The 57,417-nt window shown below is 37.8% G+C and carries 57 protein-coding genes, 8 pseudogenes and 1 CRISPR repeat array; of the genes and pseudogenes, 25 read left to right on the top strand and 40 right to left on the bottom strand.

Features of this window, described 5'->3' with window-relative positions; translation table 11 throughout:
• Positions 1–93: 93 nt before the first annotated feature.
• From AA650_RS28030 to AA650_RS15160, 4 genes and pseudogenes are all read right to left on the bottom strand, one after another.
• On the bottom strand, positions 94–618 hold the full coding sequence (locus AA650_RS28030) for a helix-turn-helix domain-containing protein (RefSeq protein ID WP_053539637.1): 525 nt from the start codon (positions 616–618) through the stop codon (positions 94–96).
• A 117-nt stretch (positions 619–735) separates the two neighbouring features.
• Complete coding sequence (locus tag AA650_RS15170) at positions 736–1,587, bottom strand: isochorismatase (protein ID WP_234413196.1); 852 nt, start codon at positions 1,585–1,587, stop codon at positions 736–738.
• Between the two features lie 110 nt (positions 1,588–1,697).
• A pseudogene (locus tag AA650_RS15165) lies at positions 1,698–1,868 on the bottom strand (isochorismatase); the annotation flags it as partial.
• A gap of 33 nt (positions 1,869–1,901) precedes the next feature.
• Complete coding sequence (locus AA650_RS15160) at positions 1,902–2,138, bottom strand: hypothetical protein (RefSeq protein WP_039202995.1); 237 nt, start codon at positions 2,136–2,138, stop codon at positions 1,902–1,904.
• A gap of 218 nt (positions 2,139–2,356) precedes the next feature.
• Here AA650_RS15160 and AA650_RS29465 point away from each other — a divergent pair.
• The 3 genes and pseudogenes from AA650_RS29465 to AA650_RS15150 all read left to right on the top strand — a co-directional run.
• Positions 2,357–2,528: pseudogene (locus tag AA650_RS29465) on the top strand (HNH endonuclease); the annotation flags it as partial.
• 374 nt (positions 2,529–2,902) lie between these two features.
• Complete coding sequence (locus tag AA650_RS15155) at positions 2,903–3,145, top strand: hypothetical protein (RefSeq protein ID WP_053539635.1); 243 nt, start codon at positions 2,903–2,905, stop codon at positions 3,143–3,145.
• On the top strand, positions 3,135–3,473 hold the full coding sequence (locus AA650_RS15150; RefSeq protein WP_053539634.1) for a type II toxin-antitoxin system PemK/MazF family toxin: 339 nt from the start codon (positions 3,135–3,137) through the stop codon (positions 3,471–3,473). Before AA650_RS15155 ends, AA650_RS15150 begins: the two co-directional genes overlap by 11 nt.
• A 421-nt stretch (positions 3,474–3,894) precedes the next feature.
• Here the strand turns inward: AA650_RS15150 and AA650_RS15145 are convergent, their stop codons facing one another.
• The 6 genes and pseudogenes from AA650_RS15145 to AA650_RS15120 form a co-directional block, all read right to left on the bottom strand.
• Positions 3,895–5,451: an AAA family ATPase gene (locus AA650_RS15145; RefSeq protein ID WP_053539633.1), complete on the bottom strand. Its 1,557-nt coding sequence runs from the start codon at positions 5,449–5,451 to the stop codon at positions 3,895–3,897.
• 143 nt (positions 5,452–5,594) lie between these two features.
• Positions 5,595–6,005, bottom strand: a complete 411-nt coding sequence (locus AA650_RS15140) for a hypothetical protein (RefSeq protein ID WP_053539632.1) — start codon at positions 6,003–6,005, stop codon at positions 5,595–5,597.
• Positions 6,006–6,332: 327 nt separating this feature from the next.
• Positions 6,333–6,845: pseudogene (locus tag AA650_RS15135) on the bottom strand (nickel-dependent hydrogenase large subunit); the annotation flags it as partial.
• 128 nt (positions 6,846–6,973) lie between these two features.
• On the bottom strand, positions 6,974–7,936 hold the full coding sequence (locus AA650_RS15130) for a hydrogenase small subunit (protein WP_053539631.1): 963 nt from the start codon (positions 7,934–7,936) through the stop codon (positions 6,974–6,976).
• 236 nt (positions 7,937–8,172) lie between these two features.
• The gene (locus tag AA650_RS15125; RefSeq protein WP_027401675.1) at positions 8,173–8,376 is read right to left on the bottom strand and encodes an RNA-binding S4 domain-containing protein; all 204 of its coding nucleotides are present in this window, start codon (positions 8,374–8,376) and stop codon (positions 8,173–8,175) included.
• A 52-nt stretch (positions 8,377–8,428) separates the two neighbouring features.
• Positions 8,429–8,890 (bottom strand): nitrate reductase associated protein, encoded by a 462-nt coding sequence (locus AA650_RS15120; RefSeq protein WP_027401674.1) that lies wholly within the window; start codon positions 8,888–8,890, stop codon positions 8,429–8,431.
• A 337-nt stretch (positions 8,891–9,227) separates the two neighbouring features.
• Between AA650_RS15120 and AA650_RS15115 the strand changes: the two genes are divergently transcribed.
• The 5 genes and pseudogenes from AA650_RS15115 to AA650_RS15095 form a co-directional block, all read left to right on the top strand.
• Complete coding sequence (locus tag AA650_RS15115) at positions 9,228–9,827, top strand: molybdenum cofactor guanylyltransferase (protein WP_053539630.1); 600 nt, start codon at positions 9,228–9,230, stop codon at positions 9,825–9,827.
• A gap of 235 nt (positions 9,828–10,062) precedes the next feature.
• The gene (locus tag AA650_RS15110) at positions 10,063–11,043 is read left to right on the top strand and encodes a hypothetical protein (RefSeq protein WP_053539629.1); all 981 of its coding nucleotides are present in this window, start codon (positions 10,063–10,065) and stop codon (positions 11,041–11,043) included.
• Positions 11,044–11,064: 21 nt separating this feature from the next.
• Positions 11,065–11,328 carry a hypothetical protein gene (locus AA650_RS15105; RefSeq protein WP_027401671.1) on the top strand — a complete coding sequence of 88 codons (264 nt, stop codon included), beginning with the start codon at positions 11,065–11,067 and terminating at the stop codon, positions 11,326–11,328.
• A gap of 8 nt (positions 11,329–11,336) precedes the next feature.
• Entirely contained in the window at positions 11,337–11,561 is a 225-nt protein-coding gene (locus tag AA650_RS15100; RefSeq protein WP_053539628.1) for a hypothetical protein, read from the top strand.
• Between the two features lie 101 nt (positions 11,562–11,662).
• Positions 11,663–11,959: pseudogene (locus tag AA650_RS15095) on the top strand (NifU family protein); the annotation flags it as partial.
• 229 nt (positions 11,960–12,188) lie between these two features.
• Here the strand turns inward: AA650_RS15095 and AA650_RS15090 are convergent.
• Positions 12,189–12,557 carry an SET domain-containing protein gene (locus AA650_RS15090; protein ID WP_027401669.1) on the bottom strand — a complete coding sequence of 123 codons (369 nt, stop codon included), beginning with the start codon at positions 12,555–12,557 and terminating at the stop codon, positions 12,189–12,191.
• A gap of 247 nt (positions 12,558–12,804) precedes the next feature.
• Here AA650_RS15090 and AA650_RS15085 point away from each other — a divergent pair, with 247 nt between their 5' ends.
• Positions 12,805–13,278 carry a hydrogenase maturation protease gene (locus tag AA650_RS15085; protein ID WP_053539627.1) on the top strand — a complete coding sequence of 158 codons (474 nt, stop codon included), beginning with the start codon at positions 12,805–12,807 and terminating at the stop codon, positions 13,276–13,278.
• A 26-nt stretch (positions 13,279–13,304) separates the two neighbouring features.
• Here AA650_RS15085 and AA650_RS15080 read toward each other — a convergent pair whose 3' ends face one another.
• The 3 genes and pseudogenes from AA650_RS15080 to AA650_RS29325 all read right to left on the bottom strand — a co-directional run bounded on the left by AA650_RS15080 (position 13,305) and on the right by AA650_RS29325 (position 14,201).
• Positions 13,305–13,679, bottom strand: coding sequence for a hypothetical protein (locus AA650_RS15080; RefSeq protein WP_027401667.1), 375 nt, complete (start codon positions 13,677–13,679; stop codon positions 13,305–13,307).
• Between the two features lie 18 nt (positions 13,680–13,697).
• Positions 13,698–13,889, bottom strand: a pseudogene (locus AA650_RS15075) (SagB/ThcOx family dehydrogenase); the annotation flags it as partial.
• A gap of 18 nt (positions 13,890–13,907) precedes the next feature.
• A complete protein-coding gene (locus AA650_RS29325; protein ID WP_335337383.1) occupies positions 13,908–14,201 on the bottom strand; it encodes a hypothetical protein in 294 nt (97 codons plus the stop codon).
• Between the two features lie 916 nt (positions 14,202–15,117).
• Between AA650_RS29325 and AA650_RS15065 the strand changes: the two genes are divergently transcribed.
• From AA650_RS15065 to AA650_RS15055, 3 genes are all read left to right on the top strand, one after another.
• Positions 15,118–15,603 (top strand): hypothetical protein, encoded by a 486-nt coding sequence (locus tag AA650_RS15065; protein ID WP_053539625.1) that lies wholly within the window; start codon positions 15,118–15,120, stop codon positions 15,601–15,603.
• Between the two features lie 215 nt (positions 15,604–15,818).
• Positions 15,819–16,430, top strand: a complete 612-nt coding sequence (locus AA650_RS15060; protein WP_053539624.1) for a cupin — start codon at positions 15,819–15,821, stop codon at positions 16,428–16,430.
• Between the two features lie 234 nt (positions 16,431–16,664).
• Positions 16,665–17,135: an ArsC/Spx/MgsR family protein gene (locus AA650_RS15055; RefSeq protein ID WP_053539623.1), complete on the top strand. Its 471-nt coding sequence runs from the start codon at positions 16,665–16,667 to the stop codon at positions 17,133–17,135.
• A 234-nt stretch (positions 17,136–17,369) separates the two neighbouring features.
• Here the strand turns inward: AA650_RS15055 and AA650_RS15050 are convergent, their stop codons facing one another.
• The 4 genes from AA650_RS15050 to AA650_RS15030 form a co-directional block, all read right to left on the bottom strand.
• Complete coding sequence (locus tag AA650_RS15050; RefSeq protein WP_053541301.1) at positions 17,370–18,692, bottom strand: CO2 hydration protein; 1,323 nt, start codon at positions 18,690–18,692, stop codon at positions 17,370–17,372.
• A 197-nt stretch (positions 18,693–18,889) separates the two neighbouring features.
• Positions 18,890–20,383: an NADH-quinone oxidoreductase subunit M gene (locus AA650_RS15045; protein ID WP_053539622.1), complete on the bottom strand. Its 1,494-nt coding sequence runs from the start codon at positions 20,381–20,383 to the stop codon at positions 18,890–18,892.
• A 292-nt stretch (positions 20,384–20,675) separates the two neighbouring features.
• Entirely contained in the window at positions 20,676–22,535 is a 1,860-nt protein-coding gene (locus AA650_RS15035; protein WP_053539621.1) for an NAD(P)H-quinone oxidoreductase subunit F, read from the bottom strand.
• Between the two features lie 303 nt (positions 22,536–22,838).
• Positions 22,839–23,033, bottom strand: a complete 195-nt coding sequence (locus tag AA650_RS15030) for a hypothetical protein (protein WP_039201149.1) — start codon at positions 23,031–23,033, stop codon at positions 22,839–22,841.
• Between the two features lie 411 nt (positions 23,034–23,444).
• Here AA650_RS15030 and AA650_RS15025 point away from each other — a divergent pair, with 411 nt between their 5' ends.
• Positions 23,445–23,729, top strand: coding sequence for a TdeIII family type II restriction endonuclease (locus tag AA650_RS15025; RefSeq protein ID WP_081424235.1), 285 nt, complete (start codon positions 23,445–23,447; stop codon positions 23,727–23,729).
• A gap of 206 nt (positions 23,730–23,935) precedes the next feature.
• Positions 23,936–24,373, top strand: coding sequence for a TdeIII family type II restriction endonuclease (locus tag AA650_RS15020; protein WP_234413195.1), 438 nt, complete (start codon positions 23,936–23,938; stop codon positions 24,371–24,373).
• Here AA650_RS15020 and AA650_RS15015 read toward each other — a convergent pair whose 3' ends face one another.
• Positions 24,374–25,741 (bottom strand): DNA cytosine methyltransferase, encoded by a 1,368-nt coding sequence (locus AA650_RS15015; protein WP_053539620.1) that lies wholly within the window; start codon positions 25,739–25,741, stop codon positions 24,374–24,376. It lies immediately after the preceding gene.
• An 82-nt stretch (positions 25,742–25,823) separates the two neighbouring features.
• Here AA650_RS15015 and AA650_RS15010 point away from each other — a divergent pair, with 82 nt between their 5' ends.
• Entirely contained in the window at positions 25,824–27,365 is a 1,542-nt protein-coding gene (locus AA650_RS15010) for an NAD(P)/FAD-dependent oxidoreductase (protein ID WP_053541300.1), read from the top strand.
• A gap of 154 nt (positions 27,366–27,519) precedes the next feature.
• On the opposite strand, the gene AA650_RS15005 is transcribed toward AA650_RS15010, so the two are convergent.
• Both AA650_RS15005 and AA650_RS15000 read right to left on the bottom strand, forming a co-directional pair.
• Positions 27,520–28,704 (bottom strand): CBS domain-containing protein, encoded by a 1,185-nt coding sequence (locus AA650_RS15005; RefSeq protein ID WP_053539619.1) that lies wholly within the window; start codon positions 28,702–28,704, stop codon positions 27,520–27,522.
• 246 nt (positions 28,705–28,950) lie between these two features.
• Positions 28,951–29,292: a recombinase family protein gene (locus AA650_RS15000; protein WP_015079420.1), complete on the bottom strand. Its 342-nt coding sequence runs from the start codon at positions 29,290–29,292 to the stop codon at positions 28,951–28,953.
• 133 nt (positions 29,293–29,425) lie between these two features.
• Here AA650_RS15000 and AA650_RS14995 point away from each other — a divergent pair, with 133 nt between their 5' ends.
• The 5 genes from AA650_RS14995 to AA650_RS14975 all read left to right on the top strand — a co-directional run bounded on the left by AA650_RS14995 (position 29,426) and on the right by AA650_RS14975 (position 32,117).
• Positions 29,426–30,031: a nucleoside monophosphate kinase gene (locus AA650_RS14995; protein WP_053539618.1), complete on the top strand. Its 606-nt coding sequence runs from the start codon at positions 29,426–29,428 to the stop codon at positions 30,029–30,031.
• Between the two features lie 185 nt (positions 30,032–30,216).
• The gene (gene trxA, locus AA650_RS14990) at positions 30,217–30,567 is read left to right on the top strand and encodes a thioredoxin (protein WP_053539617.1); all 351 of its coding nucleotides are present in this window, start codon (positions 30,217–30,219) and stop codon (positions 30,565–30,567) included.
• A gap of 21 nt (positions 30,568–30,588) precedes the next feature.
• On the top strand, positions 30,589–30,942 hold the full coding sequence (locus tag AA650_RS29320; RefSeq protein ID WP_325064618.1) for a hypothetical protein: 354 nt from the start codon (positions 30,589–30,591) through the stop codon (positions 30,940–30,942).
• A 2-nt stretch (positions 30,943–30,944) separates the two neighbouring features.
• Positions 30,945–31,400 (top strand): CBS domain-containing protein, encoded by a 456-nt coding sequence (locus AA650_RS14980; RefSeq protein ID WP_053539616.1) that lies wholly within the window; start codon positions 30,945–30,947, stop codon positions 31,398–31,400.
• 159 nt (positions 31,401–31,559) lie between these two features.
• Positions 31,560–32,117 carry a CBS domain-containing protein gene (locus AA650_RS14975; protein WP_035081470.1) on the top strand — a complete coding sequence of 186 codons (558 nt, stop codon included), beginning with the start codon at positions 31,560–31,562 and terminating at the stop codon, positions 32,115–32,117.
• 383 nt (positions 32,118–32,500) lie between these two features.
• Here the strand turns inward: AA650_RS14975 and AA650_RS14970 are convergent, their stop codons facing one another.
• Positions 32,501–33,439 carry a putative 2-dehydropantoate 2-reductase gene (locus AA650_RS14970; protein WP_053539615.1) on the bottom strand — a complete coding sequence of 313 codons (939 nt, stop codon included), beginning with the start codon at positions 33,437–33,439 and terminating at the stop codon, positions 32,501–32,503.
• Positions 33,440–33,556: 117 nt separating this feature from the next.
• On the opposite strand from AA650_RS14970, the gene AA650_RS14965 reads away from it, so the two are divergent.
• Both AA650_RS14965 and AA650_RS14960 read left to right on the top strand, forming a co-directional pair.
• On the top strand, positions 33,557–33,958 hold the full coding sequence (locus tag AA650_RS14965; protein ID WP_027401651.1) for a fasciclin domain-containing protein: 402 nt from the start codon (positions 33,557–33,559) through the stop codon (positions 33,956–33,958).
• A 341-nt stretch (positions 33,959–34,299) separates the two neighbouring features.
• Entirely contained in the window at positions 34,300–34,629 is a 330-nt protein-coding gene (locus AA650_RS14960; protein WP_053539614.1) for a hypothetical protein, read from the top strand.
• 108 nt (positions 34,630–34,737) lie between these two features.
• On the opposite strand, the gene AA650_RS14955 is transcribed toward AA650_RS14960, so the two are convergent.
• From AA650_RS14955 to AA650_RS28735, 6 genes and pseudogenes are all read right to left on the bottom strand, one after another.
• The gene (locus tag AA650_RS14955; RefSeq protein WP_053539613.1) at positions 34,738–34,944 is read right to left on the bottom strand and encodes a hypothetical protein; all 207 of its coding nucleotides are present in this window, start codon (positions 34,942–34,944) and stop codon (positions 34,738–34,740) included.
• A 334-nt stretch (positions 34,945–35,278) separates the two neighbouring features.
• Positions 35,279–36,634 carry a UDP-N-acetylmuramoyl-tripeptide--D-alanyl-D-alanine ligase gene (locus tag AA650_RS14945; RefSeq protein ID WP_053539612.1) on the bottom strand — a complete coding sequence of 452 codons (1,356 nt, stop codon included), beginning with the start codon at positions 36,632–36,634 and terminating at the stop codon, positions 35,279–35,281.
• 222 nt (positions 36,635–36,856) lie between these two features.
• On the bottom strand, positions 36,857–37,669 hold the full coding sequence (locus tag AA650_RS14940) for an Rpn family recombination-promoting nuclease/putative transposase (RefSeq protein ID WP_053539611.1): 813 nt from the start codon (positions 37,667–37,669) through the stop codon (positions 36,857–36,859).
• A gap of 85 nt (positions 37,670–37,754) precedes the next feature.
• On the bottom strand, positions 37,755–38,012 hold the full coding sequence (locus AA650_RS14935) for an AbrB/MazE/SpoVT family DNA-binding domain-containing protein (RefSeq protein ID WP_053539610.1): 258 nt from the start codon (positions 38,010–38,012) through the stop codon (positions 37,755–37,757).
• Positions 38,013–38,069: 57 nt separating this feature from the next.
• A complete protein-coding gene (locus AA650_RS28740) occupies positions 38,070–38,537 on the bottom strand; it encodes a 3'-5' exonuclease (protein ID WP_234413412.1) in 468 nt (155 codons plus the stop codon).
• 45 nt (positions 38,538–38,582) lie between these two features.
• Positions 38,583–39,044: pseudogene (locus AA650_RS28735) on the bottom strand (Uma2 family endonuclease); the annotation flags it as partial.
• Between the two features lie 84 nt (positions 39,045–39,128).
• Between AA650_RS28735 and AA650_RS14925 the strand changes: the two are divergent.
• The gene (locus AA650_RS14925) at positions 39,129–41,600 is read left to right on the top strand and encodes a BsuBI/PstI family type II restriction endonuclease (RefSeq protein WP_053539609.1); all 2,472 of its coding nucleotides are present in this window, start codon (positions 39,129–39,131) and stop codon (positions 41,598–41,600) included.
• Between the two features lie 242 nt (positions 41,601–41,842).
• A complete protein-coding gene (bchB, locus tag AA650_RS14920) occupies positions 41,843–43,369 on the top strand; it encodes a ferredoxin:protochlorophyllide reductase (ATP-dependent) subunit B (protein WP_053539608.1) in 1,527 nt (508 codons plus the stop codon).
• A gap of 278 nt (positions 43,370–43,647) precedes the next feature.
• Positions 43,648–44,043: a CRISPR direct-repeat array (repeat unit 37 nt; unit sequence ATTGCAATTTCATTTACTCCCTATTAGGGATTGAAAC).
• 58 nt (positions 44,044–44,101) lie between these two features.
• Here the strand turns inward: bchB and AA650_RS28730 are convergent.
• The 7 genes from AA650_RS28730 to AA650_RS14890 form a co-directional block, all read right to left on the bottom strand.
• A complete protein-coding gene (locus AA650_RS28730; protein WP_234413194.1) occupies positions 44,102–44,230 on the bottom strand; it encodes a toxin-antitoxin system TumE family protein in 129 nt (42 codons plus the stop codon).
• 161 nt (positions 44,231–44,391) lie between these two features.
• A complete protein-coding gene (locus AA650_RS14915) occupies positions 44,392–44,667 on the bottom strand; it encodes a toxin-antitoxin system TumE family protein (protein WP_053539607.1) in 276 nt (91 codons plus the stop codon).
• 3 nt (positions 44,668–44,670) lie between these two features.
• Positions 44,671–44,994 carry a hypothetical protein gene (locus AA650_RS14910; RefSeq protein WP_053539606.1) on the bottom strand — a complete coding sequence of 108 codons (324 nt, stop codon included), beginning with the start codon at positions 44,992–44,994 and terminating at the stop codon, positions 44,671–44,673.
• Between the two features lie 369 nt (positions 44,995–45,363).
• Positions 45,364–48,231: a glycerol-3-phosphate acyltransferase gene (locus AA650_RS14905; protein WP_053539605.1), complete on the bottom strand. Its 2,868-nt coding sequence runs from the start codon at positions 48,229–48,231 to the stop codon at positions 45,364–45,366.
• 266 nt (positions 48,232–48,497) lie between these two features.
• Positions 48,498–48,638, bottom strand: a complete 141-nt coding sequence (locus AA650_RS28025) for a hypothetical protein (RefSeq protein WP_027401772.1) — start codon at positions 48,636–48,638, stop codon at positions 48,498–48,500.
• Between the two features lie 159 nt (positions 48,639–48,797).
• Positions 48,798–49,415, bottom strand: coding sequence for a hypothetical protein (locus tag AA650_RS14895; RefSeq protein WP_053541299.1), 618 nt, complete (start codon positions 49,413–49,415; stop codon positions 48,798–48,800).
• A gap of 2,694 nt (positions 49,416–52,109) precedes the next feature.
• Positions 52,110–52,328, bottom strand: a complete 219-nt coding sequence (locus AA650_RS14890; protein WP_027401774.1) for a hypothetical protein — start codon at positions 52,326–52,328, stop codon at positions 52,110–52,112.
• Between the two features lie 326 nt (positions 52,329–52,654).
• Here AA650_RS14890 and AA650_RS14885 point away from each other — a divergent pair, with 326 nt between their 5' ends.
• Positions 52,655–53,485, top strand: a complete 831-nt coding sequence (locus AA650_RS14885) for a DUF3598 family protein (protein WP_053539604.1) — start codon at positions 52,655–52,657, stop codon at positions 53,483–53,485.
• Between the two features lie 100 nt (positions 53,486–53,585).
• Here AA650_RS14885 and nrdJ (AA650_RS14880) read toward each other — a convergent pair.
• The 5 genes and pseudogenes from nrdJ (AA650_RS14880) to AA650_RS28020 all read right to left on the bottom strand — a co-directional run.
• Positions 53,586–54,659 (bottom strand): annotated as a pseudogene (gene nrdJ / locus AA650_RS14880) (ribonucleoside-triphosphate reductase, adenosylcobalamin-dependent); the annotation flags it as partial.
• 318 nt (positions 54,660–54,977) lie between these two features.
• Positions 54,978–56,204, bottom strand: a pseudogene (gene nrdJ / locus AA650_RS14875) (ribonucleoside-triphosphate reductase, adenosylcobalamin-dependent); the annotation flags it as partial.
• Between the two features lie 240 nt (positions 56,205–56,444).
• Positions 56,445–56,801: a hypothetical protein gene (locus AA650_RS14870; protein ID WP_053539603.1), complete on the bottom strand. Its 357-nt coding sequence runs from the start codon at positions 56,799–56,801 to the stop codon at positions 56,445–56,447.
• Between the two features lie 15 nt (positions 56,802–56,816).
• On the bottom strand, positions 56,817–57,194 hold the full coding sequence (locus tag AA650_RS14865) for a hypothetical protein (protein WP_053539602.1): 378 nt from the start codon (positions 57,192–57,194) through the stop codon (positions 56,817–56,819).
• On the bottom strand, positions 57,195–57,377 hold the full coding sequence (locus tag AA650_RS28020) for a hypothetical protein (RefSeq protein WP_199924468.1): 183 nt from the start codon (positions 57,375–57,377) through the stop codon (positions 57,195–57,197). It lies immediately after the preceding gene.
• Positions 57,378–57,417: the final 40 nt, after the last annotated feature.

Raw genomic sequence — 57,417 nt, 5'->3', positions numbered from 1 at the left:
CTCTTTCTTGTAATTAAAATACCCTATTTTTTAGAAATAAATACTTAGTTGTCATTGGTCATTGGTCATTGGTCATTGGTCATTGGTCATTGGTCATTGGTCATTGGTCATTTCCCTCTGCTCCCTGCCCCCTGCTCCCTGCTCCCTGTCCCCTGCTCCCTGCCCCCTGTCCCCTGCTCCCTGCTCCCTGCTCCCTGCTCCCTGCCCCTTACCTCTGGCTTTCAGAACTCTGCGGAGTCGGTCAGGACTCAAGTAAACTTGTCGCTCGGATGCTAGTTTTTTGGCTAGTTGTTTGGAGTTATAAGTCTGAGGTTCTTCAAATAGACAGTTTTCTAGATACTCTAAATCATTTTCCGAATAGCGAGGTTTTCCGCCTCGACCTGGAGCATCCCATAATCCGGCTAAACCCATTTTTCGCCACCGATGTAGGGTCTGACGGACTGTAGAAACTGCCCAGTTTAAGCCTTGAGCAATTTGTTCGTTATTTAATCCACGAGCATTCAACAGTAGAACTTGAGCGCGGTCTTTTGTCCGTTGAGGAACATCCTTAGCCTTTCTCAACTCTTCTAAAGTTAACTTTTCTTCATCACTTAAAAAAATTTTCAGTCGGCATCCCATAATCCTTTTGATCTGATTAATGTATTTGGTATATTGATGTGTATTTTGGGAGGTATATTTGTCAATACTACCTATGCTAACCCATTATTTCTATGTTTTGTCAAGACTTTATGGGCTTTAGTGTAATTGTAAATATTCTTTAATTTCGTTGAGCATATCAGTATACAATAATAATTCAGGAGTCAGGAGTAAAAATGGCTTGCTATTTTGAAAATATACTAAAAGATAAATTTTCTTTGTGAGGGTGGGATCTACCTGTTTAATTTCTGTTAATAAATCGTCAATTGTCCAAGCAACACAATGACTTTTAGCTTGTCCCGCAATAATCACCGCATCATATTCTAAAAGTTGTTTAATTAAATTTGTGTTTTTTTGTCCAATTGGCTGATTATCAAATCCTGTTAAAACTTCGGGGCGTAAAATAGAATAATTTTCTGTTAACGGATTTTCCCCTTTTAATTCAAATTGGGTTTGACTTTGACGGGCGATACTATGAAAAAATATTGCTTCTTCTACTGATGCAACCAAAGCATGACCAATTCCACCTAACATGGAATGATAAGGCCACACTGTTAACGGGTATTTTCCATCTTGGCTAAGTTGTTGAACATAATGAAAAGCCTGTTTTGCTAACAAGTCATCATCACCATTATTGAGACTATTAGCAACCGCTGGATTAACTTGCCAAATACCGTTTTCAATATCTGTGGGTGTAATGTTGGTTGCGGCAGGTATTGGGTGTTCTCCTTGGGAATTTACCCAGAATATAGGATGAAAGATTTGCATGGCTGTGTGAGTATCCAGTGTGGGAATAATTTTGGTAATTATTCCCAAGTTGCGATAAATAAATTCGCACAGTCTTTGATTATCTTCAACTGCACCAATTCCAGTTTTTCCGCCTACAAATAATTCAAAATAGGGAATGCAAAAGGTATTTTGGACATCTATTAATAATAAGTAGGTGAACACAATAAAACCAAACTGTGTAAAGAAACGTAAAATCGCCCAAACCCTCTTCACTCTTGCCTCTTGCCTCTTGCCTTTTGCCTTGCCATAACGACAATTTTCAACGCCAACCTACTTAGACAAATGCGGTTTTTATCTAAAGCTGCTGATGGAATGTTTTGTTGTTTGGCATAAGTTTCAGATTCAGCAGCACGTTGTTGATAAGGTACACGCCAAACTTCACCGACTTTTGCAGCGTTAAAGTGGGAGGGAATTGGTAATTGGGGCATATTCTGGGCATTCATCATGAAAATACGCTTGAGTTCTACGGATGATTTCTAATCCTTGTCTAATTTATAACCATCTGGAAAAGGAAGGACAGGTAGGCGATCGCCTCGTAATAATTCTTCACTTGCTTCACCCAGGCTGATTAATGCCTCGCTTGTAGCTTTCTGAGCTATAACTAATATCAGCATAGACACTGTACCAACTTGTAAAAGACAAGACGGAGAAACTGTGAATGCAATCAAATTTAATCCAGATTGGGAAAATAACTGTTGGTTTACGGATGGCATTGTAATTCTTAGTAATTAGTACACAAGTAAAATAGGCAAAAAAGTCAATTTTCAGTTCAGGAGCGAGAATTTATCAAAGTGCAACAACATCAGAGCTATGCCTACGGTATATTACATCAATGTTAACAACAGAAATATCCAGCAATCTAAGCTTAGACCCATCCCCAAAAAGGACGGTAAAACCCGGATTCTCAAAGTCCCCACTATTGCGGATAGGCCTTAAACGGCAAAACCATAAATGTGGTCATTGTGGTCTAAAAATGCTCAGTGATGAGAAGGTACATTTACATCATATAGATGGAAACCACCAAAACTGGAAAACTAAAAACCTTCTAGCAATTCACTTTCATCTGCCACGATTATATTCACATGAGCAAAAGTGAAAGCTAAGAACATCGGGAGCCGTGTACACGGAAACGGGTACGCACGGATCTAACTGAGAGGGGCGAGGAATAATATCCTCCCTCGACTCAACCTGACGACCGTAGCGAGAATTAAACTTTGGGCATTACCTAAGTTTACTCTGTCCGCAGAATCTCAGCGGCTAAAGCCGCTGAGAGTGTCAACTAATTAAGTAGGTGAACACAATAAAACCAAACTGTGTAAAGAAACGTAAAATCGCCCAAACCCTCTTCACTCTTGCCTCTTGCATGAGTGCCTTTTGCCTTGCCATAACGACAATTTTCAACGCCAACCTACTTACCTTCTGGTTGCACCGAAGAAAGTGTTAAAATCGAACCAAATGATTTTTTCCGCCTGAAACCATGCGTGCGATTGAAACCACAGGTATCTTAAATAAACAAGGACAAATTCAGCTAGATAGTCCCCTTCCCCAAGACAAAGCCAGTCGGGTGCGTATTATCCTGCTAATGCCAGAGGAGGAGGATCTCAACGAACAAACCTGGTTAGATGCAATCTCAACCAACCCTAGCTTTGCTTTCCTGAACGATCCAGAAGAGGACATTTACACCCTCGAAGATGGGCAACCTGTAAACTATGAAAGGTAAGGTTGTTCTGATTCAGTTTCCTTTCGATGACCTATCTTCCAGTAAAGTCCGTCCTGCCTACTGTTTAACAGATGTGATCGGCATTTATCAGCACATCATTTTTGCACTCATCACCAGTCGCATTCCTCAAGCACCCCTCAACACAGATATTATTCTGCAACCGGAACATCCAGACTTCCTTAATAGTGGACTTCGGCAAGCATCAACCTTACGTCTCGATCACCTAGTAACCCTCCGTCAATCCCTAATTCGCCGTGAGTTAGGATCTTTCACATCAGAGACTCAAGCCTCAATTGCAGATGTTTTATGTCGTATTCTATGCTCTTAATGAAACTAGCGATAGCGAAGCGCTGCTGCAAGCAGTTCGCTCAAAATCAATTATCTTGTGCTTCCTTAACTGCGATTAACTGCGATAGCGTAAGCGCTGACTTGTCAGTTCGCTAATATTGGGTTAATGCGATCGCTTATCACCTCGGATAATTTTGATTGTGCATTGCGATCGCGTTCGCGGAGCGTCCCGGAGGGAACTAGCGCTGCTGCAAGCAGTTCGCTCAATTTCCAAATAAATCAATCCTTCTATACTCAAGCAAACCTGTAAATATTTTAACTTTAATATTAATATTTACGTATTTATATTGATAAAAACCCGGGTTTATATTTCAATAGAAAGAAAAAATAATACTTAATTCCCTTTTTTCGCTCCCCTCTCTGCGCCTCTGCGCCTCTGCGTGAAACAAAAAACATAACACTCAAGCCCGAATCACAGTAATCCGACGTTGATTTTCCGTCACCACAACCTGCGTTGACAAACGTTCCTCCATTGGTAGGGCATTTTTACGCCTATCAAACACAAATAACCAACCAAAATCCAACCCCAAACGCCCTAAATAGGATTCTAATTGTTCAATACCATCAGTTTGAGGATCTCGCTTTTTCTCCCGCCATACCTTTAACTCAATACCTAACGTTACATCTTTGTACCGCAGACATAAATCCATTCTGTCACTACCAATTGCATATTCCCTTTCTAAAATTCCCCCACCATTAATAACACGATGTAAAAAAGCCATTAATACAATATGCGGGGCAATTTCATGATAGCCAGTGCTACCTAATAAAGGTTCTCCATGTTGTCGCCAAAACTTGAGAAATGCTGTTAATAAAGCATCTATATTTAATTCACCTTCCGGGGTTAACCAAGTTGGTGCAATCATTGGTAAAGAAGCCATTGGTGTTACTGTTAATACTCTGGGTAACACTTCCCGATAAATGGGATTAGCAATAGTTAAACCTCCGTAGGGGTGCATTTTACATAATCCCAAATCAATCACAAATTGAATATCATCGTTGGGTATATCCCCCAATTCTAAACCTGCTAACATCGGCTCAATAATTGCTTTTATCCTTGGTTCTCGTAAGCGTTCAGCTAAACTATCTAAATGAGTATCTTGACGAGCAATTAATATTTCCTTTGCTTTTAAAATATGTTCTTTTGTAATAGCAATATTTCTATCTTTAACCATTTTTTCTACAACTTCTTTAGCTAAAGCATTAACTAACCAAGGTTGTCCTTGGGTTAAATCAAATGCCGTTGCTGTTGCTTCTGGTGTGAAAATTTGTCCTGTTGCTGCTGTATGTTGTTGATATAATTCTCCTACTTCTTCAAGATTAAAATTTCTCATAGTTATAGAAGCAACTTTAATATTAAAAGGACTGGATGTATTTAATCTGTCACTACCACCAGATGCTACTTTATAATCTCGCACATCTCGTAAACCAATTAATCCTAACGATGAAGGAAAATTTTCGGGACGATTGGGAAAACCATCTCTTAATTGACGTAAAATTGAAATTAGAGTTTGGTCTTGCAAAGAATCAATTTCATCAATCAATATTACCAAATGTCGGGGTGAAGCTTTTGCCCAACCTTGTAAAAAAGCCTTAATTCTGTTTCCTGGTTCTTCTTGTTGCCATTGTTTAACAGGTGGTTGTAATTCTTTGGGTAAACGGATGGAAATATTATCATACCAAGTTCCCAAAATCGCTAATTCTGCCGCACCTGGGTCATGATTAAATGCACTTCCCACCTCTACTGATACCATGACTGCTGCATAACGTCCTGTGGCGGTAAGTTGCTGTGCTAGGGCTAACATTGCCGTAGTTTTCCCTGTTTGTCGTGGTGCATGAAGGACAAAATAACTTTCTTGTTCAATCAGCATTGATAGGTCAGGAAGACGACTTGTGGCTGAGATGGTATAGTGTTTTTCGAGTTTACATGGACTTGCAATATTAAACCAGCGAGACATAGGATTTTGGCAGTTAGCGAACTCTTTAAGTTTAGACGATTTTGGGGTTAAGGATGGCAGGGAAGTCAGAATCAAACGCAGATAAACGCAGATGAACACAGATAATTTTGTGCATCATTTAGATTAGGAAATGCTATATCCCTTCAATTTAAATCATGACCTGTTGGTGGTGATAGATCCATTACTTCGGTAAACCGGGAATATTTCACCTCACTGGTTGGGGGAAAGTGTGCGGAAATACCCATTAAACCGACTTTGATATCCTCAAAGAAAATCACACCACCTATTCGTCCGCTGGCTTGGAATGGGCCATGGAAAAATTGATGTCGGGGAATATGGATAAGGAGAGAATTGGTAATTTTGACGTTTTGACCAAATAGTTGTTGACAGGTTGTTTTGACAACTGCATCTATATATTGATTCTGGACAGGTTGACCCAAGTTGATGAATTTGGGATGATCCCCAAAATGATCCATGTAATATGACCAGATGTTAGACAAATCTTTGTCTTCAGTGAGGATTTGCTTGAGTTCCTGCCATCGTTTGAAATTCATAATGGGTAAGAAGATTAAAAGAGGATGGGTGCATTAGATTATTCTTTGCGTACTAAAAATTTACCACAGTTATGTGATAGCGAAGCGCGACCTAGGAATTGCTTCCAGTGCGCTGAAGGCATCGCTAATCTAGAGTTAGGGAAAAATTAGGTAATATTTGAGAAAACCAAATAACTTTTGGCAGAGAAAAATAAATGGATTTACTGCTTGCTATCTTTGGTTATGGCATAGCTGGGGGTAGATCTATCGTCTAATTTAAGGAAAAGCCAGGGAATAATCAGACCTATCCTCAGAAATCCTGACTATATCAGCGATTCCCCAATTTATTACCATATAACTGCTGTGCGGCCATTGTCCACCTAATAAAGCGTAAATTTCTACCGGTTTACTAGAAATTGTAATGCCGATTTCATAGGATTTACCTGTGAAAGCAGCAAAGCGCCGACAAGCTTCATCATAAAAGTGACTACGGCGATAATTTTTATTAGTTAAATCAATGGCAAACAAGCCATAAAAGTAGCGAGGAATACTTTGGATTGTTTCGACAATTTGCCCTAAGTTTCTGGCTAAAATAGCATTTCTGGGAACTTCTGTTCCCCAAGCTGTATCTAACGCCCAAGAGGCAGAACTGAGGTGAGAACCACCACAAATTCCACAAATTCTAGGAGTGACAATTAACCCCGCTTGAGGATCTTTACCGCGTAAAATTATTTCAAAACCGCGAAAAAGTTCGGCATGAGTCCAAGCGTTTGTCACATATCCATTTTCAATTTCGACGCGCACATCTAAATCACCCTCGACTCTACCAACGGGTGAAATATCTAAAGTTTGAATTGGCATATTTGTCCTTTATTAGTTATTAGTTACACGACCTCTCCCCTAACCCCTCTCCTACAAGGAGAGGGAAATAATTGACTCCCCCTTCCCTGGTAGGGAAGGGGGTTGGGGGGTTAGGTCTTTTTTCATGACTAAACGGTAAAAAAGTCTTCCTCTGCCCATTTTGGGGCTGCGTCTTTTGCCACAACGGTGAGGACTGCGTAATCTTTCATGTTGACTCCGGGGGGTATTTCTTTGGGAACTCCCATGACAGTCTGGGTTTTAAAGACTGTTCCGGGTTCGAGGTCGAAAAAGGGAAATTCGGGTTCTGTACAGCCTAAACAGGGCATTCCCGCGCGGGTTTTGGAGGAGACGCGGTTCCAGAGAATGCGGTTACAGGAAGAACGGGTCATGGGTCCACGACAACCTAAGTCGTAAAATAGACAACCTTTGCGTTGTCCAAATTCAGCGGTTGTGGCTTTGTATGCAAAGTGAATGTTGCGGGTACAACCTGTTTGGGTGAAGGTGTTGAAGAAGGTTTGGGGACGGTGTAGTTCATCGAGAACTATATCATCAATTCGACCAGTGGCGATCGCTACTAATATCTGCGTTATCCAGTCGGGGTGTGTAGGACAACCGGGAATATTAATCACAGGTAAGCCAGCTTGACTGACAAAATCTTTACCTAAAAAACCGCCTTCTTCCCGTTTGAGAAATTGCAGTCCTTTAGAGTCGCTGGGGTTGGGTGACATAGCGGGAATTCCTCCCCAAGTTGCACAGTCTCCTACCGCAACAATAAATTTCGCAACTTTGGCTAAATCGTCTAACCAATCTTTCATGGGACGGTCGGCAAATCGGTTCCATTCTCCTGTACCATTAGGGGCGTTAACTACGCTACCTTCAAATACCAAAATATCCAGAGAAATCTTCCCGGAAATGCAGTCCCATAAGAGGGTTTGGACATTTTCACCTAATTCTACTCCCAAGGAAGGATGCCAAAGTATTTTAATACCGAAATCAGCAATTAAATCACAAGCTGTAGGTTCTTCGGCATTAAGAAATGACATGGTGTTACCCGAACAAGCACCACCTTGTAACCAGAGTACATTAGTCATTAGCTATTTATTTTTAGATGTGTTAATAATGCACAATTGAAGAGATTCTATAGGGGTATAATTTCCCCTTCTGCAAAGGATTTACTTGTAGAGAACGACCTATTGATCAATATTCATTATTTTAAACTAAGATGTTATTTAAAGCAATTAACTTTTTTTAAATAAAACTTAAGAATTAGCATTATGAGATATTATAGTAAATAAAATATATAAGGTTAAGACTATATATGTCAGCATTAATCAACGGTATCTGAGAGTATTTCCCCCACCTTTAAAGTTTTTCCTCCTACTGTTACTTCATCATCATCAACTAATTTCCGTCCTCTCCGTGTTTCAACTATCCCATTAACTTTCACTTCACCATCAACAATCATCCATTTAGCTTGACCACCGGTAGAGGATATCCCCGAAAACTTCAAAAACTGGTCGAGTTTAATCATTTGTCTTTTACCAACTAATTAAAAAGTATCATCTATAGCAATATATCAGAATTTAGGATTTTGGCAACAAATTAAATTCTTGCAAAGCCGGTAAAAAGTTTTTATTCTCATGACTAGGACGACTGAGTTTAATTAAGGCAAACCGTTGTAAGATAGTTAGGCTTTTCCATGCCTCAATTGTAATTATCACACCTATTTCTTGAGCTTTTTCGTGGACACTGTGAGGAATAGTGGTAACATCTACCCATGCTGGATTAGCTTCAATTGGTAATTCAGCCACAGGTTTACCAGTCAGTTGCAATACCAACTCTTGAATATAATGTCTGTAATCATGAATTTGAATATCTGTATCACAAGGTAATGTCATTAAATTTTGACGTGATTCTTGATTCATCAGATTCCATTGGGCTAATTTCAGCTTAATACCGCAAGTATCTAGTTTATAGCGCACTTGCATAGGAATACAACGCCAAGAATCAATAAAATCCGCTTCAAATTCAAAAAATTCTGTCATAAAATTGGTGATAATTATAAAATATAGATTTATATAGCAATCCTAAACAAGATGTATTCATGTAACGTGCCGTAGCATACATTTCTCCTTTTCTCTTCCTCTGTGATCTCTGTGCCTCTGTGGTTCGTTAAAAACAAAATATAGGACTCCTATTTGATTTTTGAACAGAACTCGGTACATACTGAAATCCTTCTTCCCTGTTCCCTGTTCCCTGTTCCCTGTTCCCTAACTCAACGGAAAATTCAGGAATCAAACCGGATTCCTATATAATATGTAGCTATTATAAATGATTTATGAGAAAATACAGTTAATTTTTATTAAATAGAATCCAAACATCATGAATATTGATTCCCGGTATGATGTTACGACTATTGTTTTAGCAGGTGGTAAAAGCACTCGCATGGGTAGAGATAAAGCCTTAATTCCCATGGGCGGTGTACCCATGTTGCAATTAATTTGTAGTATTGCAGAAGCTTGTACTGATAAAGTTTATATCGTCACTCCTTGGCCAGAACGTTATCAAAAATTGCTCACACCTAACAGTCAATTGATTCCAGAAGTTCCCTTACCTGGGGAAACTGGCAATGAACCTCGAACACATGGACCACTTATAGGTTTTATGCAAGGGTTAGCAGCAGTGGACACAAATTGGGTTCTGTTATTAGCTTGTGATTTACCGAATTTGCGACTAGAAATATTACAAAATTGGATATCTCAATTAGAGACAATTCCAGACGATAAAATAGCGGCTTTGGTGCAAAATAATCAAATTTGGCAGCCTTTATGTGGTTTTTATCGCCGTCGTTGTTTACCGGAATTAATTCAGTATATTGAAGCAGGTGGACGTTCTTTTCAGCAGTGGTTAAGGTCTGAGAATGTCGAAGTATTGCCTTTGGAAGATCCCGAAATGCTATTTAATTTTAATAGTCCTGTGTAAGTATTTCACGCCCACCTACTTAGTTGATTTTTAATGATATAATTAACAGAATTATATATAGTGGTTGGCAAATAAAATAATTGGTAAAATAGTGATACCAAAATCAGTTAATGCGGTGATAACTGAGTTAAAACTATTATGAATATGAGTAATTTCTCTCTAGAGTTTTTATAATAAATTGCTTTATAGTAAGAATAATTGACTCAATTCCCCAACCGATTAGAATCAGCCAATTATGATATCTAGTATTACAGATTTAGCAGTAAAAGCTGCTATTGCATCCATATCTTTAGAGTCAGCAACAACAGCAGAAAAAATCCAAATGCTGATAGAAATTGGCACAGGCTTTCAAAAAAAGCCGAAAACAGCCCAAGATTTACACAATGCAATTGGGCTATTTGACCGTGCTTATCAGATGTGTGGGGAGGAATATGTTTTACTGAAAGCACGGGCTAAGGTGGGCATGGCAGGGACATTACAGATGATTCCTGATGGGGGTTCTCAATTTTTGCAACAAGCGCGGACAGATTATCAGGAAGCTTTGCTGATTTTACAACAATTTGCCCCGGCGGAAGAAGTGGCAGAAGTGCAGATGAATTTGGGGTTAGTTTTCCAATCTTTAGTTCCCTATAATTTAGCCCAGATAACTGAGAGTATTCATGCTTATCATGAAGCTTTGCGGGTGTTTACTTGGGAAGATTACCCCCAGGAATATGCGATTTTACATAATAACATAGCGATCGCCTATCTTTCCATGCCCATGTCATCGGCACAAGAATCTTTACGTCAAGGTTTAGCAGTTCAATCCTTTGAAATCGCCCTCAAGCATATTAACATAATTGACCATCCTAGAGAGTATGCAATGTTGCAAAATAATTTAGGAAATGCCTTACAATATCTAGTGAGTTCCCATCCTGTAGAAAATAATTTACGCGCTGTCTTAGCTTATGATGAAGCTTTAAAAGTGCGTAATCTTCAAGATACACCGTTAGAATATGCTAATACAATTTCTAACAAAGCTAACCTCCTCTTCAACTTACCCGATGACCTCGAAAAACCAGAATTAGGGAATCCTCAAAATCTCTTAAAAGCAGAAGCATACTATCAAGAAGCTTGGCGAATATTTACAGAACATAAGCAATTAGAACAAGCCGAAATAGTAGCCAAAGCCCTACAAGATTTAACCGCAGAAATCCAGGCATTTGCCTTAAATTAACCCCAAAATAGGAGAATGACTATGTTTGATTTAGTTAATGATCCAGGATTTGTCAAATTTTTGCATAGTTTAAATACAGAATTAAATCTCACCACAGGATTTACTTGGTTAATCATCGCAGCAATTTTATCAATGATTGGTGGTGCAATTGGCGGAATTATCCTTGCGGGTAAAGATATAGGATATCAATTTGCAGCCACAATTGGTAGTTTATTTGCACCAGCAGGAGTAATTCCTGCGGTAATTTTAGGGTTATTTATCCTGAATTTATTAGCCAATCATTAGGAGCATATATGTTAGAATTAAGTTGGTTTTCTATTAAGTTATTTCTCAAGGGTAAACTATTCCGTGACCCTATATATTTTCTGCGTCAAACCATAATTGCTAGTGGTATTGGCACGGTTATATTAGTATTATTAGCACAAGCATCAATTCCCCTCTGTATTCCCATTAGTGTAGCTAGTTTAACGACAGGTGCAATTATGCCCTTTCTCTTGCAAGATTTTAAAATGAAATGAGGTTTTAACAATCTCTCTAAATAAATCCGTAGGGGCGCATGGCCTGCGCCCTAAACTAATTTCAAAATAACCAATTAACCCCAGATAAATCCATAAAAATAATGAATAATCTTGAAGAATTGATTACAGATATCAATCGGTTTGAAGCGATTATTGCTAACTGGGATGAAAGTCAACGTTGTGTAGCATTAGGGTTACAAAGAGCAATTGAATCTCTACATAAAGCAGCACTAACTAATTTAATTAAAAGTCTTAAACAAGAAAATATATTAGCCTTACGTCATGCTGTAGATGATGAAATTGTTTATGCAGTTTTGTTATATCACAATTTAGTTAAACCGCCATTATCAGAACGTATCCAAACAGCATTAGCCGAAATTCGTCCCAGCTTACAAAGTCCACCTCAGAATGAATTCTGATAGCCTGCGTGGCGAAGCCATGGCTAATATCAAAAGTAAGCTAAAGCTGACTATACTCAAAACGGCTAGAAGCTGGACTTTTTTATCATACAAAGAACAAGGTTCAAAGCCTCTCCAGTATTAAATATTATTCCTTTTCCCTCTCCTCTTAGGAGAGGGTTAGGGAGAGGTGCAAAGGAGAGGTTTACCAGAGGGGTTTCATATTTGGTTAATCTTCCACATCAAACCATACAGGAGAAATATCATCAACCTGTCCATTATAATTAATAGTAATTTCCTGACCTTCCCGAATATATTTATAAGCAACAATATCAATGATATTTTTCGCAAAATTCTTAATATAAACCGCATTGGGGTGATAAGAATGATTAAAAAGAGAAGCAAAACCTAAACCTATTGCCCCGCTTTCTCCATGCCAACCAAAATAATAATTTAATAATACCGTCTTAGTAATTAACTTAACTTGCTGTTTAGGAATAATAATCACAGGGGATGTTTCAATTAAATCTCCTTTAGCAAACTCTTGCTGGGCAAATATACCTCTACCTTTAGTCTCTGTATCACGAAATACTAGCATATAGCAATTCTGTCATGGATAAGAATGATTTTTGACTAGCCATTACAGATAAACGCAGAGAAAATAAATATCAGATCCCCGACTTCTGAACATTGCTTGATAGTTTATAAACATGATTACAAAAGAAGTCGGGGATCTTGGCTGCTATAGCTACTATAAAGTCAATGATCAAAGATGTAGTCATAATTTCCGTAAATTTTAATTTTTTGTGCGAAGTTGATAATATTCATGCTATTATAAATATCCCATGCTAACTATCATTGGTTGTGGCAATCTGAATCGGAATGATGATGCTGTTGGCGTAATTATTGCCCAACGTTTACAGCAACATCTCGCCCAAAATCCTCACCCCAACATCCGCGTTTTTGATTGTGGAACTGCGGGAATGGAAGTGATGTTTCAAGCGAGAGGTAGCGAAAAATTAATTATTCTTGATGCTAGTTGCACAGGTTCAGAGGCAGGTGCTATATTTAGAGTCCCAGGGAATGAACTAGAAGCACTGCCCGAACCTAGTTACAACTTACATGATTTTCGTTGGGATCATGCCTTGGCTGCTGGGAGAAAAATCTTCTTAGATGATTTTCCCCAAGAGGTGACAGTCTATTTAATTGAAGCTGAAAATCTGGATTTTGGACTGGAATTAAGTCCTATTGTGCAACGTTCTGCTGATTTAGTTTTTGCCGAACTAATTATAATTATCCAACAGAATGTGATGGCTTAATCAACAATCTCAAATCCTCAATTGCATCAGATCCAATCACGATAAACTGGCAACTCATCTACTCTCATTTCAAAGGGTACAGTTTGAATATCGGGAGGACAAACCCGGATTTTGGCACTACTAACAATGCTATAAAGAACATTTGCCATAGGAACAATTTGTTGCAAAATTTGCCAGTTAGTAACTTGGTCAGGGCATTCAATTACTAAAGTCAAAATACTCGCGTGAGTTGTGGCATACCAACGACAATTAGACAACAAACTATGAATAATGCGATCGCATCCTTCATAAAAGTATTTGCTAATTGAATGTTCCAGTTGTTGCCGAAGCATAATATCTGCTGATGTTGGCTGTATAGGGTGCTTATCATCAGCATGGAATTGAGGTTCTGTTGTCGCCATTTCCCGTTATTTTCCTATTTATTTACCAATTGCCATTGCGTACAAGATGTCCTTATTGGTTTCTAGAAAGGACTGGGTTTCATCATCATAGAAAGCACCAATACCACTCCAATCTATTCCCCAATAGTTGCTAAATAAATACACTCTCTGTCCGACAAATCCGGCTAATTGCATAGCAGTTTGATAACTCAAATAATCGGACACAAAAAACTCTCGTTACAGCCAGGGCTATTTCGTTCTAAACATAATCCGCCCTGAACTGAAGTTCAAGGCTAATAAATTAAGTCCGTTAAAACGGACTATGAACTTTTCTTTAGTCGTCTTGAGACGACTTTTGCTATTAGACTCAGAATTCATTCTGAGGCGGGCTAGAGAAGAATGAAATAGCCCTGTCGTTACAGCACAATCTCTAGCTATAGCTTGATTGATGTACAAATAACCTGTTTTTTCCCGAAAGTTACCTGCTTTAATGAGATGTGTATTTTTATATAACCCTGGTGAAATTCCCTCGATATCATGCACCACTGAGTAAGTTTCTATTTCCTCAAGATTCTCTGTTGGGATTGGTTGTTGAACTGCTTACAAAATTTGCCAATAGATATTTTGAGGAATAGACTGCCTTTGAAAACGCCTAATAGAACGCCTATTCCAAACGTTCTCAAACAACCGTTCTCGGTTAAAATTGAATTGAGGATGTTCTAGCTTTTGCTGGTGAGTAGTAGGGGGCAGGGGAGGGAAGAACAGAAGTTTTTTCCCATTACCCGTCAAAATAAATTTGACGAACTACTAGGGTGTAAAGACATTGTTCGATAGGCATCTTCAACACATTGATTAATTGGAAAATCGTCAGTACCACAGCCAAAAAGAACAGGTAGTCTTAAAGGTCTGACTGATTTTTATGGCGCTTCTTGGCGATATCGCACAACTAGTAATAAACTCCTTATTCTCAAATTCTAAATCTGCATTGAGAATAAGTTTATCAAAATCAAAACATAGTTGTGTGTTGTTTTCATGAAGATATGCCAAAGCAGCGACAGCACCCAAATGGTGTCCGCTATCCAACAAACAATATCTAAAACTCCTGTCTTGATATTTCCAGCTAGACCTATGATAAACACAACTAACTAAAAAAATGAATCCGTTGATACTTTTATTTAGTCAATACCTTGTCCATTTTCTGCTTTGTTGGGTTAAGCGACAGCGCAACCTAACGCATTTGTTGGGTTTCATGCTGATTGCTCCGCAACGCTAACGCGAACAACCCAACCTACAAATCAAGGCTTTTAGATCCTACACAATCTGGACAGACTTCATTTTCTCTCATTTTACCCAAACGATAAAATAATTAAATTTATCCACCTGACTACAATATGAACTGTTAAATAGTAGATATGGGAAATCCCGAATATTCCAGAACAAATGGGATTAATTACCTATTATGCAAAATCATACGAATAGATTTTCATGGTTTGATGTAACAGATGATGTTAAAGAATTATTGATCTTAGCAGCACAGAATTGGGAAAACACCGAAGAATCTACAAAATATATGCAGCAAGCGTTAGCTAAAACAGAAGATAACACAGATGTTTTAGTTGCAGCTTATAGATATTTTTACTACAAAAATAATTATGTCTTAGCACTGACAACAGCAGAGAAAATAACCGCTAGAATAAAAAAAGCGGAAAGTCTACCTGATAATTGGCAAGAACTTAAACCTATCCTAGTTAACCGTCACCAAGAACCCGAAATCAGATTGTACTTAACTGCTTATGCTGCTTCAGGTTTGGTATTAGCTAAACTAGGAAAGATAGAACAAGCGAAAGAAATCAGTACCAAAATAAAAAGTATTGATGACAAAAATGATTTTGGTGCTGGTATTCTTCTCGATATTTTAACTCGTCCACCAGAAGAAGACGATTAAATATGACAACTACAAGCAATCAGCAAATTACGAATCATGAATAATTGGTTATCTTTCAACTCAAATTCCCAGCTAATATCGTCATTTTCTACCCAGAATACTGTGATTCTACCAGGAATGCCTACATCTCCCTTGACTCCTGTAACTAAAATGCCTCAAACATCTCCTCCTATAATTTTTTTACCTAATTCTGCACAGTCAATATTTTAAAATTTATGCAAGGTCAGGATTTATTTGTTGCTGAAAATGGAGAATATCAAGTTTGTAAATCAGCAAGATCATGGGATTTATTGCGTGATAATTATCGTCTCTATCGCTTTTTAACTGAAGTCGAAGATGTTCTCAAAAATGTCGAAGATGAATCAACACGACTACCAGAAATTAGAATGTTGGTAAGACGATTAATGATAAATTCCTATTGGGTACAAAGTCAACCTTTACAACCTGATCCAAAAACGGGAATCTCTGTTTTACTATTATATGATGAATTAGGGTTTCCCTTAACTGTACAAACAGTAACATTTGCACCGGGAACAACTTCTACTATTCATAATCATGGAACATGGGGAATAGTGGCAATCTTAAAAGGTCAGGAAAAAAATACATTTTGGAAACGTAGTTATGATCCAGAATTTCCTGATAAAATTGAAAAAACAGGAGAAATAAATTTATCCCCCGGTGATATTGTGAGTTTTACACCGCAAACAATACATCAGGTTCAAGCCATTGGTGAAGAACCAACAATAACATTTAATATTTATGGAGAAACTAACCCAAAACAGAGATTTGAATTTGATGTAACTAACCACATTGCTAAAAGATTTTAAAAGTAGTAGCAAAAAAAGAAATAACAGATTATGCTGATAAATATTATAGAAAATAAGATCCCCGACTTCTTTTTAGATATTGTCAATAAATGAATAATTAATCTTAGAAGTCGGGGATCTAAGTGTTAGCTATCAATCAAAATAATCATCTTCCATCTGCGTTTATCTGCGTTCATCTGCGGTTAATTATTTCCTATCCAAACATCCAACTATAACCTTATAGGAGAAACGGCAATGGCCAGAGTAATTTTCTATGAAAAACCAGGCTGTAAAGGTGGTACAAAGCAAAAAGTTTTGCTAACAGCAGCAGGTCATGAAGTAGTAGCATATAACCTATTAACAGAACCTTGGACAGTGGAAAAATTGCGGTCATTTTTTGGCGATCGCCCTGTCAGTGAATGGTTCAATAAATCCGCACCTATTGTAAAATCAGGAGAGGTGAATCCTGAAAACATCACCGCTGAAAATGCTTTAGTCATGATGCTGAGAGATCCCTTATTAATCCGTCGTCCCTTGATCCAAGTAGGGGATAAAAGAGAAGTAGGCTTTGATGTTGAGAAAATTGACGCATGGATAGGCTTAAAAGCCGTAGATGACTCTTTAAAACAAATGAGTGAAAGTCTCATGCAGCAAGACCTCCAGGGCTGCTCTCATGGACATAATCACGACCACCATCATGGTAAAGGTGGTTGTAAAAATCACTGATAATGACATGAGGTATTAAAAAATCTCTACCCGCTTCTTCCTTAGTTATCAAAGTTATTCAGAGAAAAAAGGCGGGTAAAAACAATAATTTATCGGTGTTGCTGATTAAGGGTATGAATTTTAGTCTCACGCAAAGGCGCAAAGGCGCAAAGGTAAGAGTTTTAAGGGTTAAATTTGGGAATTTTATACCTCAATTCAATATGGCTACGCCACGCAGGCTATCAGCAACACCATTTATCTATAATCCTGTGTTTGAATGTCCCGTAATCTCGCTGCATCACGCATACCATAATCAGTGCGAGTAAAGCGATTTAGCTGCATTTCAAAAAATTCCCGATTTGCTTGTAAATGCTTGGGGTTTTCATCATCTAAGGGATACAAAAGGGCAGTTCTTAAAGCTTGAATTACCGCCGATGTGACATTATACATTGAACGTTGAAAAGTAATCCCCAATTGAATCAAAATATCCTCTTCTCCTCGACAATATTCTTGATAATAATCAACAAGATATTGAGGCAAAAAGTGTAACATATCTTGCATTAATAATGTGGGGGGAATACCTGCTGTACCAACGGGAAAGACATCAGCGTAAAGAATGCCATAATGGAAGTCTTTTTGATCTTCTGGAACTTGTCCTGCTTGAGCATTATAAGACTTCGTGCCTCTAAATGGTGCTGTGCGATAAAAAACAGCTTCTACATAGGGTAATGCGGCTTCATATAACCAGGTAAAACCTTTAGATTTGGGGATGATTTCATAACATTCACCATCAATATAAACATGATGATAAATGGGACGACCTGCAATAGCAAATATGCCATTTACGAGAAAGTTCATGGCATCAGGTACACCTTGGAAACCACCTTCATCATAAATATCTGACATTTCAAAAAATACTGGTGCCATGACTTCCCAGAAAAGTCCGAGATTAGAATAATAGGACATCATCCGGCACTGTTCCAAAAACATATCGGGAAACAGTTTATAAAGTCCTAACATGAGGGGATTTTTCCGAAAATAAGCTTTAATGGCTTTATCAGCATTAGTTTTATATTCTTCGGAATCTAAATAGGCATCAAATTGATTAACAGGTGCATACATTTTGCGATGCCATAGCATAGCCTGCATACAAGCTTCCGCAAATTCCATGTTAATTCTGTCATGGAATAAATGATGGAAAATTTTCGGCATTTTGGTAGTTTCACCTTTTTCCATAAATGCCAAAAGTTCTGGGTGTGCAGTGGCTATACCTCGCCAAATTCTTAAATCAGCATCATCCCCGGCATAGTGATTATGTAAGTCTAAATATTCTTGGGGTAAGAAATATTTAAAAGCTGGCAAAGGATCTAAAAATACTCTTTCGGCAATATAAAGTAAGTCTCGCCAATAGAAATCCATTGGTACAGCATAAGCTTTATAAATACCGATAATTTGCATGAGGTTTTCTGGAGTATCTGGCAACATTGAACCGCCAGCTTCTAAGCGATGAATAATTTCTGCAAATTCGTGTTTTGAAGGTGGGATTTTTGTATTTGGTTTAGCTGGAGTTTGTACCATAATATTTTTGTTTTGGTTAATAAAATTTTTTTGATTGCGGAACAGTTTTCTTCTCGTTCCCATACTCTGTGTGGGAATTTCTCGTTCCCATACTCTGTGTGGGAATGAATTCTAGAAGGCTCTGCCTTCAATAATATTAGAATTAGAGGCAGAGCCTCTGTGATAGCATTCCCAGTCGGAGACTGGGAACGAGATAACTACTTCAAGGCAATTACGGTTTTTGCGGTTGTGGGAACTGCCGCTACCATAGCGGTAGTTGTGGTTTCACTCCAACGCACTAACCAAACTGGTTGTACTCCCAAAAAGATAATTAAGAATGCCAAAATTAGCGCGGGAACTTTTTCATTCCATAATACTCTGGGATAGTAAGCTAGGTTATTTTGCAGTTTGCCAAAACAGGTACGGTTGAGAAGAATAACAAAATAAACTGCGGTTAAACCAGATGCTACTACACATAAAATTGTGGGAATAGGAAAGGTTGAAAAACTGCCTTGAAAGGAAATAAATTCCGCAATAAAACCTGTTAAACCGGGAATACCAGCACTAGCCATGCCACTTAAAACCAGTAAGGCACTAATTAATGGTAAACCGCGAATAGGACTCATTAAACCATTCAGTTTGTCTAATTCTCTTGTCCCAACTTTGGTTTCAATAACTCCGACTAAATGGAAGAGAATAGCAAGAATAATTCCATGACTAAACATTTGGGCGACTGCGCCAACTAATGCTAAGGGTGTGGCGGCTGCTGCTGCTAGTAAAATATAGCCCATGTGGCCGATAGAACTATATGCTACCATGCGTTTGATGTCTGTTTGGGCGATCGCTACAACTGCCCCATAAATCGCGCTAATTGCCCCCCAAATTGCTAAAGTTGGGGCGATAATCTGCCAAGTTTGAGGAAACATTCCCAAGCCAAATCGTAATAATCCATAAGTTCCCAGTTTCGCTAAGACTCCACCTAGCAAAATAGCGATAGGTGTGGAAGCTTCAACATAAGCATCTGGTAGCCAAGTATGGAAAGGAATTAATGGAATCTTGATACCAAAACCTAAAACTATTCCTGCTAATAATACTAATTGCATTCCCGCAGAAATGTTTTGAGTTGCCACAGCATCAAAGGCAAAACTATGAGAACCAGTTAACCACACCATTCCTAAAAATGTGGCTAAAATTAAAGCCCCAGAAATGGCGGTATAAATCAGGAATTTCATGCCTGCATAAGCTCGTTTTTCTCCTCCCCAAATAGAAATTAGTAAATAAAAGGGAATTAATTCCAATTCATAGAATAGGAAGAACAAAAGCAAATTTTCTGATAAGAAAGCACCAGCAACGCCACCACTAACAAACAAAATCAGGGAATAAAATAACCGAGGACGTTCTATATCTTTACTGCTGCTATAAATAGCAATCCAAGTGAGTAAGCTATTTAACACCAACATTAATACTGATAGTCCATCAACTCCTAATTGATAATTCAAACCTAATGTTTCATTCCAAGGTAGATATTCTGTAAACTGCATCCCTGGATTGCTGATATCAAATTTTAACAAAATGAAAATATTCCACAGCAAAACTAAACCTGTGACGATTAAAGATACTAACCGAATCTGACTCGCAGGAATATTTTTTGCTGGATAAAAACCGATGATTATACCGGCTATAATTGGTAGCCAAATTAAAACACTCAACATATTTATTAATTGGTAATTGGTAATTGGTAATTGGTAATTGGTAATTGGTAATTGGTAATATAGCGGTTCTCAATTGAGTGAGATACAAGAACCCCATCCCCAACCCCCTCCAATATCAAAAGTTTATCCTTTTCTTCCCCCCGCTGTGGGGGGTCCGAGGATGGGGCTATGATGTATCTCATTCAAGTGCTTCTGCGAGAAAGGTGCTTGTTAATCACTGGATTATTCCTAATCTTATTTAGATGGTATACTATCATTTTAGATTATTATCAGCAATCTAAATTATAGATAGTTAGAAAATTAAATCCATGAGTTGAATTCCCCAGAAAGGCCATGTTACCCAAGCACCTAAAACACCAACTCCTAAAAGCACTGTTAAGGCATAAGATTGAGTTTGTCCATTGTTGCTATATTTCAAGCCTTCACCACCTAAAAGAGAAAATAAACCCACAAAATTGACGATACCATCTATTACAAATCTGTCCAGCATATCGGCAAATTTAGAAAGTTGGGCAACGCCGAAAATAATGGTAACTTTGTAAATTTGAGGGGTGTAAAAATCGTAAGCAAATAGGTTTTGTAAACCTTGCCAGGGTAAACGAATTGGTTTGGGAATGTTGCCTAAATAGATGATGCTACTAATACTACAACCGAAGATACTAGACCAAATTAATAGCAGGGCTACGTCTTTATTTAATGTTGCCCAGACGGGAAGTAATGATAAACTTTGTAAAACTAAAGGTAGATGCAAAACAAAGCCAGATAAAACCATCATTGGTAAAACCATCAACCATAAAGCTTCGGGAGAACGTTCACTCATTTGTTTGGGTTTACCACCAAAGATTAAAGCAAATTCTCTAGTTAAACTAAATGTAGTTAAAGCATTAACAAAAATTACTATTCCTACTAAAATCGGATGTGTTTCCCATAAACCATCAGCTAGTTTAAACAATGCCCAAAAACTACCTAAAGGGGGAAAACCAATTAAACCCAATGTACCGATAATAAATGCTATCCCAGACATGGGGCGGCGTGACCATAATCCACCGAGTTGGGTAACATCTTGGGTGACACTGTTCCAAACAATTCCCCCGGTACTCATAACTAATAATGCAGCGGACAAGGCATGGGTGAGGACTAATAATAATGCGGCTTCATCCTGCTGTGTGCCTACAGCAATAAATATCAAGCCCATGTAAACACTGACAGAATAGGATAAACAGCGTTTAATGTCAATTTGAGCGATCGCAATTAACGCCCCACCAATCGCTGTCACCGCCCCAATCGCCACTATCGCCGAAGATGCCACAGGTGATAAACTAAACACAGGTTGCAATTTAATTAATACCCATGCCCCACTGGCAACCACCACCGAACTCCGCAAAATTGTACTGGGAACAGGTCCCTCCATCGCCTCATCTAACCACAAATGCAAAGGAAACTGGGCGCATTTACCCATAGGTCCAGCTATTAACCCCAAGCACACTAAAGTAATAATTGTCGGGTCAACATTCGCTGTAGTCGCCCATGCAGCTAACTCTGTATAATTCCAAGTCCCTGAAAGTGTCCACAGTCCCAAGACACCCATTAATAAAAATAAGTCTCCCACCCGTTTGGTCAAAAAAGCATCTCGCGCCCCGGTGACTACTAAGGGCTGACTAAACCACAAACCTACTAATAGGTAAGTTCCCAAAGTCAGGATTTCCAGAATTACATAACTGAAAAATAAATCGTTACACAAAACTAAGGCACAAAGACCAGCTTCAAATAATCCCAATAAGGAAAAGAAGCGTCCCCAACCCCAGTCCATTTCCATATAACCAATGGCATATATCTGCGCCAGCAAGTTCAAGCCGGTAATAATAATTACTGCCCCGATGCTGACAGCAGAAATTTCTAAATTAATTGTCAGATTTAAACCTGCTGTTGATAGCCAAGGAATAAATACTTCTTTAGCTGGATGATTCCAAATAGCAAAGAAAGCAAAGACGGCATGGAAAAAGGAGATAAAGGTCATCACCACGTTGACATATCCCGCCGGTCGAGGACCAGTTTTGCGAATGATTCCCGGCGACCAAGGTATGGCTAAAAGCCCACCTATCAAAGCATAAACCGGAATTAGCCAAATAGTGTCTAGCAAATATTGATCCATTCAATTACTCCTATAGTTTGCAGCAAAAATTAAAGAAAACAGACTTACTAGCGTTGATCCCTCTCAACCTAGTGATGACAGATAATGAAAATTTATCTTGATTTAATATTGTTAGAAATAGCTTACCGTTATCTGTGCCAAAAAAGAATTACCTAATTAAACAAATTCACGATATTTCTTGTAAAGAATTCTTATATTTCAATCAATTGAATTATCAAATGGTAACTATTATTTTGAGTCTATGGATTGTATTTGTCTATAGTATCTATAGTATAGGGGCGGCATTTTCCACCCCGATCAAATTCACACTTTAGCAATTATGTCAAGCTGCAAATTGGGTAAATTACTTTCCGCAATGATCACTGCTGGGCTGAGTTGGCTAATGGGCGCTGGTTTCATATCCCGGTAATCAATAATCTGGACAACAATTAGGTATGCGATCGCCAGAAGTATAGAAATTGCACCTGTAATAATCGCAACTATCTGAGAACGGTTCATGGGTGTTTCCTGTAAATTAAGTTATTGAGAGACTTCTATATCTAGATTGGCATAAACTCTGAGATCAGTTTCATTTGCCAAAATATATCCAAAACTGATAAGATAACGAGAATGACCGTATATAAGTAATCGGACAAAATTAATTACACAAAAATCCGGGCTGAAATCCTTGACTGGCAAAGAATTGGTAAATAACCAATATATAATTAATTCTGTCCAGGTACTTATCACTAAATTAATAAATTAATATGTTTAATTTAAAAGGGATCAAAGCGATAGCGTTCAGCAGTCCACAGAAATCGCATAACTAATGTAATGTTTTCTTACATGACAAAATTAGCTAAAACTATATATTTGTCTAATCCAGTTTATGCGCGAATAATTACACAAACATATCATACTAATTGAATTATGGATAAGCATATTAAACAGATAATTAAAGAAAATCTCAAAAAATCAATTAGGAATTTTTTCAAAGGTAAGAAAATAGAAAATTACCAAGTATTAGATGATATTTTTCCCAAAGAAAGGCGAATACGTTCTCTGATTGGTGGACTAGAAACAAGTTTAGGAACAACTTGCTGGGAACCTATAGCTAAAACTTTAGCAGAATTAAATGGATTTGAAATCGTTACTGAAAAAATATTACGTCCTCAACCATTTCCTAAAGAATTAGATATTGAACTAAGTAGGTGAACACAATAAAACCAAACTGTGTAAAGAAACGTAAAATCGCCCAAACCCTCTTCACTCTTGCCTCTTGCCTCTTGCCTTTTGCCTTGCCATAACGACAATTTTCAACGCCAACCTACTTAAATAAGCTAATTTCCGAACGTGAAAATAAATATAATGGAAATATTGTTGATACGCAAGAATGTATACAGCGACTTAAACAAGCTGCTTTGAAAATTAATCCCGAAGAAATCATCAAATACAAATCTCCTCCTTCTGGAACAGGTGTAGATATTCATTTTTCCAAAAATTGTATTGAATATGTTTTTGATATTAAAACTACACAACCAAATCAAAGTGGTTTCAAAGGATTTAACAAACAAATTCTAGAATGGTATGCTTACAGATTTGCTAAAAATCCTCATGCTAACTTAGAAGCACGTATCACTATTCCTTTTAATCCTTTTAAAAAATCTTGGTATGAAAAGCAAAAGAGTATGCTATCTAGTTCACCTCTAGATACTACCCAAGATATATGGGTTGAAAATGAATTTTGGGATTTTTGTTCTGGAAAGGAAAATACATTTGAGGAGTTACAATCACTTTTTGTTGAATTAGGACAAGAAAACTTTGCAGAAGAATTTCGTGATATTTTTTATCCAAATTAGTTAGATATCAAGAATCTTTAGTAATTCTTTAGCTACATATTCAACAACAGGTACAGGAACAGCATTACCAAACTGTTTTTTAGCAACCTCATCTTTTTTATGGTATTCAAAATTCAGAGGAAATCCTTGTAACTTACAAGCGTGTTTTGCAGTAATGGGTATATATTTCTGCGGTTGATAAATTTTTTCTAAGAAAAGATTTTTATATTCCTGTGGATGATTAGCATGAATAGACACAGTTGCAATATAGTCTTTAGAACCAGTAGCAGTTAAAGTTGGGAAAATTTCAGCAGTAGGTAAAATAATTCTATAAATATTATTAATACCTGTCATATTTTTAGAATTTACAAATTCATATTTATGATCAGATGTTAACCGGAATATTCCTTTTTTAACTAAAATATTTAATTCACTGATCTCTATATCAGTGATGATTTCTCGGAAATCATCAAAACATAAAGGATTACCATCTTTATTGCCATATTTCTTGCTTCTTCTATATTTAAGAAGTGTTAAGCAAATTATTTTTTCTCTGTCACTAGTATTGATAATATCCCAAGAATGAATTGTTGTATGTCCATTTCTTAAATCAGAAAAAATGAAAAAATCATTTAACTCATCATCTTTTTGAAATCTTGTTCTTGATGGTGGAATTACACCTTTAAATAAAGTATTTGCATCTAGTTTAACTTTTTCAACAAAATTAATATTTTTTAATTCATCCAAAATATCTAAAACTTTTGGGTGAATATTCAAAGGTTTAGGAAATTTATACTCCTGACATCTTTCTATATCCCTTCTAATCCCAACAATAAAAACTCTATCTCTATTTTGAGGTAAACCAAAATCGTAAGCATGAAGAACTTTCCATTTCATGCAATATCCTGTATTTGCCAATTCGTTAAGAATCAGTTCCAAATTATCCCGATTTTTAGGACTTGCTAATCCACTAACATTTTCAAAAATGAATCCTTTCGGTTGATTTTTATTCACTAGTCGAATTACATCAAACCATAATTTTCCTCGCTTGTCTTCAAATCCTCTTAAACAACCAGCAACAGACCAAGGTTGACAGGGAACACCACCAACAATGATGTCAACACTATGTGGAAGTTGACTAATTTTTGTGATATCTCCTAATTCAATTTCATGTTTATTAAAGTAACTAATAAAATTTTGCTGATAAACTTTAATTGCTTGTTTGTCTATTTCAGAATAGCCTAAACATTGACCACCTAATTTATCTAAAGCAATTCTAAATCCACCAATACCAGCAAAAAGATCAATAAAAGTGAATTGTTTTTGATGAGTTACTAATTTTAGAGGTAATTCTACTTGTTTTGATATTGGTGAAAATATAGATTTCATATTTGTTAGCTATTGTATCAACTAACTATTACATAGTTATAAATTTAGTATATCATCAAATACACAGATGGAATTAAATTTTATGTCCCTAACCGAAGAAATTCTTTCCCAACTCCCAGGCGATGTTTTAGGCGGCTTGCGTCGTACTGACAGCATATTAGCATTGTTGCGAAAAGGTAACGCACCCATACCCAACGTAGTTAAAGAAAATCCCAAAAATTTAGAATCTGTAGAATTTGATGTCATTATCTGCGGTGGAACTTTAGGAATTTTAATCGCTTCTGCTTTAGCTGTGCGCGGTGTGCGCGTAGCGTTATTAGAAAGGGGAATTTTGCGCGGAAGAGAACAGGAATGGAATATTTCTCGCAAAGAGTTAGAAGTATTTCGGGAATTGGAATTGCTGACAGAACAGGAATTAGAAGCAGCTATCGTAACTAAATATAACCCCGCACGAGTCAGTTTTCAAGGCGGTACAGAAGTTTGGGTAGAAGATGTTCTGAACATTGGTGTAAATCCTATTTATCTACTGGAAACGTTAAAAACGCGCTTTCTCAATGCTGGGGGAATGTTATTTGAAAATACACCATTTAGTGATGCCGTAGTTCACCCAAATGGCGTAATAGTAAACAATCAATTTACCGCGAAATTGTTATTGGATGCCATGGGAAATCTTTCTCCAATTAGCCAACAAGCGCGTCAAGGAAAAAAACCAGATGCACTTTGTTTAGTTGTGGGAAGTTGTGCTAAAGGATTTCCGGAAAATAACTCAGGTGACTTGTTGTTATCTTTCACAGCTTTGGAAAATCAATGTCAATATTTCTGGGAAGCTTTTCCAGCTAAGGATGGTAGAACCACATATTTATTTACCTATATGGATGCAGATCCACAACGGTTGAGTTTAGAAACTTTGTTTGACGAATATTTACGCTTGTTACCAGAATATCAAGGTGTGGAAATTAATCGCCTAAATTTTCAAAGGGCGTTATTTGGTTTCTTTCCTAGCTATCGTCAAAGTCCTCTGCAAACCCCTTGGCATCGCATTTTACCAGTGGGGGATAGTAGCGGTAATCAATCACCTTTAAGTTTTGGTGGTTTTGGGGCTATGGTACGTCATTTACACAGGTTAACGTTGGGAATTGAGGAGGCATTAAAAACTGATCAATTATCTGCCCAATCTTTGGCGATTCTCCAACCCTATCAACCGAGTTTAAGTGTAACTTGGTTATTTCAAAAAGCTATGAGTGTAGGTGTAAATCAAAAAATTGAACCCAATCAAATTAACCAATTACTCTCTGCTGTATTTGTGCAAATGCAGGAGTTAGGAACACCTGTTTTAAAACCTTTTTTACAAGATATTGTTCAGTTTGGGGCATTAACAAAAACTTTGTTAAAAACTGGTTTATCTCATCCTTTATTAGTTGCAAAAATTATTCCCCAAGTTGGTTTATTGAGTTTATTGGATTGGATATTACATTATATTAATTTATGCCTTTATAATGGTTTGTTTTTGGTAACTCCAGTGATTAAATTATTAATTAATAATTTATCTATTCAACAACAATATTACTGGCATCGGTTAATAGATAAATGGCAATTTGGTTCTGGCAATGATTATTCTGAATAATATCTGAAAATAAAATAATTGAACGCAATTTTATCAGGATAAAATACTTTGCTGTGCTACTTGGGTTACTGCGTGAACGAGAAAGTAATTTTTATTTAAGTGTGTTGCAATCTTCGGGTTATTTGTTAGGAATTTGTTAATTTGTGAGGATTTTTTAGCTATGAAGACAATGGCGGATTTTTTGCATCTCCGTTGTCGCTAAACCTAAATACATTTGCTGTAATTCTCTGGATAAATCAGGGTTTTTGATCAAATGTTCTATCCGGCTTTGCACAGTAGCAATCAAGTTATCTAAGTTTTCGTCAGCAACTATATGTTGTTTCTGTATCTGCTTTAAGTCTGGCTGTAGTGGTAGTTCGGTGGAGTTACTTTGGTTATGGAAAGATTTAGCTTTTTCGGTTTCTAATTGAGCTACAGTTATTTGTAATGTTTCTATGACTCCATACATCTCCAGTGGATCAAATATCCGTAACAAACTGGTTTGAGTGACGATCGCTAACTTTGCTCCCCAATCCCAGGATACAACTAATCGCTGCACTCGTCGCTGCTGCATTTCTTGATGGGCAGACCATAGGGAATCTTCTGGACTAAGCAAAAATAAGGGTGTACTCATCACTGTTTTTGCTTGAATTTGAGGCAAATTTAATCCCAATGCTTGGAATTGGACTATGTCTCTTTCTGTAACAATTCCTACTGGTTTCCAACCGGATTCAGCATCATTCCCAGAAGCACTTTTCGTTATCACCACGCAACTAACTTGATGCTCTGCCATCATCTGTGCCAAGCTGAGTACGGAGGCTGTGGGTGGTGCATGAATTACCTGAGTGGTCATTACTTCTGACACCCGCCGCATTTTCAGCAAGTTGGTGGGGCGCAAAACTTGCCTAATACTTTCTGGGGAGACAATCCCCACGAGTTGTTCCTCTGCATTGACTATCACCAAGTGGCGAATGCGATATCGTCGAAACAAAAACAGTGCGGCAAAGATATCTCGAAATGCAGTTTCCGCCAAGGTTATGACTGGATGCACCATGACATCAGCTATTTTCACATCAGCAAAATTTCTACCCGCCGCTGTAAGTTTGACAATATCTCGCTCCGTGAAAATACCCAGTATTTCTGTTTCTTCTATGACTAAAATACAACTTGAACGCGTACCTCCCATGGAACTAAAGCCAATTGCTGAATCAAAATCAGGTAATAAACAACTATTACCTCGCGTCTGATTCATTAAATTCACAACATTAATTAGGGAAGTATGGGGCGCAACAACCAGTGGATGCCTATCTATCGCCTCTTCTAAGCAGGGAACGCCAATGAGTGGGTCATCAATTTGCATGGTTGACAATAGCTGATGAAGTTAATTTATAAAGTTTTGTAAAGTTTTTTGTCATATACATATTATTTTCTACAAATTTCAGTTATGATACGAGGGATGTAAAGGATAAATCGAGGAAACAGTTTACATATAAAGGGTTTAACGATTAAAAGGTAAATGGGGGATAAAATTTAAACTGGCCTATCTAAATAGGGGCAAAAGAGGACATTTTTGCTTTGTAGTTCTAAATCAGAGCCAATAAGTACATCAGTCTTCATCCATGCCAGAAATCCTCTGTATTTTACCATATAGCCTGTCTAGGACTCTTTTAACTGATACAGGTTGCCACTGACTCCCTCGCTTGGTTGTATATCCTTGCTGGTTTAGCCACGCAGCAATTTGTGGAAGCGATTTTCCTGACTTGTGGTGACGGCGAATTAATTCAATGATCTGTTGTTCAGATGGATTCTCTACTAGTTCACCATTAACTGACTGTTGACCAAAAGCAGGTGAACCATAGCCGGCATAGCCGCCACTGGCAGCTTTCGCTTTCCTGGCTTGGTCTAGCTTTTCCCACAGGTAAGAGTCTTTTGATTTTTCAGTTGCCATAGTTTTGAGAATTCAATCACCTCTGTAGATATGATATCTCAAATATTGGTTATTCCTAGAGGAATCCTATATTTGGGGATTGTATTGGTTGTTGATTTCATCTCATTTTCAGTTGGAAATAGGGGGTGTTTGAATGCGATTGATTTTCTTGGGAGTACCGGGTGCTGGCAAGAGTACCCAGGGGGCAGCACTGTCAAGCCAATGGCAAATTCCGCATATTTCCATTGATGATATATGCCGTCAGGCGATCGCCAAGGAGACTTCTTTCGGCTTAAAAGTCAAGCCCTATATAGAAAGAGGTGATGTAGTTCCAGATGATTTCCTGCTGAATATCATCCGCCAACACTTAAATCATGCCTCTGCTCAACAGGGTTGGATTCTGGATGGATTTCCTGGTAACTTATCCCAGGCGAAACTTCTTGATCAACTACTATTAGAAATCCAGGCTAAAAACCACAATACTTCATCAAAACAGCTTTACGACCAAGTTTTTAGCTTTTATGTCCCCATTGATGTTTTGTTGCCAAGGTTACTGCAACAAAGTCGCCTAGATGATACTCATGATAACATTTACAAGCGAATAGAAATCTATCATGAGCATTCTGCGTCCTTAATTCAGTATTATCGCCAACAAAATTGTTTAACCATGATTAATGGCGATCGCTCAGTTGAAATAGTAACTCAGTTTTTACAAGATTCCGTTGCCAAATCTTATTTAACAGCAAATAAAAAAATTTAACTGCTGGAAAAATATTTCCTATTTTATGCGAAAGAAAAGAAAAATCAAAAGATTACAATTTCTATGGCATCAGAGTTATAGAACTTCTGAGCCTTGTGTTACCTCAACAAATAACCTCAATTATTTGACAATTTTCCATCTTACAACTACATAATCACCAATTTAAATTTTTGCTGGAGAAACCTATGGCTACTTCTGAAAGTCTGAATGAAAGTCTTGTTAAATATATCCAAAAATCAGAATTTGAATCGCTATTAGAAGCGGAAGAGTTGTTTGTCATGGACTGTACCGCAACTTGGTGCGGACCTTGTAGGATGGTTGCTCCTTTAATGGATAAACTAGCCGAAGAATACAAAGATCAGGTAAAAGTAGTCAAATTAGATGTTGGTGACGGCGAAAACCAAAGCATTGCGAAAAAGTACGGTATTCGCAGTATTCCCGCAGTTATGTTTTTCAATAACGGTGAATTATCAGAAATAGTTGTTGGGGTAGTTCCCTACGAAAAATTCACCATAGCTTTAAACAAAATACTTTAACATTCTTGAGGGGGTTTCTCCATGCAGAGAGCGTATATATTTCCATGTCCTAATTGCGGTAGTGAAGCAAAACGTCAGTTTTTAACTGATGAAAAACTAGCTCACAAGTATTCTTTGATTAATCAAATTATCCGCACAGAGTGTCCAGTTTGTGACTACCTGATGGTAATACGCTCTCTGGATGGAAGTGTCATTGAAGCTTACGCACCTGGAATACCAAGTAATTTTCAACCATTAACGACATCTAATCTTTCTCCAGAAGTGTCTAAGCAGCAAATATTAGAAATGAGTGAATCTATTTCCATCTGCTCCATATTTAGACATTTACCCAATCAAAGTCCCACAAATTCATACTCATTACTTTCAGGATTTTAACCATGATCAAAGCTGAAGACATAATGACCACAGAAGTTGTCACAATCCGTGGTTCAGCAACCGTAGCCGAAGCCGTAGCACTGATGAAAGAACGCCATTTGCGATCTTTAATTGTCGAACCTCGCACAGAAAATGACCCCTACGGCATGATCACTGAAACTGATATTGTTTATAAAGTTGGTGCTTATGGTCAAGACTCCAAACAAGTGCGAGTTTATGAAATTATGACCAAGCCTTGTATTGTCGTCAATCCTGAGCTTGGTGTGGAGTATATAGCCCGCTTATTTGCCAATACAGGCATCCGTCGCGCTCCTGTAATTAAAGGTAAGCTATTAGGAATCATCTCAATTACTGATATTCTCAGAAAAAGTGACTTTGTGGAAAATCCAAAAAGCTATTTTGAGATGTATTGTCAGGAATTTCCCGATGCTTTAGAAGCCAGAGTTTACGAAGATTAAATCCAATAACTCATGGTTTTTTGCCCAGGTAAGCATACTCATTTACATAAGAATAATGAGCAATCTGGAGAAAGCTGAAACGGGATTTTTGCAAATTCATGACAATTCACAAGTTACCCACAAATTTCAATCCAACTATTGATAGGAACTTATAAACCGATGATGAAAGCTGAAGACATAATGACCACAGAAGTTGTAACAATTCGTGGTTCAGCAACCGTAGCAGAAGCTGTAGATTTAATGAAATATAAAGGTTTGCGATCTTTAATTGTTGAACCTCGCACAGAAAATGACCCCTATGGTATGGTCAGTGAAACTGATATTGTTTATAAAGTTGCTGCTTACGGTAAAGACTCCAAACAAGTGCGAGTTTATGAAATTATGACCAAGCCTTGTATTGTTGTCAATCCTGAACTTGGTGTGGAGTATGTAGCCCGCTTATTTGCCAATACAGGCATCCGTCGCGCTCCTGTAATTAAAGGTAAGCTATTAGGAATCGTCTCAATTACCGATATCCTCAGAAAAAGTGATTTGTTTGAAAATCCAAAACGCATCTTTATTGAAGACGAAATAGAAGTTGCACGGGAAGAAGCGAGAACAATTTGTACAACTAAGGGCGATTCTTCTCGTGAATGTGCAGCAGCTTGGGATATTGTAGAAGAACTTCTGGCAGTAGCATCTGACCAAAGATTAGTGAAGGAGAATGTTGTCGAATAAATATTATTTGCCTTGCCTGATTTGCCCAAAATTCTCATAGGGGTAAAGGTTTTTTCTTGCCTTTGTCCCTTTAAATAACACCTATAGACAATACCTTGTCCATTTTCTGCTTTGTTGGGTTTCATGCTAATTGCTCCGCGAACGTTCACGTTCCACAACCCAACCTACAAATCAAGGCTTTTTCTAATTTGGACAAGGTATTGATAGAGATAAGTAGGTGAACACAATAAAACCAAACTGTGTAAAGAAATGTAAAATCGCCTAAACCCTCTTCACTCTTGCCTCTTGCCTCTTGCCTTTTGCCTTGCCATAACGACAATTTTCAACGCCAACCTACTTAGTTGATTTGTCCATTTTTTTATAGGATGAGTCAGGATTTAGATTTAACTTCTATTTTTCATATCCAAAAACTTTAATTGTTGATATAAACAACGAATTTGCTGCAAATTTACACCTGCTAATTCTGCTTTTCTTAATGGATTACCAAAAATTGCGTCTACTTCTAAAGGACGCTTTTCATCAAAATCAATTTTCATACTGGTGCGGTAGGGTTTCATTCTTGTGGTGTAATCTAACATGGTTTGAATAAAACTTTCAGGAATAATTCTCCCTGTACTTTTTGCCCCTGCGACTACCTCCCACATCAAACTTTCCACTAACTGACGAGTGTGAATATCCGTCATCAATTCATCTGTTCTCCCATCAAGAATTACAGATAAGCCATTATAGGGAATATTCCAGACTAACTTTTTCCAACGTCCTAATAGTAGATCTTCTAACATTTCTATAGATATACCAGCATTTTCAAAATCTGTGGTAACTTCCCGTATTTTTTTAGTAATGCCGGTTAATTGATAATTAGATTTATACTCACCTAAAGTAATTTGTCCATAATCTAAATGATGAATATGTCCTGGTGCAACTTTATTAGCACAGAGAAAACATAAACCCCCAATAATGCTGACATTATTGACAATTTCTGCAACTTCTGCTTCTATATCCAGTCCATTTTGTAATACCAATACTACCCCGTCATCTTTAACTATTGGTGGTAATAAATGGGGTAAAAGTTGATTTTGGGTTGTTTTTAGTGATATTATTACCACATCACACGGTGGCATTTTGTCTACATTGTTATAAGCATTAACTTGGGGGAGGGTGAAATCACCGTCTTTAGACTCAATAATGAGACCATTTTCCCTTACCTGTTGGTAATCACTTTTGAGTAAATAGTGAACTTCTAAACCGGATTTTTGGAGTTTTGCGCCATAAAATCCACCTAATGCGCCGGTTCCTAATATTGCATAAGTGCGTTTATCCATTTGATGTATAAAAAAAACTGAAGAAAATCATCAGACTATATTTTACCAGAATTGTCATTAATAAAACTTAAACATGATTTACTATCTTGTAGAAGCTTTGCTAGAGAGGTAAAATTCATGGCTGATATTGTTGATATTGCAGTTAGTAATGATGCGTTTAAAACTTTGGTAGCTGCTGTTTCTGCTGCTGGGTTAGTGGAAACATTAAAAAGTCCGGGTCCATTCACCGTGTTTGCACCCACTGATGACGCTTTTGCTAAGTTACCACCAGGCACAATTACAACTTTATTACAAAATATTCCCCAGTTAGCACGGATTTTAACCTATCACGTTGTTCCTGGAAAGTTAACAAAGGATGATTTAGCGAAACTAGGTACAGTCAATTCTGTGGAAGGTTCTCCCATCAAAATTAATTGTGAAGATGGTTTTGAGGTGAAAAACGCCACAGTTTTAGCAGCAGATATTATTGCTGATAATGGTGTAATTCACGTTATTGATACTGTGATTTTGATGGGTTAGTCCCACAAGCTGAATTTTTTGATTTTGACATTCTGATAGAGACGCTGGAAGCAACGTCTCTATATACTAAACACGGGTGAGATATAAACTTTTGCCAAATGACAAAGAACCCAGATGTGTAGGGGTTTAGCTCATGCTTTACCCCCTACCTTTAGAATCAAACAATCAAGCCGTTTTGAGTATAATTAAAATTAAGAAATTGAGTTGTTAGGGCTAATTCTTTAAAAAATGTAACATAAATGGTGTAGCCACTCACTTTTGAGATAAGATTACCTAAGTAGCCTGGAATTTATAATAAAACCTAATCATAAGAACCTACAATTATCTATCCCCCAAAATTAATGTTAGATTTTCACACCTTAACTGAATTTTCCCGCAATCACTGTATAGGTATCTGTGGCTTTCTAGTCCCGGCCAATGTCTTGACTACCTTATTAACGATTATCCTCGCGTTTCTCAATCGTCCCATGAGTCAAGTCTGGGCATCTGTGACACTAGCCTGTACATTTGCTGCAATCATGATGCTGCACGTTTATACTTGGTTTATGATTGGTGTAGTGATGTTACCCACGTATGTCTTGTTATCCCTAGCTGTCACCTGTTTATTAACTAATCTTTTAGTAATTATCTGGCGGAGAAATCCTCTACAATTATTTTCTCTAGGTAAATAATGACAGCATCAATCAAAAGTTAGAAGTAAAAACGTAATTTTATTTCAACTTTCTATATCCCCGACTTCTTAAAGAAATCGGGGATATAATTTTACCAATGTTTAGATTTTAGCAGCAAGAACCACAGTGGTGATGATTATAACCGCCCCAACTGTTGCCGCCCCAACTGTTACCTCCCCAGCTATGATATCCAGAATAACCACCACCGATAACGTTTTGTACTTCATCGGTAGCTAATTCATTCATAAAACTAGCAGCATCATTAAATAAATCATAACCAACAGGAAGTAATGCGGATATTTGGATATTAGCCATGATAATTCCTCCTTGTATGTATTATCTTGATAAAAGATAAGTAAGATCAGATGTGATATGCACTAACCTTAGTTTTTATTCTTTCAAAAAGAATTTATAAATTCAAGGCTTTGATGCCAATGGATAAGACGTTATTGAAATAGTTTTGTCTAGTTATTGATGGCAATTAGTAATTATTTTTTCTTGACTAAAAGACTTTTTATTTTGATTTTTTGCTATATGGTAGAGATGTTTCATGCAACATCTCTAGAAAAAAGTTATTTTTTCGGTGTATTATATTTATCCGAAAAACCAGACTTAATTAAGTTTGTTTTGTCTGAAATACCAGGAATTTTTAATTGGTAAATTCTGCCCGCAATTGGTTAACAACTCGATCTAATCCCACAGAATGGGCGGCTTTGAATAATAGGCGATCGCCTGTTTGCATAAATGTTTTTAATCTTGTTACCAAATCAGCATGATTTGTGAAACATTCGCAAGATATATTATCGGCACTATTAGCAATAATTTCCGCATCTTGACCATCAACTAATACCAATAAACCATCCAGATGCAAATTCTTGACCATTTCTCCAACTTTTCGATGAAGTTCTGGGGATCTTTCTCCTAGTTCTTTCATTGCCCCTAAAACCGCAATTTTTCGCTTTCCGGGTGTGTCTGCTAACAACTGTAAAGCTGCTAACATGGCTTCTGGGGCGGCATTATAGGTTTCATCTAAAATCACCACATCATTAGGTAAAGTAAAGCGTTGACTTCTACCTGTGGGCATATTTACCATAATACCAGATTGTAATAATTGCCAATCAATTTCTAATACCTTGGCTACTGCTAAAGCTGCTAAAAAATTGGTAGCATTATGACGACCGGGTAAAGGTAAAGGTAGACGCATTCCCGCAACTTCTACAGTTTCATTATCAGTTAATTCTCCTTGAATATCGCCACCGGAAAAACCATAACTGATAACTTTACCCTGCCAGAACTTCGCTGCCGTTTCCATTAATAATGGATTATCATAATTAAGAATAGCAATACTATCATTTGGCATGGTTGCTAATAATTCACATTTAGCTTCTGCAATGGCTTCTTCTGAACCAAGTAACTCAATATGCGCCGTGCCTACATTAGTAATTACCCCAATTGTCGGTTTAACAATTTCTGTCAATTCGGCAATTTGTCCCCTTCCCCGCATAGCCATTTCGATGACAGCAAAGTTATTTTCTCTACCCATTTCTAACAGGGTTTTGGGAACACCTATTTCATTATTAAAATTCCCGTAGGTTTTATGAACTTTGCCTTTTGTGGCTAAAACTGCGGAAATTAATTCTTTGGTTGTGGTTTTCCCGACTGAACCTGTGATGCCAATGACAGGAATAGCAAAGCTTTCGCGCCACCATTTAGCAATTTGTTGATATGCCTTTAAAGTATCTTTAACCCGCAAAACCGGAAAACCGGGATTTTCGTAATGACGATCAACTATTGCAACTATAGCCCCTTGAGCGATCGCTGTGGGTACAAAATCATGTCCGTCAAACTTTTCTCCTCGCAAAGCCAAAAACACTTCCCCTGGTTGCAAAATGCGGGTATCTGTTTGTATCCCAATAGCCAACTGAGTTAAGGTAGATACAGATACATTCACAGGTTCAGCGATAAGAACTTCAAGCAGTTGAGAGATAGTGATAGAGACTGACATACTGATAAACGATAGGGTATTTTAAAGTTATTCACCTTATCATTTTTTGTGTCACTTTCATTGAAGATTTATTTTTGTGAAGTTCTATACACTAAACTGGTTTAGATGATTTGTAATACGTATTACTGTTGAAGTGGAGAATCTATCTCTTGTTTAATTCTATTGATTAGGTAATCTCCTTTTCTTCAACAGTAGTATTTTCTGGAACTGATTAAATCATGTTTATTTGTCCTTTGTGTTGATATTCTGTTGTTGGATAATCTGGCTAATTTCTTCCAGACTTAAATTTAAAACTTGTGCGATTTGTTCTCTAGTTAAACCTAATGCTATTAAACCAGGAACTGCATCTAACTTAGCTTTGCGTTCACCTTCTTCCTTTCCCTCTTCTTTTGCTTCTTGATAAAATCGGGTTTGTTTTAACTCACTTAATCCAAACATGGCTTCTATTTCCTCCCTATTCATTCTTGGAAACTTGTAAATTAAAATTGTCTCGATAATTTGTAAGAGTTGTTGCTGTTGAAGTTGAGAATTTATCTCTTGTTTAGTTCTGGTGATTAATTCTCTAGCTTGGGTAATGGAATTATCTTGGTTAGCGATGATTAGTTTTATTGTAGCAATACCAATGGGTAAAGATGTTGTTTCTGCTAATTCATCGAGATAAATAACTCTAACTCGTTGACTGGTGAAGAATTCTTGATAATGCTGAATATCTTGTGTATCTATGCTGCGGGTTGGATAGATAACTACAGCACTCCAGTGATTTTTGGGGTTGTTTTGGCGAATGTAAAGAAATATTTCGCTAAAAAGTCTATGGTAGAGATCCTTATCTGATTGAAATTGTACTTCTAAAAAGTAGATGGGGTTATCTGTATTTTGGTTAGGTAAGAAAACTCCATCTATTCTCAAGGCTGTTTGTTTAACTTCAACTGATGAAAATTGATAAAGTTCTGCTAGTTGGGGAGAGTTACCAATCAGTTCAAAAAATATGCTGGGTATTTCTTGAAATAATCGGTAAAATATGCTGTCTGTTTTCATTTTAAAAAGTTGTTAAACACTGTAAAATTTTGAGACTTTTTAATAAATTTTTCATCTCTAAACATAATGTTAGTATCAATAGCAATCATTGATGACCTAATTCTTCTATTCCCTGTGCTACCGCTTGTTCCATTTCTTCAATTGTTTTGGCTTTTCCTTGATAATTCAAACAACCAGCAGCATCATCTAATGTTGTTTCTGGAAAAGTTTTTTTAGGCTTTAATAAAATTCCATCCCCCAAATTAATTATTATTAATTCCTGTCCATCTTGCCAATGATACTGATCTCTTAAAACTTGGGGAATAGTAATTTGACCTTGAGTTGATAGTTTAGTAATTTCCATTGCAATAATTTTCCACTATTTATGGTAATCCAATTTTAACATATATTCATAGCTATATTAGTCAATATGATAAAATGCTAATTCATTTTCCGCATCGTCATAAAACCGCACTTCAATTCCCACAGCTTGAGAAATCCAATTTACATTATTAAAATATTCTGGAATTGAAAAACCTTCTGCTGGATAGGTACGATACCAAACTTTTTTTGTTTTATTCCATTCATAACCTTCAGCTTTCAACAAATGGCTAATTGTGTAAGTACCATTGCTACCTTTACCAATTTGATTGCCAACTTTAACAGTAATATACTGTACAGTCCCCACACCAATAAAAGTTTGATAATCTGACCAATTTAATATAGAAATTTCTGTTCTCCTGTTTAATTCGTCAAGAAAAGGTGATGAATTTGTACTTTCTGTAATAATAAATAAAGTTTCAACTGCACGAGTTAAAGCCACATAAAATAAACGTCTTTCTTCATTTACTACAGACTCAATGCTATCACCAAAGACACGGGTAAACATTAAATCAGGATGTATCAAGGGATAACAACGAGGAATAGCATCAAGTATTATATATTCTTTGACTCCATTGCGACGATAAGCTTGTTTTTTGCCATGTAGGTCAATAGCTGCACTACTAGCAGCAATTTCTACCACCAACTCCGGCGCACCTTCAATATAATCGTCCTCACTAATTCGAGTTTGTCCACCTGCTTCTGGTATAATAATCAGAATTGCATCAGGTTGAGGTTCATTATCTAAATCTAGCCGGACTGTAGGTTCAACTCCTAATGCCACACCAGGAGTTAAAACTTCATAATTACCAATCCATGTTAAGATGCGACCATGAGGTTGTCCATGACTTCTAAAACGCAGAGCAGCCGGCATAATATAAACAATTCCTTCAATTAATTCAGCTTTTTTAGGTTTAGATGTTGTATTATATCGCCGTTCAAATTCATAACGGGTGAGTTTATCCCCGTTTGTTAAAGGAGGAATTGTTGAAGCCAGAAAGGGTATTTTTACCATAGTTTTTGTAATAAGTAATAAAGCCCTGAGTGTATCATAGCAAATTATTCACAATTTTCATTATCTAATTTTATTGTCTATAACATGACAACTTTCTTGACAGACTCCACAGATATAAATAGATTTAATTTATCGGCAAAATTAAACCCAAAACAAAGAAGTGAATTGGGTCAATTTATGACTCCTGCGACAGTTGCGAGATTGATGGCAGGACAATTTAACAATTTATCAGGTCATATTAATTTACTAGATCCTGGTGCTGGTTTTGGGTCTTTAACTGCTGCTTTTGTAGAGCGATTATTGACGAATTCTAATCAAGTTGAAAGTTGTTTTATCACAGCTTATGAAGTAGAAGCAAGCTTTATACCCTCGCTGCAAGAATGTCTTAATCACTGTTGTCAAGCCTTAAAAAATAGAGGGATTAAAGCAGATTATTGTTTACAGAATGAAAGCTTTATTGGAAGTATTACAGAAAATAATTTACCACTTTTTAATACTTATACCCAGAATTTTACTCATGCTATTATGAATCCACCTTATAAAAAGATTAACAGTAAATCAATTGAGAAAAAAATACTGTCAAAGCTGGGAATTGAAACGGTAAATTTATATAGTGCATTTGTTTGGCTATCCATATTACAACTTTCTATAAATGGAGAGATAGTGGCAATTACTCCGAGAAGCTTTTGTAATGGTAGTTATTTTCGTCCTTTTCGCCAAGCTTTTTTGGAAAAAATGGTACTCCAAAATATTCATATATTTGAAAGTCGCTCATTAGCTTTTGCAGAAGATAATGTTTTACAAGAAAATATTATTTTTCATGCTACAAAAACAGAAATTAAACCTAAATTTATAGAAATAAGTATTAACTCAGAACAAGAATTAGATAGTTTTTCGGAAATGAGACTTGTTCCCTATAACCAAGTTATTGAAAAAAATGATCCTGAAATGTTTATCCATGTTCTTACCAACTCTTTGGAAGATGCTTTAAAAGTGCAAATGGATAAATTTCCATCTACATTAGAAGAACTTAGTTTGGAAATTTCAACCGGTCCAGTTGTAGATTTTCGTCTCAAATCATCTTTAAGAAATTCCTTAGATGATCAAACAGTTCCCTTAATTTACCCAGAATCTATCAAACCAGGAAAAGTGTTATTTCCTCCCACAAAACCGAAAAAATCAATTGCTATTGAAAAGAATCAAGAAACACAAAAATGGTTAATTCCATCAGGTTGTTATATTGTAGTCAAACGGTTTTCTGCAAAGGAAGAAAAACGCCGTATTGTTGCTGCTGTATCTTACCCTATAGATTCATCGGCACTGGGTATAGAAAACCATCTTAACTATTATCATGCTAAAGGAAAGGGAATGAATCTCGACCTAGCAAAAGGTTTAACAGCATTTCTCAATTCAACTTTATTTGATCAATACTTTCGCCTATTTAGTGGTAACACACAAGTTAATGCTACAGACCTACGAAAAATTAAATACCCCTGTAAAAATGATTTAATAAAACTAGGAACACAAATTCATGAATCTGCGTTTGATCAAGATCAAATTGATCAACTTGTACATCAAAATCTATCAATTATGAGTGAAGCAATCAACACAATTCACGCTAGTAAACGTATTCAAGAAGCACTAACTATTCTTGAAGAAATTTCTGCACCCAAAGAACAGCAAAACGAAAGATCCGCACTGTGCTTACTCGCATTGGCAGACATTCGACCGGAAACTTCTTGGGATCAAGCAACAACACCCAAACGCAGAATTACTGAAATGATGGATTGGTTTCGTGATTTTTATGGAAAACAATACGCACCCAATACAAGGGAAACAGTGAGAAGACAAACAATGCACCAGTTTGTACAAATGGGTTTAGTTGTGGAAAATCCAGATCAACCCGACCGACCAATTAATAGTCCTAAATGGTGTTATCAACTTCAGCAACAAGCACTTTCGCTGATACAATCTTATGGTTCTGATCAGTGGGAAGAATCTCGTCGTAATTATACTATTTCTGTCAAGAATTTATTGCAGGATAGAACTCGGAATATCTCCACAATTCCCGTTAGTTTACCCAATGGACAAGCAATTTATCTATCATCAGGTGGACAAAATAATTTAATCAAAGACATTTTAGAAAATTTTTGTCCCAGATTTACACCAGGAGGTTTGGTTCTTTATGTCGGTGATGCTGGGGATAAGTTCATTATTAATGAAACTCAAAAGTTTCGAGAAATAGGAATTGATTTAGATCCTCATGGTAAAATGCCAGATGTTGTAATTTATTATCAACAACAAGACTGGCTAATATTAATAGAAGCTGTCACCAGTCATGGACCTGTGAATTTAAAACGACACAATGAACTAAGAAAACTGTTTCAGTCTAGTAATAAGGGATTAGTTTTTATGACTGCTTTTCCCAGTCGCAAGGACATGACTCGGTATCTAGCTGAGATTTCTTGGGAAACAGAAGTTTGGGTAGCAGACCAAGCAGATCATTTAATTCATTTTAACGGAGAGAGATTTCTTGGACCTTATGAAAATCGGTAAAATCGGTTTGGAGATTTTGATCCAAATATTTTGCAAATCATTAAGATTTATTTACTTAAACAACATAAATATTGTTTAAATAATCAGCCATAACCCAGTCAGCAACTAGGTTTCACCCTCTCCCACATCAAATAACCTCGCAACAAACCTTATTTGTTCATAGCGGTTAGGTTTGAGAAAATCAGAAACGATTTAATAATCAAGCACTTATAGTTATTTAACTTGTCAAGGGAGAACACAGGATGAAGTTAGCTTACTGGATGTATTCAGGCCCCGCCCACATTGGAACTTTGCGAATTGCGAGTTCTTTTAAAAACGTTCATGCTATCATGCACGCGCCCCTGGGTGATGATTACTTCAACGTTATGCGTTCCATGTTATCGCGGGAGAGAAACTTTACCCCAGTTACAACCAGCGTCGTTGACAGAAACGTTTTAGCGCGAGGTTCTCAAGAAAAGGTGGTAGACAACATCACCCGCAAAGACGCGGAAGAACACCCCGATTTAATCGTTTTAACTCCTACCTGCACTTCCAGCATTTTGCAAGAGGACTTACATAACTTTGTCGAACGGGCGCAATTGGAAGCAAAAGGGGACGTAATGCTGGCGGACGTGAACCATTACCGCTACAATGAATTACAAGCCGCAGATCGCACCTTACAACAAATCGTCCAATATTACATTGAGAAAGCCCGGAAGCGGGGGGAATTACCAACAGAGAAAACAGTCAAACCCTCAGTTAACATTATCGGGGTTTCTACTCTGGGTTTCCACAATAACCATGATGTCACCGAATTGAAGCGGTTAATGACTGATTTGGGAATTCAGGTAAATACTGTTATTCCTGAAGGTGCGTCTGTTCACGAGTTAAAAACTATGCCTCAAGCTTGGTTTAACTTAATTCCTTATCGGGAACTGGGGTTAACTACAGCTAAATATTTAGAAGAACAATTCGGGACTCCTTACGTAGATATTACGCCAATGGGTGTAGTGGAAACTGCTAAATGTATCCGTAAAATTCAGCAGGTAATTAACGCTCAAGGTGCGGAAGTTAATTATGAAGACTTCATTAATGAACAAACTCTGCACGTATCCCAAGCGGCTTGGTTTTCCCGTTCTATTGACTGTCAGAACTTGACAGGGAAGAAAGCGGTGGTTTTTGGTGATAATACTCATGCGGCGGCTTTAACGAAGATTCTCTCGCGGGAAATGGGGATTCACGTGGTGTGGGCTGGTACTTATTGCAAGTATGATGCTGACTGGTTTAGAGAACAGGTGAGCGAATATTGCGATGAAGTATTGATTACAGATGATCATGGTGAAATTGGGGATGCGATCGCTCGCGTTGAACCTTCTGCTATATTTGGTACACAGATGGAACGTCACGTTGGTAAACGTTTGGATATTCCTTGTGGTGTCATTGCAGCACCAATTCACGTGCAGAATTTCCCCATTGGTTACAAACCATTTATGGGTTATGAAGGCACAAATCAAATCACTGATTTAATCTACAATTCCTTCACTTTGGGAATGGAAGATCACTTATTAGAAATCTTTGGTGGACACGATACAAAGGAAGTAATTACCAAAGGAATTTCCGCAGAATCTGGTTTGAATTGGACAAAAGATGGTCAAGCGGAATTGAATAAGATTCCTGGTTTTGTGCGCGGAAAAGTGAAGCGAAATACCGAAAAGTTTGCCCGTGAACGTGGGTTTAAAGATATCTCGGCTGAGGTGTTGTATGCCGCTAAGGAATCTGTAGGTGCGTAGGTAAGAAGAGTGAGTAGTGAGGGCGAATATTTTAACCTTCGCTACTTGCTTTTTTTATATTAGTGTTTATAGTTAGAGACTTCCAAGAAATAAATTATCCTAAGAAACGAACCACAGAGGCACAGAGTACACAGAGAGAGAATTTCTGCATCAGTTTTGGGACATTTTTTTATTTGGAAGTCTCTTAGGAATGTGGATTAAATAACTTACAATTCTAAATGTTGTTGTGGTTTAGCAGTATAGTTCCACTGTGGCAAAAAATCATCAAAGAAAATCTCCATTCAATTTCACTTACTCCCTATTAGGGATTGAAACGATTGAATTTGGAATAAGTGCAGAAACACTAGAAAATTGCAATTTCACTTACTCCCTATTAGGGATTGAAACCCCCATGTCTTATAATCGACCTGAATTTTATATTCTCATTGCAATTTCACTTACTCCCTATTAGGGATTGAAACAGAGCGATCGCATCCCACTAGCGATCGCCCAAATTGCAATTTCATTTACTCCCTATTAGGGATTGAAACTTTTAAATAATAGTGATTTAGATGATTATAATCTTAATTGCAATTTCATTTACTCCCTATTAGGGATTGAAACGGTGGCCTTCTACTGCTTCTGTTGGTTCTGGATCATTGCAATTTCATTTACTCCCTATTAGGGATTGAAACATGAATGCGTTATTCTTATTGGAATAATTCTTATTCAGGACTTACGCACTTTATAAGTTCACATTAATTCTTTTTCAATGAGTTCAATTAATTCCAGAATACTACGAGATTGGCTAGGTTCTACATTAGATTCTTCAATTATATGGACATGATGGGGAAAATTAGGTAATTTTGGAAAATGCTGCACATTATCGAACAGAATTCAGGAGTCAGGAGTCAGAATTCAGAATGAATTCTGTGCGAGTGGCGGATGAATAACTGGGTTTAAGACCCCCACCAAATCTACGATTTGGTGGTCTTTAATCAGTCGCAGGTTTGAATCCTCGACTGATTGATTCTGACTCCTGGCTACTGACTCCTGACTCCTTCTTCATCCCAACGTTTTCTTAAATTTTCCTTTTGTTCATCCATCCACTGATAACGATAACCAAGGGTTACAAAATGTCCCTCAATAATAGTAAAGGACTCTGCTATTTCTAAGAAATCATTATTTACTAAAGTTAATCTAGTACGGAAATAACCACGATCCAATAAAATTTTTTCTTCCACAATAGCGATTTTAATAATAATGCGGCTAGTAGCTAATTTAATTTTTACTGTATTAATATAATCTTGTATTTCCATTGTTTAACTAGCTATTAAATTCGTATTTATCTGAATAGTATTTTGAGCATTAGTCCACATTTCATAAAATACGCTCCATTCAAAAAAATCTATTTCATCTCCTAATTTACCTGCTTGAAATTCTTGATAGAAGTCACCAGAAGACATTTGATATTTTGTCTCAAAATTCTTTAATTTTTGTTCTAAATCTGAAATATCTTGTTGTGTTGAATTTGCTAATGGTGAAGATAATTTGACATTATTAATTTTGCTTTCTAAAAGCTGCCTTTCTTCTGGGGATAAAGAGAGGATGATTTGAGTGATAGATTCAACTAATTGGGTATTCATAATGTAATTTTCCTTGGTCGGCAATTTGTATCTTCACTATATCTCATTTATCGAAGTTTGAATGGCACTTAATGAGTCAAAACAAAGCTACTACGACTTATTTGAAGAAGCAGGAATCAGTTGGAAGAAAACCACTACTCCCTATTAGGGATTGAAACTACGCATGAGGGAGGGTTTACGCCGTAAACCCCTACGAAATTTTAATTTCACTTAATCCCCATTAGTGTTTGTTTAAGTTCTAAGTAGGTGAACACAATCAAACCAATCTGTGTAAAGAAAAGTAAAATCGCTTAAACCCTATTCAATCTTGCCTCTTGCCTTGCCATAACGACGATTGACAATGCTAACCTACTTAGATGATTCTTGCTTCTAGAGTATTTCCACCGTCCCTTTATAACCATCAATTTGGACTTGTTGACCGTCTTGAAGTAGGTATGTCGCACCACGCACATCCATAACAGCGGGAATACCGTATTCACGGGCGATAATTGCTCCGTGAGAAAGTTTACCACCTGCTTCGGCAATTAAGCCTCCAGCTTGGACTAGGATAGGGGCCCAACCGGAATCTGTGTAAGGGACAACAAGGATAGTGTTTTTATCAATATTATGGGCTTCTTGTAAGGTTCGTAATACTTTTACCCGTCCTTGAATTTGTCCTTGACTGGCGGGAATACCTAATAAAATGTTGTCAGAGGAATCAATTACGGGTTTAATGGGATGAGGGGGGTTATAACCGTAAACTACGGGGGGAATTTGGGGAATTTGGCTATCTTGGATAAATTGCGATCGCCTGTTTGCGATTAATTCCCAGATATGATTCCTAAAAGCTACATCTGGATTAATCCCTAAACGACGAATTTCCTCTAACTTGAGAAAGAAAATATCTCCCTGTTGTGTTAATACCCCAGACTGAAGCCACATCTGTTCTAGCGCCAAAAATGTCCAACGTAATTCCGCCAACAATCGGGAATAAACTTCTGTCACCCTACCTTTAAGATCAACTCGTCTTTGTACTAAATTTGTCTGTTCTGAACGGGAATCATCTAAATTTGGTGCTTCCGGTGCTTGTAGCAACTGGATAAATAATTGTCTGACTATTTGGGGATTTTCTCGCCAAGTGGGGACGGAAATATCTGTACCAACTTCGCTCAAATAGCCATAATCCTCAATCAATTCGTTAAATTCGGCTAAAATTCTCGACCCTGCGGCTGTTTCTGCTAATTGTGCAAATACTTGTTCTGGTTTAAATTCATAGTTACCGGCGATTAAGATTTGTCGAGCATCCGCCGCCAATAAGCGCATAGCTCTTAATGATGCTACCTCTGGGGTGACACTGTTATCAATTTCTTCTACTTTTGCTCCCAAAACTGCTTGACGGATGGCTGCACTCAAGGGGGCTAAAATGCTGTAATAAGTACCCCGGTGGAGTAAGTCGAGAATTAAATCTATTCTCCCTAATAATTGATCTAGTGATAATTCCTCAATGACAACGTTTGATAATTGGGTTAATCCCGGAATAAAAACTTGGCGATAGTCCAATTTAAAATCTTTGTCTAAATCAATTTCTCGCTTGAGTAACTTTGTCAGTCCTGGTAAATTAGCCAAAGTAGAATCTAGAGCAGGTTTACTCATGCTTGCACCTCTAGTCAGAAATTCCAAACTTTCTGGAGGTAATCCCATTTTCAGAAAGATTTCTCCTAATAAGGAAGCATTAAAATAGGCTCTAGAGTAGTGCAGTGTGGCTGTGGTGGTAAAATCTAATCGGTTAGAGCGATCGCCTAACACTATACTAAAAATTTCCCCCCACACACCACAGGTTAAAGGTGAATTAATAGACCAAGTTAAGGGATGAATAACTCCCGGAATTACCTCAGCCGCGATTTTTCTTGTCCATAACGGTAAAAGGGTAGTGATAGGTCTTGTCTGCAATACCCACAGATTTTGACCATCATAACTCCATTCAATATCTTGGGGAATGCCCAAATAACGTTTTTCTAACCGCCGAGCTAAGTAGGCAACTTGTTTAATTAATGCTTCAGGAACTTTGCCATGACCTTCAAATTGCAGACAAGATAATTTTTCATTATCCGCAACCACCACCCGATATTGTTCCGGTGTTACCTTCCCAGATACAATTTGCGTAGGACTACCAGACACCGCTTCAATAACCACCGCCTCACCCTGTTGAGAAATGGGATCTCGGCTAAAAGCTACCCCAGAAAATACGCTTTGGACTTGTTGTTGAATGAGTACCCCCATTGCCCGATCTTCTGAACTACTGCGATGGCGATATTCGACGGCACTGGGATGATCATAGGAGGCTTTAACTTGAGCGATCGCTTGTCGCAATTCTACCTTACTGATCACATTTAAAATCGTTTCATACTGTCCTGCCGCCGAAGCTTGTTGGGAATCTTCGCCAATCGCCGAGGAACGCACTACCAAGGGCGAAAGTGGCGACGGTTGCAGAAAATCAATTAAAACAGTAGGATCTTCACCAGCAGGCAGTACCCAACCTTTAGGAACTGCATAGCCCCAACGTTTAATTTGCGATAATGTCGCAGCTTTAGCTCCTACCACTTCCCCATCTAAATCATCATCTAAAGTAATAATCCTCTCTTGATTATTTAAATATTCCATCATTGGTTGAGATTCTAGCGCCGCCTCCTCAACAGGGAGATTCATATCATCAGGAATTTGGCTATAAATCCAGTAAATTAACCCCGATAAAGTTGCAGCAGCGATAATCCTTAGTATATCTTGGGAATGGATAATACCCACAAACAGGGGAAATATCACTAATACCCCCAACTTAATAGTTTCCTTAGAACGAGTAATTAAAAACCCCATCGCCGCCAGCAAACTCACAAAAGCAGCTACCATCGGATCATGTGCCAACAACCCCCAGGAAACGTTAGTTATTCCTGCGCCTTTAGTAGCCACATATCTACCGATAACCAAAGCAATTAAAGCAATAAGTTCCCAAACTGGTTGGGAAGGAAAACAATATTGGGCAATTGTCACAACCCCAACACCCTTGAGGGCTTCAGAAACCACGCAGATACTTCCTGCTAACTTACCACCATGATAAAAAGCGGCTGCCACACTAATATTTCCTGTACCCACCTTGGCTAACTGCTTACCACTCAAGGCATAAGTAATCCAGGAAATTAGTGGTATTGCTCCTAACAGTGGACAAACAATTAAAATAATGACGATACCGAAAAGATTAATCATGATTCTCTAATCTAAAAATTAAAATTTGATGACATCTTCCAAGTTTGTTGTTAACAAACATGAATCACATAATAAAGATAAAACCCTTGTACGGCAGGAGTCAGGGTTCAGATTCAAAATAATTCTTTCTTCTTTGTTTTTCTTTCTTGCTCCTGACTGCTGATTGGGCGCAGGCCCTGCGCCCCTACCTCCTGACTCCTCTTAAATATAAGGACACTAGAAAACAATGATAGTCTTACTAGTGTCCCAAATGTTATTCAAGGAATTTAGCCTAGTGCATAAGCGGCAGTAAGCGCCCAAATAATCAGCCCAGCAATTGATCCTAAAAGTACCACAGTGGAGATTGTAATCAGTTTAGGTGAATCTGCACCTTCAAATTTCATGATTCCGCGATTTAAATCGGACATTGTTTTATAATGCTCCTTTATTACAGGGCTAATCTGTCCGTCTTGATTTTAGTCTTTCTACTGCCAGATGGTGTTAAATTCTTATTACGATTTTTTTTAAGATTGGTAACAAGAGGGAAAATGGGACTTCTCTACTACTTAATATTGTGCAAAAATAATTTAATTTTCTCTAATCCAAAGAGCTAAACCACCTCCGCGTCCACGAGCAGCAATCATATCTTCAGTAACTAGAAAGAAAGCAAAAAAAGCCAGTTTGGCGATGGCTTGCTCGTTAAAATCTTTAATTTCACCTTTACTTGCAGAAATATTTTGATTGACAAACATCCAATCAAATAAACTAATCTGCATTTTGATGAAATCAAAAGCCAATAAATTCTTTTTTCCTAAATATTTGATTGGTCCAGTTAATTTAAATAATATTCCTCCCAATTGGACTTGATTCGCAATTTCTCCTGTTCCTAAAGTCTTTGTTTCCAACGGATTCAAGCAAATATGAATTTTCGTAAATCTTGGCACATACCAACCCTTACCTAAAATAATTCCCCCACGATTTCTGACTTTTTTAGTACCAGTAGCAAAACAAAGTCGCCATTTACCATTGAGAGATTCAAAAGGATAATTTAACTTTTGTAGCTTGGCGGTTTTTTCCGCCTCCAGCAACGCATTCACCATTATTTCCGCCGAGGGTAATTGATTTCCGGCTCGGTATGCAGTCGCAGCACAGGACAAGGAGTTGATAAAATCAGACGCAGAATTAGATATTAAATTAGCTTTCATAAAAGTATTATTGATCTCAACTATTGCTATTTTTTTCATAAACTACATAGATTGTAACGTTTATTTAATTATTTTCTTAATTAAGGGTAAGTAGGTGAACACAATAAAACCAAACTGTGTAAAGAAATGTAAAATCGCCCAAACCCTCTTCACTCTTGCCTCTTGCCTTTTGCCTTGCCATAACGACAATTTTCAACACCAACCTACTTACAATGAATACAAGATTTTTAGCTAAAATTGCGATGTCAACTTAACGTAAAACATCTATCCCGCAAAGAAATCAAGTCATCTCATTCCCAGTCTCTGACTGGGAATGAATTCTAGAAGGCTCTGCCTTCAATGATATTAGAGGCAGAGCCTCATCAACTGCATTCCTAGTCAGAGACTAGGAACGAGATGTGGTATGGATTTGAGCCTAAGTTGACACCAATGATAAAGGTTTTATACCTATTGGGATGCCCTCACTTTATCCGGATTGCTTGATCCCCGTAAAGAACTGTTTATTGGTAGATGCACCTTGATCTTCAATCCCCCTAGTTGAACAAAATTCACTAGGGGTTTTCTTTCTTCATTTTGGTAAATAAAAAACGCTCCTGGGTGACAAGAACGTTTCTAAGCATTTGTAGATAAACTATTAAGTAGATAAAATCCCAACAACCAACTCCCCTACCCAACCACCAGCCACAGGAATTTTTTCGGTATGTGACAAACGGCAATTTTTGGGTAATTTTTTCCGGAGCATAAGTTAAAAACAATGAACAGTTAACAAGTAGATGCACCCTGATAACTAACTTCCCCTAGCTGGCTAACACCTCTGGGGGTTTTTTCTTGTTTGTGATTAGCACCATACAATTATTGGCCTGCACCCATTTTTCTTCCGGAGCATCACATAGAAACCTAGAACAGTTAACAAGTAGATGCACCCTGATAACTAACTTCCCCTAGCTGGCTAACACCTCTGGGGGTTTTTTCTTGTTTGTGATTAGCACCACACAATTATTGCCCTGTACCCATTTTTTTTCCGGAGCATCACATAGAAACCTAGAACAGTTAACAAGTAGATGCACCCTGATAACTAACTTCCCCTAGCTGGCTAACACCTCTGGGGGTTTTTTCTTGTTTGTGATTAGCACCACACAATTATTGCCCTGTACCCATTTTTTTCCGGAGCATCACATAGAAACCTAGAACAGTTAACAAGTAGATGCACCCTGATAACTAACTTCCCCTAGCTGGCTAACACCTCTGGGGGTTTTTTCTTGTTTGTGATTAGCACCACACAATTATTGCCCTGTACCCATTTTTTTCCGGAGCATCACATAGAAACCTAGAACAGTTAACAAGTAGATGCACCCTGATAACTAACTTCCCCTAGCTGGCTAACACCTCTGGGGGTTTTTTCTTGTTTGTGATTAGCACCACACAATTATTGCCCTGTACCCATTTTTTTTCCGGAGCATCACATAGAAACCTAGAACAGTTAACAAGTAGATGCACCCTGATAACTAACTTCCCCTAGCTGGCTAACACCTCTGGGGGTTTTTTCTTTTTCTACCGTTATCAAAAACCTGTGGCTAGTTGAACCCCGAACTCAAAACAAACTCGTTAAATATAAATTTATCCGGAGGATCGTTATGCACTGGAGAACACTTAATTGGTAGATGCACCCTGATAACTAAACTCCCCTAGTCGGCTAACATCCACTGGGGGTTTTTTCTTAAAAATATAAACTAAACTCACCCTATCATCAAAACAAGTCTCTGGCAATATCCCTACTCAACAAGTTTTTGGTAACTTTGGCTAGTCGCACTTACAGACGGGAATATTAGCTGACACAATGGCGAACATGGTTGTTTATCGCGCAGCTTGACTACACACAGAATATAGCTCGTTATTGCCTAAATACCAGACTTGCGGATGAACCAATCTGACAACTTTTCCAGAATCACTTTCATAAGAATACCCGGTAAGTGGGAAACGAGCGCGTCTTTAGACCTGAGAGGGAAACGACACGAGCGGTTTTAACCGCTGTGGATATTAAAATTGAAACCAGATTTTTGATTGGAATCTGGAAACCAACTCCCATTTCTGGGGTAATGTTAGCCGATGCTACGGCACGCTGCGCGAACGACCTGTTATAAGAGCTTGTGTTTTGCTTGCAACACTGTTCCTGTTACCTTAGAACTGTTTAATCACAAGCGACAGAGCAGGGAACTGGCAACGCATTCGGTGGGTGTCGTGACTCAAATAACGGCTACCATGAGAGTAAACTCAGGGTGGTCTGGTCAGTACGGCTTGCTTGATTACTCTTGCAAGCCCAGTCCCTTTAGGGCTGGGTTACTGACTCCATTGTGATCCTTAGCTCTAACTTTAGAATGATCACCGCGATAGATAATAGGACTCTTAATTATTTCTTTATAATATCTGTACTTAGTATAGCCTGTTGCAGATTAATAGACATCTCCAAAAAAGATGGTAGAGCCGAGAATCCCTACCCATAGAACGTCTCTACAAAGGTTTCAGGTAACACATCTTTAATTTCTGGAGATGTCTATTGATTACAAGGCTTAAAAATAGTTCATTCACTTACGCCGCAGTGTAATAGGGAATAGGTAATAGGGAATAGCGAGTAATTACCCATTCCCTATTACCTATTTACAGCCTAAACTTTAGATAACTAATAACTTGAGTGATTTAGTCAATTGTGATTTGTTGCGGTCCATTGGCTTTGCCGTTTTGTACTTCTGTACTCAGGTTGCTAGAGCTATTTCCACAACCTTTTTTATTTAACCAACTTTTGACGGGATCTTCGGTGAGGTTGAGTCGGAGGACACCAGAAACGAACCCACCTAAAAATGAAACTGGATGTTGGGCTAGTTCTCGAAATAGGGGCGACAATTCAGTAATAAACATTAGACTCTCCAAGTATTGGTTTTAAAAATTATTAATTCTTGATTAATCTTAACAGATGGCGGCTAAGAAGCAACTAACAACTGATTGGATAATATTTGGCTGTATGATATTTATCATTGGCTCAGGACTCAGGCAACTGGCACACCCTACAACAGATTTTTAGTGTGACACTTGTGTAACTCCTATGGTTAAACTAAGTAGGTTGGCGTTGAAAATTGTCGTTACAGACAAGAGGCAAGAGTAAAGAGGTTTTCAGCAATTTTACGTTTCTTTACACAGTTTGGTTTTATTGTGTTCACCTACTTATATAAATTAAGAATTAAATTATGACAAGCAACTGGGAAAACTTTCTCAAAAATTTAGGAGAATGGCGTGGTTCATTTACTAAAATCTCTCCCAATGGTGAGATATTAGATTCTACTGCTAGTATTTTAAATTTGGAAGCTGATGATAATAATCAAGCTGTAATTTTTAGATTACGTCGTTTTGATTCTTATGATTATGATAGTCCTCCTATTCAGGATTATCAACAGGAATATCGTTCTTTAGGAAGGCAGAATATCTTTTTTGCTACGGGAGCTTTTTCTAAAGGAACATTGCAACTAGCTCCTTTTTCTGAGTTCGGGGCAGAATACGGTTTTATTGATGATGACCGGCGATCGCGTTTGGTACAATTGTATGATCAACAAGGTAACTTTATTAATTTAACTCTGATTCGGGAATTTCGCAGTTTTACAGATGCTTATGAACGTCCGCAACTGACTGTAGAACAGTTAATTGGTAATTGGCAAGGTAAAGCTCATACAGTTTATTCAGACTTGAGACCATCGGCAACTTATACTACTTATTTAGAAATTAAAGAAATCGGTGATGGATATTTAGAACAAAAGTTATCTTTCCAATCTCAAATTATTACTGCAAAAGCCAGAATAGAAGGCAATAAAATCATTTCTGAGATGGAAGGAATTCCTCGACAGATTTTGTTATTACCTGATGGAACTTCTAGTAATGTGCCGTTACAACTACAACTGAGAAAACCTTTTTTTGTGGAAGCTGGTTGGTTAGTTAGAGAGAATGAACGTCAACGTTTAATTCGCAGCTATAGCGACAAAGGGGAATGGATTAGCTCGACTCATGTGATTGAATCTAAAATCTAGAAAAACCCCACCCCCAACCCCCTCCCCGCAAGCGAGGAGGGGGCTATGATCTAACAGATGTGCTAATAAGAAGCTATGAGGGGGGCTTTGAAAAAGGATTTTATGATGTGGGTGGCTGTTCTGGGAACATACATTTATCTGAGTCACAACCGCTAGGGCCTGCTTCTGATAATTCTCCCAAATCGTAACGACTTAGCGCCCCACAGAAATCATCTGTTTTCCGTCGGGCTTTGACTTCTTTAGATAGGCTTTCATAGGTGGCTTTGTCTATGGGTTCAAAGGGGAGACGGGGGAAGGATTGCAAGTCGTCAAATCGGGCTAATAATGCGGCGGAAATATATCCTTCATCATTTTGAATGGCTTCATAGATGCGTGTTCCCAATAATTCAACTTCTTCAGAACGGAGTTCTAGCGTGGCTGAGGTGTTATGGGTGACGTAATGACTTTGGACTTGCATCACAAAATCTAATTGCGCTAAGACGGAAAACTGAGATACATCAATGACATCAGCGCCGGGTAAATCAGCCCAAGATACAGCGACGGGGATTTCGACTAACCATTCTGTACACCGAGGATCAAAAGGATCGTTGAGTAAGTTGCCGTTTTCGTCTTTGTCAGATTGGGACGGGATGACGTTGTAACCATAGTCTATACAAGCTAGGGCTACGGGGTCATTTTTACGGAAGGTAATGCGCCGGATGAATCTTTGAGCTTTGGGGGGATGCCAACCAGGAGAAGCACCTGTTAAGAGGGATTTGGTGCCGGCTGGCTGAACAGTGGTACAACGGTTGGGGCGTTTGATTTGATGGCGATCGCAATATTCCCACACTACTTTATGAACGACATCTTTCCAGAAGTTGAGATATTTTTGTTCACCACGTTTAAAAATCAGTCCTTCAGGAGTTTCGGGTCTTCCTGCTTCCCACCACCGTAACCAATCTGTCCCAAAAGCATGAACAAAGAAATCAAATAATCCGGTGAAGGATACACCGACAATGGGATCAAGTTCCCGGCTATATTGATAGCGGGGTTCAAGGAATTGGTGATTTAACAGGGCGACGACGGAAAGCGCACCAGCGGTAAATGCCTCTTCTTGTTCTTTATAGTTGTCGGGGTCGAGTTGGTTTAAGTGTACCTCCGAAAGATTGCAGTGGAAGTCAGCACCAATAATCTCCAGTTTTGTTACCCTAGAGGCTTTTTATCCTCTAGTTCTTGATTTTCGAGGTTGTTACAACTTGTGACAACTTAATTCAATCAAGCTCGGCGTACATTTTCGCTTTGTAGCGTCAGGCACTCTTGGGGGAGTTATCGCTTCCTTGTCGCTCATCCCCTACGCTCTACGGTGCTGGTGGTATCCAGTTACCTCGGTATTAGCAAGTAATCTTGTCATATAAGTTTGGAGAAAACTTACAAATTTATATAAAAGACGACTTTGTTCTCAGCTTTCACCGATTTTGCCTGATTTTTATACGTGAGGCAAGTATTATAAAATACCACACGGGTTTAATCCATATCTACCCAAACGATGTTCTACTTCATCAGTACCAACTTCAGGATAGTATTCTTGTATCCATTCTCTGGCTTTTCCTTGGTCGTAAGCTTGCAAAAAGTCTTTTTTGATTTCTGGTGTATTTAATAAATCAGCATTAGCTCTAGCAACTGCTTCACCAGCCCATTGAATTGCTCCTTCACCACTATAATACTGCTTTTGAACTGCTGCAATAGATTCTTCTAAGGTTGGTTTGTGGTGAAAGACTCGGCTATGGTTGGCCATTCTCAGAGAATCGCGTTCTGGATCTATCCGCCAGTTACCTTCTGCATCTTGTTGCCATAAGTTATCTTTAGCATTTGCGCCTTGTTCATCTTCAGAAACAAACTGACGAATCCCCGCACTTCTTCTAATATTTCCCGCAACAATAGTGACAGCAGCTTCATCAATTAATAAGCAGCATTCAACTGAATTTAATTGCCTGCCTATTGCCTTATTGAGAATAGAGGCGCAACGCTGATACAATCCGGGCAACTTCACAGGGTTAGCCATGCCGCCAAAACCTTTGAGGGTTTCCCCAGATTGGCGCACATCGCTAATATCAACAATTACCTGAATGTCATCTGTAAAGCGTTCATCCGTAGAAAGTTCTAAAAGAGTTTGATAGGATTTTACCCAACCTTCCCGGCTGTCTCCAACGTGGATAGTAGCGGTGTTAGCTTCTATATGGGTTTGTGTAAATTCACGACGCTGTTCTTGGGGTGTGCTGCCAATTTCACCTGTGATGGTGATATTGAGGCGATTACGGATAGAGGGAAGTTGATTAATATATTGTGGTTCGATGATCGCACCTGTACCACAGCCCATCATGGCTAGATCCATCATCAACCCAAAAGCACTCCAGTCTACAAGGTTAGTAGAGGTGCAGTTATAAGCACCGGAAAAGTTTTTGGCTTTGGTTAACCAATCTGTGCCACCAACCCACATCCAGCGCCCACTGGGGAGGGATTTCATGTTTCGCTGCATCTTGTCTAAAATGGCAGCTTCTTCACGGGTGAGTTTTCCCAGTTCTACTAAACCGCGTAAAGTGCGATCGCACACCTGATCCCATGTTTCTCTCAAACCTGCATCTGTCCGACGGCTGTAGGTTCTAAAAAACACTGGATTGGCTGCTGGAGCAGATTCTGGAAAAGTTGCACCCTGACGTTGACGTTCAAGTTCTCGAACCATGATGAAGTATGATTGCTTATGGACAAACTATGACTATACGCCAAGTAGATTGAGGATTAAAGATTGAAAAATTTACCACTTTGCGCTATAGCTTAGTCTGTGTCAATTATAACTATATTTTTGTTTTTAGGTTAAGTATAATACCCCGACAGTGCATTATCAGGGTAATAGAATCTCAAAGTTTTACTTGTCAAATTTTCCAAAATACGGTATCTGTGTAATTTTTGCGTTGACCATCCATCAAGCAGAGATAGCAAGCAAAGATGCCAATTCATTTATATTATTTACAACTTGACGTAATTGCTCACTGAAATAGATAACTTCATAATTAGGTGCAAGTTCTTTTTGCAGTTGCTTCCACAAACTAATACCTTCTTGTTCAAAAGCTGCTTTAGCCTCTAATGTGGGAAAACCTGATGAATTAGGATCTTCCCAATTCAACTTTGCATCATAGATATCTGCCCATTTTTCTAACCGGCTAACAGTTTCTCCACTTAATGGCATCGTTTCTGGATCAATATCTCCAACTTTATCAGAACCAGCCCACCAGAGTGGGTAGCATTCATAATCAGCCATGAGTTTGATTTTTTCTGCCATAGTCAATTTACCAAGTTATGGGTAAGTTCTGGGGTTAGCCCCCACTATATACCCATTATCGCTGACAGTGAGAGCGATATAGTGAGTTTTGCCATTAAAGTTAACTTCATAAATCATGCGAGTTTTTTTTCGTCCTTGATACCTAATCATTTTACCTTCTGTTAGTGCTGCAATGATTGTATCCGGTATCTGATTTTGCTTGATTCCCTGATCTGCGAACTCTAAGGAATGTTTTTCTAGTATATGTTGGAGTCCTGCGTCAGAATTTCCCTCTTCTAAAAAGACAATTTTGCCGTCAGCTTGTTTAGCAATCTTGACTATTTTTTCAGAGGTATGCTTAATGCCAAGTTTGACAAGTTCAGAAATCAAGACTAATTTTTCAGCACTATTCATTTACATATCTCCTGAAACTAAGGATAAGTTTTGTTCAACTAAACCTCGTAAAGTGCGATCGCACACCTGGTCCCATGTTTCTCTCAAACCTGCATCTGTACGACGGCTGTAGGTTCTAAAAAACACTGGATTGGCTTGCTGGCGCGGATTCTGGAAAAGTTGCACCCTGACGTTGACGTTCAAGTTCTCGAACCATAATGAAGTATGATTACTTGTGGACAGA

Origin of the sequence: Anabaena sp. WA102 (assembly GCF_001277295.1) — a bacterium.
Classification (GTDB): domain Bacteria; phylum Cyanobacteriota; class Cyanobacteriia; order Cyanobacteriales; family Nostocaceae; genus Dolichospermum; species Dolichospermum heterosporum.
This window is presented reverse-complemented; position numbering and strand designations above follow the sequence as displayed.

What these genes read in the sequence shown, in the direction of transcription:
- AA650_RS28030 (WP_053539637.1), bottom strand. Translation starts at nt 618, where the DNA reads ATGGGATGCCGACTGAAAATTTTTTTAAGTGATGAAGAAAAGTTAACT.
- AA650_RS15160 (WP_039202995.1), bottom strand. Translation starts at nt 2,138, where the DNA reads ATGCCATCCGTAAACCAACAGTTATTTTCCCAATCTGGATTAAATTTG.
- AA650_RS15155 (WP_053539635.1), top strand. Translation starts at nt 2,903, where the DNA reads ATGCGTGCGATTGAAACCACAGGTATCTTAAATAAACAAGGACAAATT.
- AA650_RS15150 (WP_053539634.1), top strand. Translation starts at nt 3,135, where the DNA reads ATGAAAGGTAAGGTTGTTCTGATTCAGTTTCCTTTCGATGACCTATCT.
- AA650_RS15145 (WP_053539633.1), bottom strand. Translation starts at nt 5,451, where the DNA reads ATGTCTCGCTGGTTTAATATTGCAAGTCCATGTAAACTCGAAAAACAC.
- AA650_RS15140 (WP_053539632.1), bottom strand. Translation starts at nt 6,005, where the DNA reads ATGAATTTCAAACGATGGCAGGAACTCAAGCAAATCCTCACTGAAGAC.
- AA650_RS15130 (WP_053539631.1), bottom strand. Translation starts at nt 7,936, where the DNA reads ATGACTAATGTACTCTGGTTACAAGGTGGTGCTTGTTCGGGTAACACC.
- AA650_RS15125 (WP_027401675.1), bottom strand. Translation starts at nt 8,376, where the DNA reads ATGATTAAACTCGACCAGTTTTTGAAGTTTTCGGGGATATCCTCTACC.
- AA650_RS15120 (WP_027401674.1), bottom strand. Translation starts at nt 8,890, where the DNA reads ATGACAGAATTTTTTGAATTTGAAGCGGATTTTATTGATTCTTGGCGT.
- AA650_RS15115 (WP_053539630.1), top strand. Translation starts at nt 9,228, where the DNA reads ATGAATATTGATTCCCGGTATGATGTTACGACTATTGTTTTAGCAGGT.
- AA650_RS15110 (WP_053539629.1), top strand. Translation starts at nt 10,063, where the DNA reads ATGATATCTAGTATTACAGATTTAGCAGTAAAAGCTGCTATTGCATCC.
- AA650_RS15105 (WP_027401671.1), top strand. Translation starts at nt 11,065, where the DNA reads ATGTTTGATTTAGTTAATGATCCAGGATTTGTCAAATTTTTGCATAGT.
- AA650_RS15100 (WP_053539628.1), top strand. Translation starts at nt 11,337, where the DNA reads ATGTTAGAATTAAGTTGGTTTTCTATTAAGTTATTTCTCAAGGGTAAA.
- AA650_RS15090 (WP_027401669.1), bottom strand. Translation starts at nt 12,557, where the DNA reads ATGCTAGTATTTCGTGATACAGAGACTAAAGGTAGAGGTATATTTGCC.
- AA650_RS15085 (WP_053539627.1), top strand. Translation starts at nt 12,805, where the DNA reads ATGCTAACTATCATTGGTTGTGGCAATCTGAATCGGAATGATGATGCT.
- AA650_RS15080 (WP_027401667.1), bottom strand. Translation starts at nt 13,679, where the DNA reads ATGGCGACAACAGAACCTCAATTCCATGCTGATGATAAGCACCCTATA.
- AA650_RS15065 (WP_053539625.1), top strand. Translation starts at nt 15,118, where the DNA reads ATGCAAAATCATACGAATAGATTTTCATGGTTTGATGTAACAGATGAT.
- AA650_RS15060 (WP_053539624.1), top strand. Translation starts at nt 15,819, where the DNA reads ATGCAAGGTCAGGATTTATTTGTTGCTGAAAATGGAGAATATCAAGTT.
- AA650_RS15055 (WP_053539623.1), top strand. Translation starts at nt 16,665, where the DNA reads ATGGCCAGAGTAATTTTCTATGAAAAACCAGGCTGTAAAGGTGGTACA.
- AA650_RS15050 (WP_053541301.1), bottom strand. Translation starts at nt 18,692, where the DNA reads ATGGTACAAACTCCAGCTAAACCAAATACAAAAATCCCACCTTCAAAA.
- AA650_RS15045 (WP_053539622.1), bottom strand. Translation starts at nt 20,383, where the DNA reads ATGTTGAGTGTTTTAATTTGGCTACCAATTATAGCCGGTATAATCATC.
- AA650_RS15035 (WP_053539621.1), bottom strand. Translation starts at nt 22,535, where the DNA reads ATGGATCAATATTTGCTAGACACTATTTGGCTAATTCCGGTTTATGCT.
- AA650_RS15030 (WP_039201149.1), bottom strand. Translation starts at nt 23,033, where the DNA reads ATGAACCGTTCTCAGATAGTTGCGATTATTACAGGTGCAATTTCTATA.
- AA650_RS15025 (WP_081424235.1), top strand. Translation starts at nt 23,445, where the DNA reads ATGGATAAGCATATTAAACAGATAATTAAAGAAAATCTCAAAAAATCA.
- AA650_RS15015 (WP_053539620.1), bottom strand. Translation starts at nt 25,741, where the DNA reads ATGAAATCTATATTTTCACCAATATCAAAACAAGTAGAATTACCTCTA.
- AA650_RS15010 (WP_053541300.1), top strand. Translation starts at nt 25,824, where the DNA reads ATGTCCCTAACCGAAGAAATTCTTTCCCAACTCCCAGGCGATGTTTTA.
- AA650_RS15005 (WP_053539619.1), bottom strand. Translation starts at nt 28,704, where the DNA reads ATGCAAATTGATGACCCACTCATTGGCGTTCCCTGCTTAGAAGAGGCG.
- AA650_RS15000 (WP_015079420.1), bottom strand. Translation starts at nt 29,292, where the DNA reads ATGGCAACTGAAAAATCAAAAGACTCTTACCTGTGGGAAAAGCTAGAC.
- AA650_RS14995 (WP_053539618.1), top strand. Translation starts at nt 29,426, where the DNA reads ATGCGATTGATTTTCTTGGGAGTACCGGGTGCTGGCAAGAGTACCCAG.
- trxA (WP_053539617.1), top strand. Translation starts at nt 30,217, where the DNA reads ATGGCTACTTCTGAAAGTCTGAATGAAAGTCTTGTTAAATATATCCAA.
- AA650_RS29320 (WP_325064618.1), top strand. Translation starts at nt 30,589, where the DNA reads ATGCAGAGAGCGTATATATTTCCATGTCCTAATTGCGGTAGTGAAGCA.
- AA650_RS14980 (WP_053539616.1), top strand. Translation starts at nt 30,945, where the DNA reads ATGATCAAAGCTGAAGACATAATGACCACAGAAGTTGTCACAATCCGT.
- AA650_RS14975 (WP_035081470.1), top strand. Translation starts at nt 31,560, where the DNA reads ATGATGAAAGCTGAAGACATAATGACCACAGAAGTTGTAACAATTCGT.
- AA650_RS14970 (WP_053539615.1), bottom strand. Translation starts at nt 33,439, where the DNA reads ATGGATAAACGCACTTATGCAATATTAGGAACCGGCGCATTAGGTGGA.
- AA650_RS14965 (WP_027401651.1), top strand. Translation starts at nt 33,557, where the DNA reads ATGGCTGATATTGTTGATATTGCAGTTAGTAATGATGCGTTTAAAACT.
- AA650_RS14960 (WP_053539614.1), top strand. Translation starts at nt 34,300, where the DNA reads ATGTTAGATTTTCACACCTTAACTGAATTTTCCCGCAATCACTGTATA.
- AA650_RS14955 (WP_053539613.1), bottom strand. Translation starts at nt 34,944, where the DNA reads ATGGCTAATATCCAAATATCCGCATTACTTCCTGTTGGTTATGATTTA.
- AA650_RS14945 (WP_053539612.1), bottom strand. Translation starts at nt 36,634, where the DNA reads ATGTCAGTCTCTATCACTATCTCTCAACTGCTTGAAGTTCTTATCGCT.
- AA650_RS14940 (WP_053539611.1), bottom strand. Translation starts at nt 37,669, where the DNA reads ATGAAAACAGACAGCATATTTTACCGATTATTTCAAGAAATACCCAGC.
- AA650_RS14935 (WP_053539610.1), bottom strand. Translation starts at nt 38,012, where the DNA reads ATGGAAATTACTAAACTATCAACTCAAGGTCAAATTACTATTCCCCAA.
- AA650_RS28740 (WP_234413412.1), bottom strand. Translation starts at nt 38,537, where the DNA reads ATGTTTACCCGTGTCTTTGGTGATAGCATTGAGTCTGTAGTAAATGAA.
- AA650_RS14925 (WP_053539609.1), top strand. Translation starts at nt 39,129, where the DNA reads ATGACAACTTTCTTGACAGACTCCACAGATATAAATAGATTTAATTTA.
- bchB (WP_053539608.1), top strand. Translation starts at nt 41,843, where the DNA reads ATGAAGTTAGCTTACTGGATGTATTCAGGCCCCGCCCACATTGGAACT.
- AA650_RS14915 (WP_053539607.1), bottom strand. Translation starts at nt 44,667, where the DNA reads ATGGAAATACAAGATTATATTAATACAGTAAAAATTAAATTAGCTACT.
- AA650_RS14910 (WP_053539606.1), bottom strand. Translation starts at nt 44,994, where the DNA reads ATGAATACCCAATTAGTTGAATCTATCACTCAAATCATCCTCTCTTTA.
- AA650_RS14905 (WP_053539605.1), bottom strand. Translation starts at nt 48,231, where the DNA reads ATGATTAATCTTTTCGGTATCGTCATTATTTTAATTGTTTGTCCACTG.
- AA650_RS28025 (WP_027401772.1), bottom strand. Translation starts at nt 48,638, where the DNA reads ATGTCCGATTTAAATCGCGGAATCATGAAATTTGAAGGTGCAGATTCA.
- AA650_RS14895 (WP_053541299.1), bottom strand. Translation starts at nt 49,415, where the DNA reads ATGAAAGCTAATTTAATATCTAATTCTGCGTCTGATTTTATCAACTCC.
- AA650_RS14890 (WP_027401774.1), bottom strand. Translation starts at nt 52,328, where the DNA reads ATGTTTATTACTGAATTGTCGCCCCTATTTCGAGAACTAGCCCAACAT.
- AA650_RS14885 (WP_053539604.1), top strand. Translation starts at nt 52,655, where the DNA reads ATGACAAGCAACTGGGAAAACTTTCTCAAAAATTTAGGAGAATGGCGT.
- AA650_RS14870 (WP_053539603.1), bottom strand. Translation starts at nt 56,801, where the DNA reads ATGGCAGAAAAAATCAAACTCATGGCTGATTATGAATGCTACCCACTC.
- AA650_RS14865 (WP_053539602.1), bottom strand. Translation starts at nt 57,194, where the DNA reads ATGAATAGTGCTGAAAAATTAGTCTTGATTTCTGAACTTGTCAAACTT.